This window comes from Brevibacillus schisleri (assembly GCF_055685845.1).
In genome coordinates this window covers 5,751,430-5,809,100 of record NZ_JBVNDM010000001.1, presented here as the reverse complement: position 1 = coordinate 5,809,100, position 57,671 = coordinate 5,751,430, and the positions used below count along the sequence as shown (strand labels likewise).

54 protein-coding genes, 5 pseudogenes and 1 riboswitch (2 of these 60 only partly in view) are annotated in these 57,671 nt (G+C 47.4%); of the genes and pseudogenes, 49 read left to right on the top strand and 10 right to left on the bottom strand.

The features are described from left to right. Nucleotides 1-311, top strand: partial view of a group II intron reverse transcriptase/maturase gene (gene ltrA, locus ACUUHJ_RS27640; protein WP_106834678.1) — the final stretch only. 952 nt of this gene lie to the left of the window's left edge; only the last 311 of its 1,263 coding nucleotides appear in the window; its start codon lies beyond the left edge, outside the window; the stop codon is at nucleotides 309-311. A 375-nt stretch (nucleotides 312-686) separates the two neighbouring features. Continuing rightward, a complete protein-coding gene (locus ACUUHJ_RS27635; RefSeq protein ID WP_289674721.1) occupies nucleotides 687-2,654 on the top strand; it encodes a M6 family metalloprotease domain-containing protein in 1,968 nt (655 codons plus the stop codon). Between the two features lie 120 nt (nucleotides 2,655-2,774). Here the strand turns inward: ACUUHJ_RS27635 and ACUUHJ_RS27630 are convergent, their stop codons facing one another. Then, nucleotides 2,775-3,869, bottom strand: coding sequence for a suppressor of fused domain protein (locus tag ACUUHJ_RS27630; RefSeq protein ID WP_289674720.1), 1,095 nt, complete (start codon nucleotides 3,867-3,869; stop codon nucleotides 2,775-2,777). 145 nt (nucleotides 3,870-4,014) lie between these two features. Between ACUUHJ_RS27630 and ACUUHJ_RS27625 the strand changes: the two genes are divergently transcribed. The 19 genes and pseudogenes from ACUUHJ_RS27625 (at nucleotide 4,015) to ACUUHJ_RS27535 (ending at nucleotide 23,762) form a co-directional block, all read left to right on the top strand. Further along, entirely contained in the window at nucleotides 4,015-5,193 is a 1,179-nt protein-coding gene (locus ACUUHJ_RS27625) for a DUF4272 domain-containing protein (protein WP_472300557.1), read from the top strand. Then, on the top strand, nucleotides 5,174-5,893 hold the full coding sequence (locus ACUUHJ_RS27620) for an alpha/beta fold hydrolase (RefSeq protein WP_289674718.1): 720 nt from the start codon (nucleotides 5,174-5,176) through the stop codon (nucleotides 5,891-5,893). Before ACUUHJ_RS27625 ends, ACUUHJ_RS27620 begins: the two co-directional genes overlap by 20 nt. Nucleotides 5,894-5,897: 4 nt before the next feature. Then, entirely contained in the window at nucleotides 5,898-6,743 is an 846-nt protein-coding gene (locus ACUUHJ_RS27615) for a DUF2785 domain-containing protein (protein ID WP_289674717.1), read from the top strand. A gap of 348 nt (nucleotides 6,744-7,091) precedes the next feature. Next, complete coding sequence (locus ACUUHJ_RS27610; RefSeq protein ID WP_472300556.1) at nucleotides 7,092-7,664, top strand: TetR/AcrR family transcriptional regulator; 573 nt, start codon at nucleotides 7,092-7,094, stop codon at nucleotides 7,662-7,664. Between the two features lie 59 nt (nucleotides 7,665-7,723). Next, nucleotides 7,724-9,610 (top strand): alpha/beta fold hydrolase, encoded by a 1,887-nt coding sequence (locus ACUUHJ_RS27605; RefSeq protein WP_472300555.1) that lies wholly within the window; start codon nucleotides 7,724-7,726, stop codon nucleotides 9,608-9,610. Nucleotides 9,611-9,842: 232 nt separating this feature from the next. Continuing rightward, nucleotides 9,843-10,508, top strand: coding sequence for an ABC transporter permease (locus ACUUHJ_RS27600; RefSeq protein WP_472300553.1), 666 nt, complete (start codon nucleotides 9,843-9,845; stop codon nucleotides 10,506-10,508). Continuing rightward, nucleotides 10,474-10,833: pseudogene (locus tag ACUUHJ_RS27595) on the top strand (oligopeptide/dipeptide ABC transporter ATP-binding protein); the annotation flags it as partial. The gene ACUUHJ_RS27600 and the pseudogene ACUUHJ_RS27595, both read left to right, overlap by 35 nt. Before the next feature lie 21 nt (nucleotides 10,834-10,854). After that, the gene (locus ACUUHJ_RS27590; RefSeq protein WP_472300552.1) at nucleotides 10,855-11,961 is read left to right on the top strand and encodes an aminopeptidase; all 1,107 of its coding nucleotides are present in this window, start codon (nucleotides 10,855-10,857) and stop codon (nucleotides 11,959-11,961) included. Between the two features lie 17 nt (nucleotides 11,962-11,978). Then, complete coding sequence (locus ACUUHJ_RS27585) at nucleotides 11,979-13,007, top strand: dipeptidase (RefSeq protein WP_472300551.1); 1,029 nt, start codon at nucleotides 11,979-11,981, stop codon at nucleotides 13,005-13,007. Continuing rightward, the gene (locus ACUUHJ_RS27580; RefSeq protein WP_472300550.1) at nucleotides 13,004-14,317 is read left to right on the top strand and encodes a transcriptional regulator; all 1,314 of its coding nucleotides are present in this window, start codon (nucleotides 13,004-13,006) and stop codon (nucleotides 14,315-14,317) included. Before ACUUHJ_RS27585 ends, ACUUHJ_RS27580 begins: the two co-directional genes overlap by 4 nt. 160 nt (nucleotides 14,318-14,477) lie before the next feature. Further along, nucleotides 14,478-16,118: pseudogene (locus tag ACUUHJ_RS27575) on the top strand (ABC transporter substrate-binding protein). A gap of 36 nt (nucleotides 16,119-16,154) precedes the next feature. Further along, nucleotides 16,155-17,624 carry a serine hydrolase domain-containing protein gene (locus tag ACUUHJ_RS27570; protein WP_472300549.1) on the top strand — a complete coding sequence of 490 codons (1,470 nt, stop codon included), beginning with the start codon at nucleotides 16,155-16,157 and terminating at the stop codon, nucleotides 17,622-17,624. Next, a complete protein-coding gene (locus tag ACUUHJ_RS27565; RefSeq protein WP_015893366.1) occupies nucleotides 17,621-18,751 on the top strand; it encodes a mandelate racemase/muconate lactonizing enzyme family protein in 1,131 nt (376 codons plus the stop codon). Before ACUUHJ_RS27570 ends, ACUUHJ_RS27565 begins: the two co-directional genes overlap by 4 nt. A gap of 12 nt (nucleotides 18,752-18,763) precedes the next feature. Further along, entirely contained in the window at nucleotides 18,764-19,228 is a 465-nt protein-coding gene (locus ACUUHJ_RS27560; RefSeq protein ID WP_472300548.1) for a GNAT family N-acetyltransferase, read from the top strand. 226 nt (nucleotides 19,229-19,454) lie between these two features. Then, nucleotides 19,455-19,814 (top strand): GIY-YIG nuclease family protein, encoded by a 360-nt coding sequence (locus ACUUHJ_RS27555; RefSeq protein WP_289674699.1) that lies wholly within the window; start codon nucleotides 19,455-19,457, stop codon nucleotides 19,812-19,814. A 23-nt stretch (nucleotides 19,815-19,837) separates the two neighbouring features. Continuing rightward, nucleotides 19,838-20,317, top strand: coding sequence for a DUF6530 family protein (locus ACUUHJ_RS27550; protein ID WP_289674698.1), 480 nt, complete (start codon nucleotides 19,838-19,840; stop codon nucleotides 20,315-20,317). A gap of 1 nt (nucleotide 20,318) precedes the next feature. Next, a complete protein-coding gene (locus ACUUHJ_RS27545) occupies nucleotides 20,319-21,527 on the top strand; it encodes an MFS transporter (protein ID WP_472300546.1) in 1,209 nt (402 codons plus the stop codon). A gap of 16 nt (nucleotides 21,528-21,543) precedes the next feature. Then, nucleotides 21,544-22,665 (top strand): AAA family ATPase, encoded by a 1,122-nt coding sequence (locus tag ACUUHJ_RS27540; protein WP_289674696.1) that lies wholly within the window; start codon nucleotides 21,544-21,546, stop codon nucleotides 22,663-22,665. 74 nt (nucleotides 22,666-22,739) lie between these two features. Next, nucleotides 22,740-23,762, top strand: coding sequence for a vWA domain-containing protein (locus ACUUHJ_RS27535; RefSeq protein WP_289674695.1), 1,023 nt, complete (start codon nucleotides 22,740-22,742; stop codon nucleotides 23,760-23,762). A 57-nt stretch (nucleotides 23,763-23,819) separates the two neighbouring features. Here the strand turns inward: ACUUHJ_RS27535 and ACUUHJ_RS27530 are convergent, their stop codons facing one another. Then, nucleotides 23,820-25,451: a peptide ABC transporter substrate-binding protein gene (locus ACUUHJ_RS27530; protein ID WP_289674694.1), complete on the bottom strand. Its 1,632-nt coding sequence runs from the start codon at nucleotides 25,449-25,451 to the stop codon at nucleotides 23,820-23,822. 233 nt (nucleotides 25,452-25,684) lie between these two features. Next, nucleotides 25,685-26,254, bottom strand: coding sequence for a DoxX family protein (locus ACUUHJ_RS27525; protein WP_219663270.1), 570 nt, complete (start codon nucleotides 26,252-26,254; stop codon nucleotides 25,685-25,687). 260 nt (nucleotides 26,255-26,514) lie between these two features. Here ACUUHJ_RS27525 and ACUUHJ_RS27520 point away from each other — a divergent pair, with 260 nt between their 5' ends. From ACUUHJ_RS27520 to ACUUHJ_RS27460, 13 genes and pseudogenes are all read left to right on the top strand, one after another. Further along, complete coding sequence (locus tag ACUUHJ_RS27520) at nucleotides 26,515-26,931, top strand: Ger(x)C family spore germination protein (protein WP_436406339.1); 417 nt, start codon at nucleotides 26,515-26,517, stop codon at nucleotides 26,929-26,931. A 2-nt stretch (nucleotides 26,932-26,933) separates the two neighbouring features. After that, on the top strand, nucleotides 26,934-27,023 hold the full coding sequence (locus ACUUHJ_RS27515) for a Ger(x)C family spore germination C-terminal domain-containing protein (protein ID WP_157448613.1): 90 nt from the start codon (nucleotides 26,934-26,936) through the stop codon (nucleotides 27,021-27,023). A 33-nt stretch (nucleotides 27,024-27,056) separates the two neighbouring features. After that, nucleotides 27,057-27,242 (top strand): GerAB/ArcD/ProY family transporter, encoded by a 186-nt coding sequence (locus ACUUHJ_RS27510; protein ID WP_289674691.1) that lies wholly within the window; start codon nucleotides 27,057-27,059, stop codon nucleotides 27,240-27,242. Beyond that, nucleotides 27,205-27,411, top strand: a complete 207-nt coding sequence (locus ACUUHJ_RS27505) for a hypothetical protein (RefSeq protein ID WP_354142456.1) — start codon at nucleotides 27,205-27,207, stop codon at nucleotides 27,409-27,411. The genes ACUUHJ_RS27510 and ACUUHJ_RS27505 overlap by 38 nt, the downstream gene beginning before the upstream one ends. 472 nt (nucleotides 27,412-27,883) lie before the next feature. Beyond that, nucleotides 27,884-29,206 carry a glycoside hydrolase family 68 protein gene (locus ACUUHJ_RS27500; protein ID WP_064202058.1) on the top strand — a complete coding sequence of 441 codons (1,323 nt, stop codon included), beginning with the start codon at nucleotides 27,884-27,886 and terminating at the stop codon, nucleotides 29,204-29,206. A 33-nt stretch (nucleotides 29,207-29,239) separates the two neighbouring features. Further along, on the top strand, nucleotides 29,240-30,580 hold the full coding sequence (locus ACUUHJ_RS27495) for a glycoside hydrolase family 68 protein (protein WP_289674689.1): 1,341 nt from the start codon (nucleotides 29,240-29,242) through the stop codon (nucleotides 30,578-30,580). 81 nt (nucleotides 30,581-30,661) lie between these two features. Further along, a complete protein-coding gene (locus ACUUHJ_RS27490) occupies nucleotides 30,662-31,963 on the top strand; it encodes a glycoside hydrolase family 68 protein (RefSeq protein WP_289674688.1) in 1,302 nt (433 codons plus the stop codon). A 166-nt stretch (nucleotides 31,964-32,129) separates the two neighbouring features. Beyond that, nucleotides 32,130-33,509, top strand: a complete 1,380-nt coding sequence (locus tag ACUUHJ_RS27485) for a sucrose-specific PTS transporter subunit IIBC (protein WP_289678158.1) — start codon at nucleotides 32,130-32,132, stop codon at nucleotides 33,507-33,509. Between the two features lie 174 nt (nucleotides 33,510-33,683). Further along, complete coding sequence (locus ACUUHJ_RS27480) at nucleotides 33,684-34,526, top strand: PRD domain-containing protein (protein WP_472300545.1); 843 nt, start codon at nucleotides 33,684-33,686, stop codon at nucleotides 34,524-34,526. Between the two features lie 126 nt (nucleotides 34,527-34,652). Further along, the gene (locus tag ACUUHJ_RS27475; protein ID WP_472300544.1) at nucleotides 34,653-34,877 is read left to right on the top strand and encodes a hypothetical protein; all 225 of its coding nucleotides are present in this window, start codon (nucleotides 34,653-34,655) and stop codon (nucleotides 34,875-34,877) included. A gap of 67 nt (nucleotides 34,878-34,944) precedes the next feature. After that, nucleotides 34,945-35,067: pseudogene (locus ACUUHJ_RS27470) on the top strand (IS256 family transposase); the annotation flags it as partial. Between the two features lie 136 nt (nucleotides 35,068-35,203). After that, nucleotides 35,204-35,776 (top strand): annotated as a pseudogene (locus ACUUHJ_RS27465) (histidine phosphatase family protein). Between the two features lie 28 nt (nucleotides 35,777-35,804). After that, nucleotides 35,805-36,371 carry an SMI1/KNR4 family protein gene (locus ACUUHJ_RS27460; RefSeq protein WP_472300543.1) on the top strand — a complete coding sequence of 189 codons (567 nt, stop codon included), beginning with the start codon at nucleotides 35,805-35,807 and terminating at the stop codon, nucleotides 36,369-36,371. A gap of 89 nt (nucleotides 36,372-36,460) precedes the next feature. Here the strand turns inward: ACUUHJ_RS27460 and ACUUHJ_RS27455 are convergent, their stop codons facing one another. Continuing rightward, nucleotides 36,461-37,327, bottom strand: coding sequence for an RNA polymerase sigma-70 factor (locus ACUUHJ_RS27455; protein ID WP_289674683.1), 867 nt, complete (start codon nucleotides 37,325-37,327; stop codon nucleotides 36,461-36,463). Between the two features lie 45 nt (nucleotides 37,328-37,372). Then, nucleotides 37,373-38,545 carry an NAD(P)/FAD-dependent oxidoreductase gene (locus ACUUHJ_RS27450; RefSeq protein ID WP_289674682.1) on the bottom strand — a complete coding sequence of 391 codons (1,173 nt, stop codon included), beginning with the start codon at nucleotides 38,543-38,545 and terminating at the stop codon, nucleotides 37,373-37,375. A 142-nt stretch (nucleotides 38,546-38,687) separates the two neighbouring features. On the opposite strand from ACUUHJ_RS27450, the gene ACUUHJ_RS27445 reads away from it, so the two are divergent. The 3 genes from ACUUHJ_RS27445 (at nucleotide 38,688) to ACUUHJ_RS27435 (ending at nucleotide 41,482) form a co-directional block, all read left to right on the top strand. Next, entirely contained in the window at nucleotides 38,688-39,428 is a 741-nt protein-coding gene (locus ACUUHJ_RS27445; protein WP_289674681.1) for a GNAT family N-acetyltransferase, read from the top strand. Nucleotides 39,429-39,539: 111 nt separating this feature from the next. Then, a complete protein-coding gene (locus ACUUHJ_RS27440; protein WP_289678157.1) occupies nucleotides 39,540-40,106 on the top strand; it encodes a sigma-70 family RNA polymerase sigma factor in 567 nt (188 codons plus the stop codon). Next, the gene (locus ACUUHJ_RS27435) at nucleotides 40,103-41,482 is read left to right on the top strand and encodes a hypothetical protein (RefSeq protein WP_472300540.1); all 1,380 of its coding nucleotides are present in this window, start codon (nucleotides 40,103-40,105) and stop codon (nucleotides 41,480-41,482) included. The genes ACUUHJ_RS27440 and ACUUHJ_RS27435 overlap by 4 nt, the downstream gene beginning before the upstream one ends. 84 nt (nucleotides 41,483-41,566) lie before the next feature. Here the strand turns inward: ACUUHJ_RS27435 and ACUUHJ_RS27430 are convergent, their stop codons facing one another. The 4 genes from ACUUHJ_RS27430 to ACUUHJ_RS27415 all read right to left on the bottom strand — a co-directional run bounded on the left by ACUUHJ_RS27430 (nucleotide 41,567) and on the right by ACUUHJ_RS27415 (nucleotide 45,034). Beyond that, the gene (locus tag ACUUHJ_RS27430) at nucleotides 41,567-42,973 is read right to left on the bottom strand and encodes a nucleoside recognition domain-containing protein (protein ID WP_289674679.1); all 1,407 of its coding nucleotides are present in this window, start codon (nucleotides 42,971-42,973) and stop codon (nucleotides 41,567-41,569) included. After that, nucleotides 42,951-43,682, bottom strand: coding sequence for a FeoB small GTPase domain-containing protein (locus ACUUHJ_RS27425; protein WP_472300539.1), 732 nt, complete (start codon nucleotides 43,680-43,682; stop codon nucleotides 42,951-42,953). Before ACUUHJ_RS27425 ends, ACUUHJ_RS27430 begins: the two co-directional genes overlap by 23 nt. Continuing rightward, the gene (locus ACUUHJ_RS27420) at nucleotides 43,679-43,933 is read right to left on the bottom strand and encodes a FeoA family protein (protein ID WP_015893350.1); all 255 of its coding nucleotides are present in this window, start codon (nucleotides 43,931-43,933) and stop codon (nucleotides 43,679-43,681) included. Before ACUUHJ_RS27420 ends, ACUUHJ_RS27425 begins: the two co-directional genes overlap by 4 nt. Nucleotides 43,934-44,158: 225 nt before the next feature. Next, on the bottom strand, nucleotides 44,159-45,034 hold the full coding sequence (locus tag ACUUHJ_RS27415) for a dimethylarginine dimethylaminohydrolase family protein (RefSeq protein WP_015893349.1): 876 nt from the start codon (nucleotides 45,032-45,034) through the stop codon (nucleotides 44,159-44,161). A 191-nt stretch (nucleotides 45,035-45,225) separates the two neighbouring features. Here ACUUHJ_RS27415 and ACUUHJ_RS27410 point away from each other — a divergent pair, with 191 nt between their 5' ends. The 6 genes and pseudogenes from ACUUHJ_RS27410 (at nucleotide 45,226) to ACUUHJ_RS27385 (ending at nucleotide 50,268) form a co-directional block, all read left to right on the top strand. Next, nucleotides 45,226-45,969 (top strand): IclR family transcriptional regulator, encoded by a 744-nt coding sequence (locus ACUUHJ_RS27410; RefSeq protein WP_354142406.1) that lies wholly within the window; start codon nucleotides 45,226-45,228, stop codon nucleotides 45,967-45,969. A gap of 100 nt (nucleotides 45,970-46,069) precedes the next feature. Next, nucleotides 46,070-47,581 carry a hypothetical protein gene (locus tag ACUUHJ_RS27405; protein ID WP_472300538.1) on the top strand — a complete coding sequence of 504 codons (1,512 nt, stop codon included), beginning with the start codon at nucleotides 46,070-46,072 and terminating at the stop codon, nucleotides 47,579-47,581. A gap of 21 nt (nucleotides 47,582-47,602) precedes the next feature. Beyond that, nucleotides 47,603-48,148, top strand: coding sequence for an RNA polymerase sigma factor (locus ACUUHJ_RS27400; RefSeq protein ID WP_289674674.1), 546 nt, complete (start codon nucleotides 47,603-47,605; stop codon nucleotides 48,146-48,148). Next, the gene (locus ACUUHJ_RS27395; protein WP_472300536.1) at nucleotides 48,132-49,847 is read left to right on the top strand and encodes a hypothetical protein; all 1,716 of its coding nucleotides are present in this window, start codon (nucleotides 48,132-48,134) and stop codon (nucleotides 49,845-49,847) included. Before ACUUHJ_RS27400 ends, ACUUHJ_RS27395 begins: the two co-directional genes overlap by 17 nt. A gap of 111 nt (nucleotides 49,848-49,958) precedes the next feature. Then, nucleotides 49,959-50,087: pseudogene (locus tag ACUUHJ_RS27390) on the top strand (DUF421 domain-containing protein); the annotation flags it as partial. Between the two features lie 16 nt (nucleotides 50,088-50,103). Beyond that, the gene (locus ACUUHJ_RS27385) at nucleotides 50,104-50,268 is read left to right on the top strand and encodes a hypothetical protein (protein WP_472300534.1); all 165 of its coding nucleotides are present in this window, start codon (nucleotides 50,104-50,106) and stop codon (nucleotides 50,266-50,268) included. Between the two features lie 46 nt (nucleotides 50,269-50,314). Here the strand turns inward: ACUUHJ_RS27385 and ACUUHJ_RS27380 are convergent, their stop codons facing one another. Further along, nucleotides 50,315-51,568: an ATP-binding protein gene (locus ACUUHJ_RS27380; protein WP_289674669.1), complete on the bottom strand. Its 1,254-nt coding sequence runs from the start codon at nucleotides 51,566-51,568 to the stop codon at nucleotides 50,315-50,317. Between the two features lie 202 nt (nucleotides 51,569-51,770). Beyond that, nucleotides 51,771-51,890, top strand: a riboswitch (SAM riboswitch). Between the two features lie 519 nt (nucleotides 51,891-52,409). On the opposite strand from ACUUHJ_RS27380, the gene ACUUHJ_RS27375 reads away from it, so the two are divergent. The 6 genes from ACUUHJ_RS27375 to map form a co-directional block, all read left to right on the top strand. Then, nucleotides 52,410-53,432, top strand: a complete 1,023-nt coding sequence (locus ACUUHJ_RS27375) for a sugar ABC transporter substrate-binding protein (protein ID WP_188066124.1) — start codon at nucleotides 52,410-52,412, stop codon at nucleotides 53,430-53,432. A 93-nt stretch (nucleotides 53,433-53,525) separates the two neighbouring features. Next, nucleotides 53,526-55,016, top strand: a complete 1,491-nt coding sequence (locus tag ACUUHJ_RS27370) for a sugar ABC transporter ATP-binding protein (RefSeq protein ID WP_472300532.1) — start codon at nucleotides 53,526-53,528, stop codon at nucleotides 55,014-55,016. A gap of 1 nt (nucleotide 55,017) precedes the next feature. Next, entirely contained in the window at nucleotides 55,018-56,016 is a 999-nt protein-coding gene (locus ACUUHJ_RS27365) for an ABC transporter permease (RefSeq protein ID WP_016741326.1), read from the top strand. A 435-nt stretch (nucleotides 56,017-56,451) separates the two neighbouring features. Further along, on the top strand, nucleotides 56,452-56,607 hold the full coding sequence (locus tag ACUUHJ_RS27360; RefSeq protein WP_472301263.1) for a hypothetical protein: 156 nt from the start codon (nucleotides 56,452-56,454) through the stop codon (nucleotides 56,605-56,607). Next, the gene (locus ACUUHJ_RS27355) at nucleotides 56,540-56,875 is read left to right on the top strand and encodes a DUF2085 domain-containing protein (protein WP_289674666.1); all 336 of its coding nucleotides are present in this window, start codon (nucleotides 56,540-56,542) and stop codon (nucleotides 56,873-56,875) included. The genes ACUUHJ_RS27360 and ACUUHJ_RS27355 overlap by 68 nt, the downstream gene beginning before the upstream one ends. 116 nt (nucleotides 56,876-56,991) lie before the next feature. Further along, nucleotides 56,992-57,671: the 5' portion of a type I methionyl aminopeptidase gene (gene map, locus ACUUHJ_RS27350; RefSeq protein ID WP_289674665.1), read on the top strand. It continues 64 nt past the right edge of the window; the window shows 680 of its 744 coding nt (coding positions 1-680); its start codon is at nucleotides 56,992-56,994; its stop codon lies beyond the right edge, outside the window.

The following is a 57,671-nucleotide window of genomic DNA, read 5'->3' as shown; positions in this document are numbered from 1 at the left end:
ATCTCATGGGATGGGTTGGATATTTCGCCCTTGCAGATGCAAAGAAAATTCTACAATCCATCGAAGAATGGATACGGCGTAGACTCCGACTTTGCTTGTGGTCTCAGTGGAAGCGAATAAAAACCCGATATCGAGAACTTCGTTCTCTGGGTTTATCACACGTCCAAGCAATAGAAATTGCAAACACCCGAAAGGGTGCGTGGCGTTCCACAAAGACTCCTCAAATACACAAAGCCCTCGGAGTTGCATACTGGCAACAACAAGGGCTGAAAAGTTTAGTACAACGATATTCTGTTCTTCGTCAAGCTTGATGAACCGCCGTATACCGGACGGTACGTACGGTGGTGTGAGAGGACGGGAGTTAGTCACTCCCTCCTACTCGATTACACCTAGCATGGGCGTCGCTCTAGGGTGAAAGTCCCGAACGGGGGCGCTTTATTAGTTAATGATAAAAAAAAATCCCCGATTTATAGAAAAAGTTAACATGTTACCAAAAATTCCCAATAATGTAGGTAAGGGCATTCTGGTAGTTCTGTATAGATGATCTGTCGATTCATTCTACGTATGAACCAGGTCCATTTATCAACAGAATATTCAGCATGCCATAGAAAGCGGGGCGATCTTCATGAATCTATAGAGGAAGCCATTCTCACAGGATAACAACTTCTAAATCGGGAGGAACATTTATGCAAAGAAGTTTTAAAGGCCTGTTCACATCTGTTTTTTCATTGATTTGTGTTTTGTATTTTCAAACGGATGTTTTTGCCGCACCCGCATATGATGGAGTTGTCAAAATGAAGCAACCGTCTGGTGAATCGTTTCAAGCCGTGATGCATGGAGATGAATGGTTCCATTGGGCGAGCACAAAGGATGGCGATGTACTTTTACAAGATCAGGAGGGATATTGGAATTACGCTGAACTTACATCAGATGATCTGCAATCGACGGGGATAAAATATAAAATTGACGAAAAACCTTCAGAAGCGGTAAATGAGAAAAATTTAATGGAATGGATAAATGAGTACGACCCTCAAGCAAATAAAAAACAGGAGTTCCTGAATGAGCTTCAACAAGAATTCTCGGGATCGTCAGAAAAAAATATTGACGGAAGTATCACGCCAGTTTCAGGAACCCAAAAATTGCTAGTTTTGTTAATTGGATTTACAGATGTTGATATCGCCTATAACGACAACGATTGGAGCAACAAATTCTTTTCTGCAAATCAAAAGTCGGTAAAGAATTACTATAATGAAGTGAGTAATGGAAAAGCACAGATCACCCCAGCATCCGAAATATATGGTACGCACACTGATGGAGTTGTGAAAGTGAGATTAGATTACGCCCATCCGGATACATCGGGAAAAGACATTAGGACGGTTATAACAGATGCACTGGATAAAGCGGATCCTGTGGTGAACTTTGCTAGTTTTGATACAAATAATGATCAAGTCATCGACTCTAAAGATAGCTTCTACATTGTAACTGTTCTTGCTGGTAATGAAGAGGCTAGTGGTGGTGCAGTGCCAAATATTTGGGCACATCAGTGGTATGCTCCCAACACAAATCATGATGGTGTTACAGTATCAGGGATGTATACGACGCAGGGTGAAAAACAATTTGGTCATATGGCAACGATGGGTATCACTGCTCATGAATTCGGTCATTCCTTGGGCCTTCCGGATCTCTATGGTGCTAATAATCATGTGAGTGGTCTAAGTATAATGGCAAATGGAACCTGGAATAATCTCCAAGGGGAGGAACCTGGAACGACACCCACTCATATGGATGCCTGGTCAAAAGCAAAATTAGGATTTGTCACACCAACTGTAGTAAATGCCACTAACAATTTTACGTTACAAGCCATCCCGAATAATTATAATGTTTTAAAGGTTCCTTTAAAGGATAATACGTATTTTTTAGTTGAGAATCGTGAAAAAGTTGGATATGATGCTAGCTTGCAAACAGTTTCTGGAGGCATCGCGGTTTGGCACGTTGATGAATCCATGAGTAATAGCACGAATGACCCGCATCCTTTCATTGACATTGAGCAATCCGTGAGTGAATATCAAGACCCATTCTATTACACGAATAACAATCATACTGCCTCCTTTAGTCCAGACACCAATCCGAACAGTAACACCTACACGGGAGAAAAATCGGGAGTAACGATTACGACAACAAGCACAAGTAATTCTGCCATGAATGTGGCAGTCACAGCAGGAGAAGCCGGTCTGATTCCGAAAACGAATTGGACGCTAAAATACGTAGACAGCGATGAATTGTACAATGAAGCTCCGAAAGCCTTTGATGGAAACAACAGCACGTTTTGGCACACGAAATGGAGCCCTGTAGCTCCAATGCCTCACGAGATTCAAATTGACTTGGGTGCAACGTATAGCATTTCCAAATTTAGTTACCTGCCCAGACAAGATGGTCAAGTGAACGGAACGATCAAGAACTATGAGTTCTACGTCAGCAGTGATGGAGTAAATTGGGGAACAGCTGTAGCCACAGGTACCTTTGCAAATGATACTACATTGAAAGAAACCAGCTTTGCAGCCAAGACAGGTCGCTATATTAAACTGCGTGCCTTAAGTGAGGTAAACAATAACCCATGGACAAGTGCTGCTGAACTCAATGTATTTGGGCAATAATGTATGGTAAAGAGTAGCTATTGCAATCATTGATACGCTACTCAAAAAGGTTATCATCTGCTGAGAGCTTCGCTCGGCATTTGATAACCTTTTTATTCCCCTAGAAACTGTTTTCTAACTTCATGCTTCCTTCCTAAATTTCGCAACCCCATTAAAAATCCAGCTTGCACCTTCTCCCGCAGAGTGCTGAAGCAATTGCTCAGACCCATGCATTTCTGCATACTGCTGTTCCTCCGCGGTAATCGGAATCATCCATAATAGATTCACAGGATCACCCGCCATGAGTGGAAGTGGAATGCGCGGGGCATCCTCAGGTTTTGCGAGCAGCATAGAGGAGAAGCGGCTATTAATCTGACTGATTTCCTGGCACGGAATGGTGTGACCCTGTGCGAGGAAGGTCATATACGACCACGGCAGAGAGGTTTGGCCGCTAACGTAGGCCAGCAATTGCTGTTCGTTTTGGGCGAGCCATTTGGTTTCGCAGGCAAAGGCCAGCTCGAATCGGCGTAATTGCTCCGGTTCTTCTGTATACTGCTCGACTTTTGGCTGAGGCAAAATGGACACGCCGAGGGTCATCGCATAGGTAACATCTCCTTTTTCGATGGTCACCAATGCTTTCGGGGGCCAGTGTCCGCCGTCAATGCCGTAATACTGTTTAACTGGGCCGAGAGTCGAAGTAATCGCGTCCATGAACTGCTGCTGGATGTCAGGCCAAGGGTTGCCGTCCCAGCTCGCCCAAAAATGCTGGGCAGCCTCGATGCGAGCATACATGGCGTTCGACTCCGGTGTTCCCAGCGGAAAGCATAAATCAGATTCTCCGGTGCAATCTCGCGCATACGAAGGATAGTGCGAGCCGTCCGGGGAAGGGCCAGCCCATCCGGGAATCACACACAGCACCTCATCCTCATACAAAAGTGCCGCTGCATCGCCTTCCTCCAGCCAAACGATCGAGAGCTGCTCCGGGTCCAGCCTGTCTGCTCCATCCGGATGAGCGCAGCAATCGCGTGGAAGCATGGGAGCTTGACCATCCTCCATCGCAGCGAAATCGATCGAGTCCGGTGCAGGTCCGTAATTTCTTACCCAACAAGAGCGAATGCTGGCATGCTCCTCACCTGGATAATCCCACAAATAAAAAAAGACGCCGTTCTCATCCTCTTCGACAAAAGCTTGAATCGGACAAATAGGGGAAAACTCCTCTACTAGGATGTTTTTCATAGGTTTCACCTTCAATCGTCGTGATAGACTCGCCGATAACTATAAAGATTTGTGCTTGATTAAACAGGGTTAGGATACCATAATTGACTATTGATTACAAAATTCAGCACTTTGTAAATGTTTGCCCAGCAAAGGAGGTTGCCAGATGAATCAATGCACCATCTATGTCTCCATCCAACAATGCGAGAAAGTCGTCGCTGCGATTGTCGAGGCTTTTCGTGATCAATTGGTAGAGGTATCCGCTGACGAGCGGGCCGTGACCGTGACAGATAAAAAATGGTTTAGCAAAAGCAAGATCACCTTCAATCTTATGCGCGAGGACGATGACCAAGAAGAGTTTCTCCAGATGAAAAAAGGGATGTACGGCTACTTCGCACAGATTGAAACGGCTCACGAGAAGGTCCAGCAAAAGCTGTTGTACCAAATAACAGCGCTCAATGTGGCGGTAGGAATCGTGGCGAGTAAGGAGATCGATCAGAAGACATTTGCGTCCATTATGGAGATCGCCGAAGAAGTACACGGGATCGTCTTTCTCCCTACCGGAGACATGCTCGATAAACAAGGAAGGCTAATTCTGAATACAGCAGGAGAATCCGAAGTAGACGATTTTCTGGTGACGGTCAGTGTAGACCTGATCGATGGCCATATTCAGCCCTCTCAGTCGGGAGAAGCACGCAAGGAGCGGAGCATCAAGCTATTGCAGGAGCAAGGCATTCCGTACATCCCGCATCTTCCTGTCATCGTAGGGGATGAGGACGCTGTCATCAGGAGCAAGGATGAGATTGTTCAGCGAGCGATTGCCCTGTGCTTGATTGCGGTATATGCCGGCGGGATTGCCGAAAACGGACAAATCTATGAAGAGCGGGAGTTCATCGAGGGAATTATTGAGCAGTTTGGCGCTGCTGAATTCTTTACGGAAAAAGAGCGAGACTTCTTGAATGATCCACAGCCAGACCGAACGGATATGATTCAGATGGTGTGGATGTACGAATGCTACTGGGTACTGCTGTGGGCACTCGGCTATGTGGAAGAGCTTCATTTCCCAGATGAGATTTGTGATGTGAACACCGCGATTGACGCTCTTAGAAGCGCGGGTGACTATGATACCTTCTATAGCAATGCAGTCGTGAGAAGCAAACAAGAGATTCTCGACCAGGCAGATTTAATCTACCGCTATGACTGGGCGTGCGTGGATGCGCGCATCAATAATGTTGTGGTTGCGGGTGGTTTGAATGACGAAGTAGTTGTGGAAAGACACAGAGCATTGAATTGGCTGGTTCGTTACATGGAGGATGACTGGGATCATGTCTCGATGGATACATAGGCTGTATTCGCGAAAAAGTGGGACACCTAGTGTAATCTTCCTAGCAGGAATGGGCGATAGCGGTGAGACATGGAAGATCGTTCAAGACCGCATCTCGCAAGAAGCGTCTACCTTATCCTATGATCGGGCGGGGATTGGCAGGAGTCCAGCGCCAGAAGTCGTACCCCGGACATGCCGTGATCTGGTCGAGGAGCTGTATGACTTGCTGCAAGAGATAAAGGTGGAGACGCCTTGTATTTTGGTCGGACATTCTTTTGGCGGTTTGGTTGCCAGATTGTTTGCGAGCCTGTATCCGCAGCTTGTTTCGGGGCTGGTTTTGGTGGACGCTGCTCCTGAATATAAGGAGCTCGCCTATGAAAAGGTTTTGCCTCAGAACCTGATTGCAGCCAATCGAGACTATTACGAGAATCCGATGCGAAACAGCGAGAAGATCGATAAAATACGGAGCTATCAAGAGATTGTTGACTATTTTCGGCAAAGCGACATACCTGTCACGATTATTACGAGAGGCTTGCCGGACGTGTGGGACGAGGAATGGCCGAACGAGGAAATCTTAGCAATCGATCAACGTCTGCAGGCCGATTTCACTAGGCTTTCAACTTCAAACAAGCAAAGAATAGCTACTCGCAGCGGGCATTATATTCATCACGATGAACCGGAAATGGTGATTGAGGAAATTTTGATTATGTTAAGGGGATGAACACATGAGCGATACAAGAACCCAGCTTGTGCTGGATCTGCAAAGATTGGAACAGGAACAATACCAGCTGCGTGAAGGGGAACAACTGGAGGATTTTGTCGGACGGTTGTTGCAATACATTGGGGACCCTGACCCGGAATTGCGGGATAATCTCATCTACCCGGCATTTTATTATTGGATTCTCGACGAGGACAAGCTGACGGAGGCGCAATTGCGCAGCCTCCTGCGAGAACTGACCGACGAAAAGCATTTGTTCTATCAGATCGGCAGCGAGGGTGATCCATCTGTATTTACGAGGACATTCTCTTCGTTGCCGATTGCATTGATTTTGCGCCGTCACAGACAGAAGCCCTTTTTGGAGCTTGCCGATTTCCAGCACGTCAAAAATGCCATGCTCCGCTATTTTCAAGAGGAACAGGATTTGCGTGGCTATTTGTCCGAGGGAGGCTGGGCTCACAGTACTGCGCACGGTGCAGACGTTTTCGTAGAACTGGTGCAGTGCCCAGAGAGCGATGAAGCCGTACAGCGAGACGTTCTTCAAGCGATCCAGGGCGTGCTACATAACGGAAAGCACATTTTCAATGACGAAGAGGACGAACGTCTCGCGAGCATCGTAGATACGATGATGGAGAAAGACTTGCTTCCAGAACAGGAACTCATTGACTGGATCAATAGTCTAGCAAGCTGTGCCGAGCTGCCAAAAAGTCGTACTCAAGTTATCGCTCGGGTGAACAGCAAGAACTTTTTGCGCTGTCTCTATTTCAGAAGGGCAAGAAATAGCCGTGAAAATGAGCTGGTGATTGCCATGCTTGCTGCCGTAACGAAATGTAACAGGTTTGCGATCAGTTAATGAATGAAGGTTGATACCGTATTAGACGGCATCAACCTTTTCTTTTTTATACGAGGTTTTAAAAGGTAGCGATTGAACCAACAAAGCTGGCAAGAGGAAAAAGCGCAGGGCTCGCAGACCTTGACAACGCCTACCCAGTCGGAACTTCAAAAAGGGGACCACGCTTGTCGAACACTTCTTCTTCGAGAACCTTCCGCCCGTAGGGTGGCTTTGGCTCGACGGTCCCCTTTTTGAAGTGAAGAGGAACAGTCAATCTCCCTTGCGAGCGTGTCGGAGTCGAAGAGGACTGCACTTTTTCTTCTCCTCCACTGATTGACAATCACTTATTAGTACTGTATAGTACTAATTATGACACGAACCTCAAACCGTGACCATGTCATCGCCATTGCATCCAATTTGTTTTTGCAAAAAGGACTCATGAATACCAGCATGGATGACGTCGTAGCACAGAGCAAAGTCTCCAAGTCCAACATTTACTACCACTTCAAAAGTAAGGAGGAGCTCGTCGTAGCTGTACTCGGCTACAGAATCAACGTCCTGAGAGGAGCACTGGAAGCCATCTTGCAACGGACAGACCTGTCTGTTTCCGCACGGGTAGGTCTGATTTTTACCACCATCGCAGAAGAACTGGAGGGCCGCTCCTGTGTAGGAGGCTGTCAGGTCCTTTCCTTGCTGTCGGCACAAATACCAGAGGTCAAAGCGCGAATCAACGAGTTCCTGATCGAATGGCAGAACCTAGCGGAAAAGCTGCTCGTGGAGGGAATCGCCCGTGGAGAATTCAAGGAAAATATCTCGATTCAGCAAACGGCAGTCTTGTTCGTGGCCATTGTGGAAGGAGCGATGCTCATGGCTGAATCGCAGGGTCATGCACAGGTACTCGTAGGCGTAGGTCAGACACTTCTACACTTGATTCAAGTGTAGGATTTTTTTGAAGTGAATTAGTCCTGACTAGTACTATAAATATAAAGGAGGCAGAAACAATGGCTGTCGTTTTTGTAACAGGTGCGACTGGATTTATCGGCAAGGAGTTAACAAAGCAGCTGGCCCGGTCCGGTCATACCGTACTGGCGCTGGTTCGTTCGCCCGAGAAGTGGGATGAATTGCTGATGCAGATGACACCTACAGAGAGGTCTAATTGCAAGGCCGTGCGGGGTGATTTGCGAAAGGAGGGCTTGGGATTATCAGCGAGCGATTACGAGCAGGTATTGCGCGCAACTATTATCATCCATGCAGGTGCCCCGATGGATATTTCGCTGGATGAAACAGTGGCGAGGGAATTGATTTTACAAGGAGCAAGTCACCTTGCAGCACTAGCGAACGAATTGCATAAACAACAGCGTCTACAAAAGCTGATTCATATCGTTGGCTACATGAGTCCGTTTGACGATGAGAGTGGAAAGCTGGCGACAGATGTTTTTGCGCCAACCGATTTTTATCAAGAGGCAGGGGGCTACGAGAAATACAAGTTTCTGGCAGATCTATACCTCAGACAAGAGGCGTATCAAAAAGGAATGCCGCTGGTCGTGGTAAATCCGTGTACGATCATAGGCCCGCGAAGCACCGGGAACACAGAACAAACAGATGGATTCGGGCTCGTGATCAGCTCCATGCGGCGTGGTAAGATCCCTGTTCTTCCCGGTGGTAAGGAGTGGTGGCTGCCCTTGCTTTCCGTCGACGATTTTGCCCAGGTCATTGTGGGGATTGTAGAGACAAATCACATCGAGCATCAAACGTATTACGCCTTAAATGAGCGGAGTGCCACGCCAGCTTTTTCAGAGCTGATTTCGTTGATGGCTAAAGAATTACGGATGAAGCCACCAACCATTCCTTTCCCGGTATCGGTCTTGAAAAAAATCTTGCATAACGGCGGCAGCGGCTTGCTCGGGGTACCTGCCAATTCGATGGATTTTCTCGTAAAGAAAGACTTCCCGCTCGCTCCCTTTCAGCAAATGAAAGCGAAAAAAAGCATCGATGCATACGACGTAGCGGCGTATCTTCCCAGTGTGATTGCCGATCTCGACTACCGTTTGTCGGTCAAGGATCAGAAAGTACCTCCTTGCTTTCACCGAGAGCAAATCGCAGGCATGGCCGCGTACAAGAAAGAAGGCTCGGGTACTCCGTGGCTGCTCGTGCACGGGCTTTTCAGTGAGATGAGCGATTTACTCCCGCTCGCTGAACAGCTGGGTGAACAGGAAGTATGGTTACTGGATTTGCCCGGATTTGGCAGATCGCCCTATCACCATCACGAAAAACCGCTCGAGGGCTTTATCGAGGCATTGGCCGAGGCATTGCGACAGCTGCCATCTCCGGTTCATCTTGCAGGACATTCATTTGGCGGGCTTTTGGCATGGGAGGCAGCAAAGCGAGTACCGGAAAAAATCGAGAAGCTATACCTTTTGCAGCCACCCCTGCATGCCCCGAAGTATTCTCGGCTGCAGGCGGGATTGGGGAAGAGTCCAGCCCTCCTTCAGTTTTTTTTGCAAAAGCAGTTAACGTCAGCCAAATTGGAAAAAGAAATGCTTGAGCAAGGGGTATTTCAGTCTACGAAGGAAATGCCAAAAGGCTATGTAGAAAAGGCAGGGAAGCTCCTGCAATCCCCGCGCATCAGCAAGACGCATACAGACGTGCTGCGCTACTTTATGAACGAATTCCGGCAAATGGCGGTAGCGACACAGCCTCTCCCTTTTCCAGCCCAGATCGTATGGGGAACTCAGGATAAAACGTATCAGCTGACAAAAGGAGCAGAGGATGCATTCAGGAAAGCGAATGTAGAGATTGAAAGGCTCTCCGTTGCTCATCATTTTCCCCTCAGTCATCCACAGCTAACGGCAAACGTATTGCTACAGATGAGGCACGGCAAGGAATGACGACGGAACGATTCTTCAGAAGGGGCATGGTAGAAAGGGACCATGCTCTTTTTGAATGGGGCGAGAAAAAACAAGTTGAACTTTCTGTGAATTTTGAATAGACTATTTTTAACTAATAACGACACTATAACGACAAGTGACGTTAGCGGAGAAAGAGGGAGGAGAGCAAAGTGCAGGAGCGCAACAAGAAGAAGCTAGTTCATACCGTTTCTCACATCTGGGTGAAGACCTCATGAAGCAGTATATTGTGAAGCGCCTATTGTCGGGCATCATTGTCCTGTTTGGACTCTCCGTTTTTACGTTTTTGCTCATTCATCTCATCCCCGGAGACCCTGTGCGGATCATGCTGGGGCAGCGGGCGACTGTAGAACAAATCGAGTCGCTTCGAGGAGAGCTGGGCTTGAACAAGCCTTTGGTAGTCCAGTATCTCGACTATGCTTTTGGCGTTTTAAAAGGAGATCTCGGCACTTCCCTGAAAACGGGTCGACCTGTCAGCACAGAAATTGCTGATCGCTTTCCAGCGACAGCAAAAATGGCAGTAGCCAGCCTCGTAGTGGCAGTTGTGATCGGTATCGGGCTGGGTGTCCTAGCGGCAAAATACAAGGATACACCCATCGATGGAGCGATTATGACCTTTTCCACCTTTGGGATGTCCATACCCGGCTTTTGGTTAGGTTTACTCGTCATCCTTGTATTCTCCGTCCATTTGGGCTGGTTTCCGATTGCGGGAGGAACGGGGTTAAAAGACATGGTTCTTCCAGCGTTTACCCTGGGGACATTGACGGCGACGGCACTCAGCCGACTCACTCGTGCTGGCATGGTAGAGGTTTTGTCCAATGACTATATCCGAACAGCACGTGCGAAAGTTTTCGCTCACGTATCTTTTTATCTCGCATGATTTGAGTGTTGTCGAACATATAGCCGATCGTGTAGCGGTGATGTATTTGGGAGAAGTAATTGAGCTGGCGAAAAAAGAAGAGCTGTTTCAACGTCCGATGCATCCCTACACACAGTCGCTTCTCTCCGCCATTCCTATCACAGATCCTGACGAGAAAAAAGAACGGATCATGTTAACAGGGGATCTACCGTCTCCATCCAATCCACCGAAGGGCTGCAAGTTTCATCCGCGTTGTTGGGCATGCATGGACGTGTGCAAAACAGAAGCCCCTCTATTAACAGAAGCAGACGGCAGACTAGTTGCGTGTCATCTCTATGAAAAATAAGGGAACAGGAGTGATAGATAGATGTTGGACCCACGTCTTACGAAGCTGGCGGATGTGTTGGTAAATTACTCTACAATTGTGCAGCCGGGAGATAACGTGCTGATCGATGCGATGGAGGTGGACGCTGCTCTGATAAAGGAGCTTGTCAAAGCAGTTTCGCGAGCAGGCGGACATTCCTTTGTGAACCTGCGTGAATCCTCGATTAGCCGTCAGTTATTGCTGGCGGGAACAGAGGAGCAATTCCGTCTAGAGGCAGAGATGGACAAAGAACGAATGGAAAAAATGCAAGCGTGCATCATCATCGAGGGTGGGCTGAATATCAACGAAATGTCTGATGTCCCGGATGAGCAGATGAAGCTGGCTACGTCCTTTTTCAAAGAAGTAAGTATTGTGCGTCTCAAAAAGAAATGGGTCTATCTCCGTTATCCGACGCCTTCCATGGCGCAGTTGGCGAATAAGAGTACAGAAGCGTTCGAACAGTTTTACTTTGATGTCTGCACAATGGATTATGCCAAAATGGCAAAAGCCATGCAGCCGCTCAAGGAACTGATGGAGCGAACTGACCGCGTGAAAATCACGGGACCTGGCACAGAGCTGACCTTCTCCATCAAAGGCATTCCAGCGATCCCGTGTCCGGGGCAATATAACATACCAGACGGTGAAGTATTTACAGCCCCTGTTCGCGATTCGGTGAACGGTGTCCTATCGTTTAACACTCCTTCGCCTTATCAAGGCTTTACCTTTGAAAAGGTACGGTTGGAGTTTGTGGACGGGAAGATCGTTCATGCCACTGCCAATGACACAGAGCGCTTGAACAACATTTTGGATACGGATGAAGGTGCCCGGTACATTGGGGAGTTTGCTTTGGGGGTCAACCCGTTCATCCGGGAGCCTATGCAGGACATTTTATTCGATGAAAAAATCGACGGCAGCTTCCACTTTACCCCTGGACGATGCTATGACGAGGCATCCAATGGCAACAAGTCAAACATCCATTGGGACATGGTCATGATTCAACGCCCGGAGTACGGTGGCGGTGATATTTGGTTCGATGACCACTTGATTCGCAGAGACGGACGCTTTCTTTTACCGGAGCTTGAACCACTTAACCCGGAAAACCTGAAATAACAGGGGGAGCATGAGGCATGACACATGGAATCGACGGGCATTTTGACCTTTTGCTGGATGTTGCCATTCAGCGGGAGCATGGCAGACGAAAAGTGATTGAAACGGATTATTTACCTGATTTCGTCGCGGGTGGGGTGCATACAGTTGTCGCAGCGATTTATATCGACAACAAATTCCTGCCGGAGATGGGCTTGAGAAAAGCATTGCAACAAATCAGCGCGTTGCACGCAGAGGCAGATGAATCGCCTGATAAAATCATGGTTTGCAAAACTGTGAGCGACATCGAGACCGCGAAGCGACAGGGGAAAATTGGTTTTGTGCTCTCTCTGGAAGGCGCGGAACCGTTATATAATGATCTGAGTATGCTCCGTGTTTTTTACGAGCTGGGCGTACGCCTTTTGGGTCTCGTTTGGAGCAGGAGAAACTTCGTTGGAGATGGCAGTCATTTTAGTCCGGTACGGGAAGGGCGCAAGGGAGGGCTCACGGAGTTCGGCATCCGCGTCGTCGAAGAGGCAGAAGCAATGGGCATCATCATTGATGTCAGCCATCTGAATGACGAAGGCTTCTGGGATCTGATCGAGGTAGCGCGTAAACCCATCATCGCTTCTCATTCCAACTGTCGGACATTAGCGAGCTCCATGCGCAATCTGACAGATGAGCAAATCAGAGCGATCGCATTCACCAACGGCGTAATCGGCATCAATGGCGTCAATCTATTCGTAGCGGACACAGACGACCAGGCTGATATCGAGCACATGATCAACCACGTCGATCACATCGTGAAGCTGGTTGGTGTTGAACACGTAGGACTTGGTCTGGACATCATCGAGCCATTTATGAAATACGATTCTCCCAATGTGTTTATCCAAGCAGGACGCAAAGATTTTGATGTCGTAAAAGGACATACAAAGATTCCAGAGCTTGTGCGTGCCCTTGCCAAAAGAGGGTATAAGGATGAAGCGATTGAGCGTATTTTGGGCAAAAACTTCATCCGCGTGTTTAAGGACGTCTGGAAATCAAAGAGAGATGAGGAAGTGGAGCATTGACCATTACGATAGCGGTAATCTCTTCGGAAGAATTTTTGCCAAGGATCTTGAAGCATACCCAATCCATTGATTACATTCAACTGACCTCGTATACATACCAGAACCCCAAAGAGAGCGCTGCGTTGCTTGATCAAATCCATGACTGCGATGTGCTGCTTTTTGCTGGCCCTCTTCCTTATTTTTTTGCCAAGGAAAAGGTAGAGCAAAAGAAGCTGCCTGCCGTGTACATCCCGATCGATGAATATACCATTTCCCTCTCTTTGTTTCATACCTTGCTGAACGTACCAGGAGGACTGGACCGCATCTCGATAGATTTGCCAAAAGCGGAGTATATTGAGAAGGTCGCTGATGAATTGGGCATTATTTCTACGCCTTGGTATGTAAAAGACTACAGTGAGATTATTGAAGAAGGCGGGACGAGATTTGACGTAGAGGAGATTATTTTGTTCCACAAGGAGCTTTGGGAACAGAAACAGAGCCATTTTGCTTTGACTGGCGTTGATTACGTATATCGCCAATTGCGTGAGATGAACATCCCTTCCGCATCGCTGGTTGGTCCCGATAAAAATATTCGCGATGCCGTCAGTCAAGCCATTGCTTATGGTCAATTGAAAATTAGCAAAAACTCGCAAATAGCCGTGGGAATTGCAGCGATCCAGCAAAATGATGGTCCGCCAGTAGAAACACAATGGCAGGATGCGACGATTATTTTGCTGCAAGAGCTGCTGGATCTGGTCAAAGAGACAGATGCTTCCATTCAAAAGTTGGGAATGGATCAATTTATCATCTATGGCACGAGAGGCAGCATCGAGCAAATGATTGAATCCGGGAAGATCATGCAAGTAGTGGGCAATGTCGACCTGCTTGCCAAAGTGATGGTTGCCATCGGGTTTGGTTTTGGCCTAACCGCGAAAGAGGCTGAGGCCAACGCGCGCATTGCGATTTATCATGCCAGGAAAACAAATGAAAGCAGTGCGTATCTGGTGACGGATGAAAAAGAAGTGATTGGGCCGTTGAACACCGAATCGAAGACGTTCCAATTGAAAAGCGAGAACAAGGAAGTGCTGGAGATCGCGGAGAAGACTGGCGCAAGTGTCGCTACGATCACGAAAATCATGCAGTATGTCAAGCTTCGCCGCGATAACCGCTTCACCGCTTCCGATTTAGCCGAGTACCTCCAGGTCAGTCGCCGCAGCTCGGAAAGAACCTTGAAAAAGCTGATCGAGCATCAGGTCGTAGAGATCGTCGGAGAAGAACAGCCGTATCAGCAAGGACGCCCGCGGGCTGTGTATCGCCTTAATCATCCATGATTCTCCTCATGTAACATCAACCCGTCCCGGTTTTCCGTTAACGAGGGCAATCCGGGACCCCCACATCCCTCATGTAAGAAGCAATCCGATCTAATTAGCGACTATATACCGACGAAAGTAGGCTTCGAAAGGAAAAGACTCGAAAAATGGAGGTCGCGACATGCTATCAGAGCGGTTAAAGAGCCAAATTCGCAGCGTTTTACTCATATGTGTACTCGTCTTTTCCATTGTTGGCTGTAGCTCTGTTCCCACTCCGGCTACAGACGGGAAGCAAGCAAATCAACCAGCAAAAAACTCCCAGCCGAAAAAGGGTGGGACGATCACCATGGGCTACCAGATGGAGCCGGATACGCTGGACCCGCAAAAGACGTCGTTGCCAGCGGGAAATTTTGTTGGGAGCATGTTGGGGGGAGCTTTGCTGATCCTCGATCCCTTTACGTTTGAGTTGAAGCCGCATCTGGCTGAATCGTACACGATTTCGGACGACGGCAAGACCATGACGTTCAAGATACGTTCTGGCGTGAAGTTCCATGATGGAACACCGCTCACTGCGGAAGTTTTTAAGCAAAGCTATGAACGTGCACTCGATCCGAAAACAGCCTCACCGGTTACGGGACCGGACGTATCTTCGATCAAATCCATTTCAGCTCCTGATGATTCCACATTGATCTTTCATTTAGATGAGCCCTCCCCTTCGTTACTTTCTAACTTAACATATAGCGGCTACCAGCAACCTATTTCCATAGAGGCATGAAACAAATACGAAAATGAGCTGGGACGCAATCCTGTCGGGGTAGGTCCGTGGAAATTCGAGAGCTGGAAAACAGGCGAATCGATCACACTGGTACGAAACGACGAGTATAAGTGGGCAGCTCCTTTTGCTCTGAATCAAGGACCTGTCAGACCCGACAAGTTCGTTCTGAAATTTATTCAAGACAACCAGACCATGATGGCTACTCTCGACAGTGGGACGATTGATATTGCCACTGTACCCCCGAAAGACGCGAAGAAATACAAGGATCACAAAGATTTTACGGTGTTGGAAGGAATGCAGCCTGCGGAGTTCTTCATTGCGATGAATCTGGAAAATGAAATTTTGCAGGATGTCCGCGTGAGAAAAGCACTGAACTTGGCGATCAACAAAGATGCATTGATCATGGCAGATCTGCAAGGAGAGGGGGTGCCTGTCTACGGACCGATCCCACCAACGATGATCGGATACGATGCGGCAGTAGAGCAGTATGGCTACAAGTACAATGCTGAGCAAGCTAGACAACTGCTGGAAGAGGCAGGATGGAAGCCAAACGCGCAAGGGATAAGGGAAAAGGATGGGAAAACGCTCAGCCTGACGATGCTCATCGAAGATACAAATCCCGGGCATCAGTTGGTGCAAAGCATGTTCAAAGAGATTGGTGTCGAAGTGTATATCCAAAAGTATGAATCAGCGACAGCTCTTGAACAGGCACTGAAGGGCGAGTTCGATTTGTTCTCAACGAGTCATGGCAGTGTCGATCCAGATATTTTGCACTTGTTACTGCATTCGAGTCAGATCGGGGGCTTGAATTTCTTTCGCCTCAGTGATCAACAGCTCGATAGCCTGTTAAATAAAGGACGAACGACAACAGATCAAGTACTGCGACAGCAGGTTTTTGCAGACATTCAAAAAAGAGTCGTGGAACAGGCCTATTGGATTCCGCTCTATTCCGCAAAAATATTCGTGGTCGTCAGTAACCGGATTCAAGGCGTCAAGCCAAATCCATTAGCCTCCTTGATTATTCAGGACATGTGGGTGAACGAGTAGGGCATGGTATGACAACATTCGAAAGAGGTGGAAAAAATGAGACAGCAAGGCTGGTTAGTAGAATGGGAAGAACTGGTTGAGAAAGACATGAAGGAAGGCAGAGTTCCGGGCTTTGTCATGGGTGTGAATTTGAATGGGCAGAGCCTGTTTCGAAAAAGCTTTGGCTATCGTGATCGTGAAAAGGAACTCGAAATCACGCCTGATACCGTGATGGGATTGGCTTCCGTTACGAAGTCCTTTACATGCATGGCGATCATGCAGCTACAGGAAGCGAAGAAGCTCTCTGTTCATGATCCGGTGATCAAGTACCTCCCTGAATTTCGTACCCCGGATCGTCAAAAAACGGAGCAGATGACAATCCACCATTTTATGACGCACACGACGGGCATGCCGCCTCTGCCCATTGATAACCTAGCGATTCGCAACTCCATGCTCGATGACATGCCTGACGAGGATAACCCGATTCACCGGTACTTGAAAAAGGAGTACCAGAAACCGATCTACACATTCGAAGAGCTGATGGAAGCTCTTGCCCTGGCGGATTATGAACTGGTGGGCTCTCCAGGACAATTGTTCAGCTATTCAAATGATTGCTATTCTCTCCTGGGAGCGGTCATAGCCAGAGTGAGTGGGAAATCGTATGACGTTTATGTCAAAGAGCATATTTTGGAACCAGCAGACATGAAGAGCAGCACCTTTCTTCTGAGCGATCTGCCACACCTACCGGATGTAACGACCATCTATCATGTTAAAGAGAGCAATGGCGTTTCTGAGATTTACCCGGATCCAAATTGGGAGGATGGGCTACTCGTAGCGGCATCGGGGCATTTGAATTCAACAGTGCATGACATGTTGAACTACGCTGAAATATTCCGTACGGGCGGATGTGTGGGCAAGGAACGGATTTTATCTGAGGAGAGCGTCAAACAAATGATCTATCCGCATGTCCAGATCAGCTACGGAAGGTATTATGGATATGGCTTATCCATTCAACCCGACTACTATGGGGGTACCTTGATCAAGCACGGTGGAGCGATCAAAGGTGTCGCTGCCCATTTAGCGATTGTTCCAGAGCGGGGAATTACATCCATGGCTTTGGCCAATTTGATCGGAAGCCCCGTCGAAAAAGCCACACTGACAGCACTCCATGCTGTAGAAGGGCGGCCATTGAATACACCACAGTACCAATTCGAGACATATAGCGTCCCTCTTTCCCAGTTAGAAGAGTATGTCGGTCGATACGTTAGTGGGGAAGGCGTGGATATCATCGTATATCTGGTAGAGGATGTCCTGATGATGATAGATAAAACGTCGGATGTGTTTGGTGGAGGAAAACAACTGAACTGTCTATTGCGACCAATTGGGGAGCATCAATTTATCACCGATAGAGAGGGAAGCGAGCTGACAGTTGGCTTTGTAAAAGGCGAAGATAGCACTGTAAAAGCCATGTCTCTTTATTATCGAATCATTCCACGAGTAGCTGCTGCGGAGGGGAGTCGAGTATGAAAATAACGTCAGTATGTGTTCATGCCATAAGGTTGCCGCTAAAACGCCCATTTATCATCGCGTACGCCTCTTATGAGGATATGCCGTCCATTATTGTAAAAGTGGAGACAGACAATGGCTTGGTCGGACTAGGAGAAGCGGTACCGGATCAAAATGTCACCGGAGAGACATGGGAGTCTACCTATACAATGCTCGTTCATAACTTGGCGCCTGTTGTGATCGGTGAGAATCCGTTTGATATCGAGAGAATCCACGAGAAGATGAACCAGGCTGTTTGGGGAGTACCAGCAGCAAAAGCCGCCATCGATATCGCTTGCTATGATCTAATGGGCAAGGCGGCTGGTCAACCCGTTTACCATTTCCTGGGCGGAAAATATCACACGACTCTTTCCTTCCCGTATGTGTTAAGCATTTTAGAGCCAGAGGTCATGGCAGCTGAAGCCAGACAAGCAGTGGCAGCCGGGTATGACTCGATCAAAATAAAAGTGGGAGCTGATCTTCAGACAGATATCCAGCGAATCCGGGCTGTTCGGCAGGCAGTTGGTCCTGACGTAGGGTTGCGGGTGGACGCCAACCAAGGTTGGGAGAACCGTGCGAACTCCTTGCTTGTTATGAAACAGATCGAGGATTGTCACATTGATTGGATGGAGCAGCCTGTCTTGGCAGATGATCTTGAGGCTCTGGCTGATATTCGCAAGCAAACGACTACTCCAATTATGGTAGACGAGGGACTGCACGGGACAAAGGAAATGCGGGAAGTCATCGCGAAGAAAGCTGCAGATAAAGTAAACATCAAACTCATGAAAAGTGGAGGGATTTATCCTGCTCTCAAATTGGTGAATCAGGCGGAAATGGCCGGGATGGAGTGTCAGATCGGTTCGATGCTGGAGTCCTCGATTGGCAGTGCAGCTGGTGCACATTTGTCACTGGCGAAGAAAAACATCATTTCCAATGAGTTGGCAGGACCTACGATCATTTCGCGGGATGTGGCCGAGCTTACGATTCACGGAAGTCAGATTGTCGTGACAGATCAGCCAGGCTTAGGCGTAGAGCTAGACGAAGCAGTGCTTGCCGACATAACGGTTAAGTCAGAGCAGGTCATCGGAGCGAAGCGGCAACCCGTATAGGGAGAGGACTGAATGCAAAATACGCGCATAGAAATCGTCGAGGCATTGACAGAGAGCCAGCTTCAGATGATCAAGGCAATGGAGCAGGAGGCTTTTGGCCCACATGGAGCAATTGATGAATGGGTGCTCGTACCACTCGCGAGACATGGCTGTGTTGGACTTTTTATGGAAGCAGAGGAGGCATATCCTGTCGGGGTATGCCAGCTCTTGAGGGATTTTCGTCAGCCGGACAAATGCTACATGTATGGGTATTACATCCGGGCAGATCGGAAAGGGATGGGGTATGGGTTCTCTTTCTTGAACCAATTGCTGGAGCAGCTGCGTGAGGATGGGTTCCGTCAGATTTGTCTAACTGTAAGCCCTGATAATACTGGAGCAGTCGGACTCTATCAAAAAGCAGGCTTTGTGGTTATCGAGACACGGATTGCGGAATATGGCAGTGGAAACGATCGCTATAATATGGTGAAAACGTTATAGAAGGAGAGTCTCTACAAGCCTTTGCATAGACATTTTTCACTATTGTTTGTTGGAGATTCATTGGCTCTGTACTCGTTGTAACCCGACCCGAATTAGGCACCGGACATGTTCCGGTGTTTTTTTGTGCACTTGACAACTGTAAGACAATGAATCATTATGTTTATTAAATAATAAACAAAAACATGTTTTGTCTATTTAAAACCTTTTAAAAAGTGGGGGAGAAACGATGGATCGAGAAGAACTGAAACAACTGTATAAAGAATCGGAAACGCAAGCAGGGGTGTATCAGATCAAAAACACGCAAAACCAAAAAGTCTGGATCAGCGCCACCCGCAACCTCAAGACGATGAACGGAAAGCTGTTCACTCTCAAAATGGGTTCGCATATAAACAAACAGCTTCAACAGGAATGGAATGAATACGGAGAAGAGGCATTCGTCTTTGAAGTGTTGGAGGTTTTGAAAAAGAAGGAAGACGGATACTTTGATGAAAAGGATGCCCTGAAGAAACTGGAACAAAAATGGCTCGACCAGCTCCAACCGTACGGAGAGCGTGGATACCACCAGGAAAAAAAGAAAGAACAATAATCAAACGAAAAGAGGGAACGAAAATGAAAATACCGACGAACTTGAACCATAAGCCTGTTGTCGTGTCGGATAACTATGAGCGTGTTGATGGTCGATTCGCCAGGAACACAGATGCGAAAGCACTTTCTCTGGGAGTGGCGGAGGGCAGCTCCAGAAGAAAGGTCGATCTATCTGCCAAAGTATGGAGATACACAGGAGAAGAATGGTCGAAACAATCGGAGGAACTGCCTCTCCATCGCGTTCTTGATATGTCCATACTGATTTGTCGGTCTTTGGCCCATTTTCGCGACGCATACAGATATGAGCATTATTATGACCCGCAGGAGCCCGTCATCGACCGAGTTGCCCTGCAAGGGGATGCAATGAACGTGGCGATATGTACGGACAATGAGCGTCTTCATGAAGATATTAAGCTGTTCAGCCAAGCGTTGAGTAACGACGATGAGATGATCAGCGAACGTCTGCGCACATTATCAAAACTATTAAAGGATATGGGGTATTGAAATGTTCTCCAATGTTTATGTTCGAACGATTATCCTCTCCCGCGTGCTGCTGCATTTGGGGATTTGGGTCCGGAATTATGCCGTCCTTCTTTTTGTTAGCGAATTGACGAATAATAATCCGGTTTATGTATCACTGATTTCGGTTGCGGAATTCGCACCCATTTTTCTATTCGGCCTGATTGGCGGAACCTTTGCCGACCGATGGCGACCGAAGCAGACAATGGTTTGGAGCGATCTGCTATCTGCCGTGTCCGTCGGGGCTGTGTTGCTTGCCCTCATGAATGGGGGATGGGTGGCACTACTCATCGGAACCTTTATTTCCGCCAGCCTGTCTCAATTTTCTCAGCCCTCGGCCATGAAACTATACAAGAGGCATGTGCCAGCTGAACAACTGCAGGGCGCAATGGCTATGTCCCAAACGCTTGTCGCTGTCTTTACGGTTTTAGGTCCGGTCATCGGCACGTTTATTTTCATCCAGTTTGGAATTACAGTCTCTCTGATTTTGACGGCCGTTCTTTTCCTAGGGTCTTCCCTTATCTTAGCGACGCTTCCCCGTGACGCGGAGGAACCGAAGTCTGAGGATGCCGGTGGCTTCATAAAGGAATTGAAGGCCGGACTCCGCTATATCGGGTCCAATCAATCCTTACGAACTCTCTGTTTGACCTTCTTCGCTGTCGGATTGGCGTCAGGTCTGACACAGCCGCTTCAAATCTTCCTTGTCATCGAGAATTTGGGACGGGACAAACAATTTTTACAGTGGTTGGTTATGGCCAATGGGGCAGCCATGTTGGCAGGAGGGGCTCTCATCATCGGGATAGCCAAAAAGGTACGGCCACAGATGTTGCTCATGGTAGGCTTGCTTGTCTCTGCCGTTTGCACGATGGTAATGGGGGCTACCACAACGATTTGGTTGATGATTGTTCTATTAGTGATCAGCGGTTTCTTTTTCCCCTGTATTCAAAGCGGAATCCAGACGCTGCTTGTACGGAACACGGAAGGGGCATTTATCGGCCGGGTATCTGGTACGATCACGCCTGTTTTTATGGGGATGATGGTGATTGGCATGTTTATATCCGGCTATTTAAAGGAGACGTTATCCCTCGTTGCGGTATATGTGGTGAGCGGGGTTTTGATTATGATCGGTGCGGCTTTGCTGCTTCCTCTTCTTGTTGAGAAAAAGGGCAAAAAGCAGAGTGGGCCAGCGCTATGAAGGGAGTAGAAATGTAATGACGGAAAATGAAAACTATCATTTGTCACCCGAAAGACAGCTGACGGATGCAGAAAAAAAGCTCGTTTGGAAAAAGCCATCCACGCATAAGGTCAGTGAAGAAGAACAGCGCATTAGTAAAGAAATCAAACGCAACTGGCATCGCGGGGAAATGAAAATCGCCAATCTGTTGTTAGAAGGTGACGCTGGTTCGGGGAAAACACAACTTGCCAAGGCATTATCCGCCAATTTCGGGCTGCCGTATACAAAAGTGACTTGCTTTGCTGATATGGATAAATCGGATATTATCGGCGCTATTTTGCCAGTCATTTCTTCTGAACGTCTAGAGAAAATGGAGCCTGCCGAGCAAACGCTATGGAAAGCCTTATATGAAAGCGATGGGTTCCAAAGTATATCTGAAATTTTAATGGACGCACTGGGGATTACACAGGAACAGGCTGCCTTAAAGATGAAGCAATTATTGGAGCGTGCAGCAGCGGAAAACAACGATGGCGAAGCGATTGAGTACCGATTTTACCCTTCGGAGATCGTCAGAGCCTATCAAAACGGTTATCTTCTGGAAATTCAAGAACCAAACGTTATTCGTGATGCGGCGGTGTTAATGGCATTAAACTCTGCCTTGGAGCTGGATGGGAGCATCAATCTTCCCACCGAGATCATACGCAGGCACCCGGACTTCATCGCGGTTATCACAACAAACCGCAGTTATGCGGGAACCAGACCGTTAAACGAAGCGCTGCGCGACAGGGTTCAGCATACGGAAAAGATGGACCTGCCGACCAAAGAAATCATGATCGAACGTGTAATGGCCAAAACTGGTTTTCAGGATGGAAAGATGTTGGGTATTTTAGCGGACATGATTGTCGTTTTAGACAGAACAGCGCGGGCCAATGCGATCAAGGGCGTGGCTGGAATGCGTTCCTTTTTCTACTGGGCGGATGCGATTGCCGGAGGAGCCTCCGCAAAGGAATCCCTTTACCATAAGGTCATCTACAAGATCACAACTGATTCGGAAGAAATAAAACTTTTGGAAGAAGCCCTGAAAAATCATGGTTTGCTTGCCAGCTTGGAAGAAGCAGAGATTGAGCAAAAAAAAAACGAAAATCTGACGACGCCGTAGAGATCAAGACATGGGGAGATATTGACGACACTGGTTTTAGCAAAGACAACCAGATAGAAGAAAAGGGAATCGCCTTGAAAAAATCTGCCGATGGTGACGAAAGCTCTTCCCGTGTCTCCGATGATGATTCTACCCATATGGAACGTTCGGGCTTGGGTGAAGATGGCTCTCCCAACTATCATCAGGCAAATCCTGAATCCATGTCAGAGGAAGCCAAACAAAAGGAACGCGATTTCCGTAAAAAGCTGAATCGAGAGGCAAGAGAGGTCATTTCCGATTCGATTCATCAAAAAGTAAAGCTCATTGTACACCGTCCAGACTACGATGAGGAAAACCAACAGGAATATGTTCGTCTTTGTCAGGGACTCATGCCGATCGTGCAGGAGATCGCCAGAAAGACACTTCCGTATCTGGAACATGAGCTCTCTTCCGACTTTGCGAGGAATCGTTACTATGGCAGCAAATTTCAAGCAGACAGCGTTGCTTACAAGGATTACAAGTATTTTGCCAAGAAACGTCCGCCAACGGAATCCCCTTCTCTTGTGGTTGGTCTTAGGGTTGATGAATCCGCATCGATGTCAGCTTACGGGAGATTAGAAGCAGCAAAACGAGCAGTAATCGCCGTATATGAATATTGTCAGCTTTGTCATATCCCAATTTTGATCTACGGCGATACGGCGGATGTTTCCAGATTGGAGCAAATGTCGATCTTTGCCTATGCCGACTTTGATAAAGCGGATGCCAATGATCGCTTCCGGTTAATGAGGATTCATGCCAGAAGCAATAATCGCGATGGCATGGCTCTAAGAATTATGGCAGAACGATTAGCGGCTTCCCCCCAAAAGACAAAACTGCTGATTAGCATAAGTGACGGACAACCGAAAGCAATGGATGACTATACCGGAAGCTATGCGGTTACAGATATGAAACAGACGATACAGGAGTATGAAAGAAAAGGGGTTACCTTTCTTGCAGCCGCAATCGGTCAAGACAAGGATGTGCTTAGCGATATCTATGGGAATGAAAGATTTTTGGATATTACCAATTTACATGAGTTCCCTGGAAAGTTAGTTCGGATGATCGCTCGGTATTTATGATGGAAGTGCGGGCATCTCTCTCTATCTGATACGCATAGAGAGGATGCCCGCGCTCTATTATTTTTCAATATACGCGTATTTAAAGTAGGAACCGCCGAGAGGGAGGATCACAAAGTCCTTCACTTTATCGTTTTTCACATAAGCATTGCCACGGAAGTGCAGCGGTGCCAGTGGCATTTCTTCCATGAGAATTCTTTCACAGTAAAACAACAGTTTCTTGCGCTTTTGCTCGTCGGTCTCATAGTAGCTCTTATTGAGCAAATCGCGGTATTCTTTGTGATCGAAGCGAACGACGTTGTTGCCACCCAAGTCCTTGTACATTTCAAGGAAATTGATCGGGTCGTTGAAATCGGCTCCCCATTGCCAGATACCGATGTCATACTTGCCATTTTGGACATCCTCGTTGAACACTTTCCATTCTGAGGTGCGAATGTCAATGTCGACTCCCAGTGTTTTCTTCCATTCGTCCTGGAGCGCTTGAGCCAGCTTCTTGTCCGTTTCTCCGGTGTCGTAGTAGTACGTGACTTTAGGGAATTGAGTCAGCCCAAGCTCTTCCATGCCTTCTGCCAAGAGCTGCTTCGCCTTCGCCACATCCTCTTTAAAGTAGCCGTCCGGATTCAACCCCATGGAAACGGGAACCCAGCCATAAGCGGGCAGAACACCAGTCTGTAGGATGTTATCCACCAATTGCTGTCGGTTGATCGAATACGAAAACGCCTGGCGAATTTTTTTGTTGGTAAAAGGGGGTTTCTTTGTATTGAAGATGACAGCTTTGGTACCTGGGTTATCTGCGACAAGCAGCTTGCCCTCTTCCTTGAGCTGACCGACCGCATCCGGCGACAAGCCAAAGGAAGGGTAGCCACCCCAATCCAGATCGCCATTCTCAAACATGGACAGGGCGGTGTTGTTATCCTCGATGATGACAATATGGATCTGGTCTAGCTTGACGTTGGCGCTGTCCCAATAAGTAGGACTTTTGCTGAAGGTGAGCTTGGACTTGTGCTCCCACTTATCCATGATAAACGGGCCGTTGCCGACAATCGTTTTCGCTTCTGTTGCCCACTGGGGGTTGCTCTCGATGGTCTTTTTATGAAGAGGGTAGTAGGTAGTGAATGAGGTCAATTCGCGGAAGAACGGTGTTGGTGAGCGCAAGGTGAAATCGAGTGTGTAGTCGTCCTTTGCCTTTACCCCGACGTCTTCTGGCTTGCCTTTTCCGGAGTAAAAATCCTCGCCCCCTTTTATATAGAAGAGCTGATACGCGTAGCCTGAAGCGGTTTTGGGGTCGAGATTGCGCTTGATGGCGTACTCAAAATCGTGAGCGGTTACAGGATCTCCATTGCTCCATTTGGCGTCCTTTCGAATGGTAAAAGTAAAATGAGTGAAGTCAGGAGTATGCGTGTAGCTCTCCGCGATGGCGTTGATCATCTGGCCTTGACGGTCGACGCTGGTCAGTCCTTCGAAGGTGAGGTTGATCATGTCCATCGAGGTCGAATCTGTTGCAATGCCAGCATCCATCGTAGACGGCTCCCCAGTGATGCTCCATTGCAAGACCATTGGCTCTAAGGTAGTAGGCTTTGCTGTCGTTTCCGCTGAGGGGGATTGGATACTGTCGGCGGGCTTTGAGCTACAGCCGACTGAGAGACTAAATAAGAAAACAGCAGTAGAAATGCCTAGTAGCCACTTGTTCATACAGTCCTCCTGTTTAATTGTTTGAAAAATAAGAAAATTAAAGTTCCTCAAAAGAATAATGCACAGCAATCAGACAGTCATTCAACATAATGTATAAATATTCACGGAAAATCACAGGTACATGTCGGAATAAATTCATACAATTTGTCCTTTACTTCAGCAACGATTGAGGGGAAGGGACAACAAAAGCCACCCGGAAAAGGTGGCTTTGTCATTCGAGAGGAAAGAAAGGATTACTTGTTCATCGGCAAAACACCGTCGCGCGATTTTCTCGTCCAAGGTGTTCCGAGATAAGAAAGCGCCCAGCGATCAAGACCATACCAGCCCGCAACCTTCCAAGCCAAAACGAGCCAAGTGGCAAAAATAAAAAGGAGTGGGTTGGTGCTGACCGTTCCTGCGAACAGAAAGCTGACGTTCATCAAGCCGCCGAAAAACGCTGCGATCCCTGTCAGGCATCCGAGGATCAGTCCGAGTCCGACGAGTACCTCACCATAAGCGACGAAGAAGCCGAATACCTTAGCATTTGGCAATACGACGTTTTCCAGGAACCAGGCGTACCACCCGGTTACGTCCTTTCCTTCAGCTGCTTTTGCCAAGGAGCCTTTTACGAACCCTTGAATCGCGCCGCCAGCCGCATCTCCGGTCCAGCTATCGGACTGGACTTTCTTCCATCCGGCAGTAATCCATGAATAGCCGACATACAGTCTGATAATCAACCAGATCGCAGCGGATTTCGTACTGGTGAACAGGAAGTGTGAAACAGGATTTTCAGGAATAATAATTTCGTTTTGACGGTTTTGCATGTGGGTGTCCTCCTACATACGTTTTGCACATCTTTGTTCGAGCCGATTTTAACATAACAAATGGCGGTACAGTGCGGTTTTGGGCATAAGTTCATACGGTGTTCATTGACACTATAAGCACGATGTTAATGGTAAATCCTAGTGTATATATTGCCAAAATACAGTAAACTCATGAAAGGATTGACAAGTTAAGATGTGGTAAATTATGAACGAGTGGTGATGTTACTGTTGGTTATTGTTATTTCTCTGTTTGTAAGTGGATGGATGAAAGCAGAGAAACCATGGATATTCTTCTCACAAAAGAGAAAGCAAGAAAATTACTAGAGGTGCTTACCCCTATCGAAATAATTCCTGGAAACGCAATCGACAAAGTGCTGAAAGGCGGGGAAACCAATCTCTCTATTTTAAGGAGGGTAAAACTACACGAATTTATTTCCTCATTGACCAATCCTACGTTAGGTGCTGTATTGCCACAAGTTGAGATTACAGGTGATCAAAAGGTTCAAACATCTCTAGATTCACTTAAAGAAACAAAAGTCGGCAAAGCATTGGTCTGGATTGAATCTCGAATGAATGTAACGAAAGGGAAGTTAAAGGAAACTGGAGGAGCAAATCGAAGCTCAAATAAAAAAACAGGTGAAAACAACAGTAGTAACGGCAAAAAAACTGAAAAATAGATATGCTTGGTTTTGGCGATGCCTTTCACAAAAAATATCCGGATGTATGGAAAGAAGTAAGTAAAAATTGGGAGCCAACCTTTACAAAATAAAAACAGGAAAAAGAAAGAAGGACTCATTATCACATGGAGAGGATCTCCAAATTTCAGTTATCTGCGATGATCATCTTATTTCAAATCGGTTCCGCGACTTTATTTGAGGTGGGAATTGGAGCTAAACAGGATGCCTGGTTAACGGTGTTGACAGGTATGGCTGTCAGTTTTTTTGCTATTTATGTTATTTTTAGGCATCCAGAGACGAGAACCGAATAAAATCCTTGTTCAAATTCTCGTGCAATATTTAGGCTTCTTTGGAAAGATAGCCGCTTTTTCCTATGTTTTGTTTTTTGCTTACGAATCGATGGGAAATGTACGGGATCTTGGTGATCTTACTATCATGTCATTCCTTTCTCGAACCCCTATTAATCATCATGTTTATTAGCTCCGGTATCGTACATTTGGATGATCTGCTGGAGGCGAGAGTATAGGAGAGAGGTCACGCTGAACCGTTAAAAATTAAGGAAGAGATGTAGATCAAGAGTAATAGCAAAAGAAAAAATATCCGATTCAAGCGGACGATTAACTAAGGTTCCAATTAGAAAGGTGCTATTTACAGTCCGGGAATATTCTCCTTTGTTTCGATCTGTAGGAAAGGGTAATTTTGACTATTGAAATCGTAATTCGCAGACAATAGAATGAGGATGCGAACAAAATACCGCAGGATTGTTACTGCTAAGCAGGCAAGACCTGAGACGTGAGATGGGCGAAGTATGGCTATCGCTATACAGTCCCTTACGCGTTTTAGGTCTTTTTTGTGTCCTGTCAATGGAGAAGAGCAGAGTTTTCAATCTCTCAATATTCTCATAATAGGTAACTTTGCTGCAATTCATGATGTAAAGGGAGGATTTAAGAAAATGAGAAAATCCAGCAAACCTAAGTTTAGGAATCTAGCTTTATCCACAGCGATCGCTGCCAATTTTCTTGCAGCCATCCCAGCATTAGCCGCCGAAGTCAGTGATGATCACACTTCGATTTGGTCGCGCCAGCAAGCGGAAAAAGTTGCTCTCACGAAAGAGACAACCGCTCCACCGGTCGATTTGGATTTCAAGCTCGTCGCACCGGACCAATGGGTTTGGGACACATGGCCCCTGCAAAACAGAGACGGTTCCCTTGCAACTGTCAAAGGTTACAGAGTCGCTTTCGCCTTGGTCGCTCCGCGCTCTTTGGGTTGGGGTGAACGTCATACGCAAGCAAGCATCGGAATGTTCTACTCGAAAAACGGCAAAGACTGGACCTACGCCGGGATTCCCTATAACAAAAACAAAGCGTTAGGTCATATGCAATGGGCCGGAACAGCCATGCTGGATGAGAAAGGCAAAGTCCACCTCTTCTATACGGCAACCGGGGATAAAAACAATTGGGACGAATCCAGATGGGCTCAAACGGCTGAGCAGCGCATCGCAAAGACGACATTCGATATCGGCGCCGATAAAGATGGCGTGCATCTCACGAACGAAGGTGAACACAAGATCATTCTTGAAGCAGACGGCAAGTACTACGAAACGATTGATCAGTTCAAAGGCAATATCATCACGGCGTTCCGTGATCCGTTCTTCTTCCAAGACCCGAACACCGGCAAAGAGTACATTATTTTCGAAGGCCAGGCCGGCGGTGGCTATTCTTTGAAGCCGGAAAACATCGGTGACGAAGAATACCGTAAAACCCATTCGGTTCCGGCAGGCGCGGAATTGTACAACGGAAATATCGGCATCGCGGAAGTGCTTGACCACGACATCACCAAATTGAAACTGCTGCCTCCGCTGCTCGAATCCGTTGGGGCCAACCATCAGATGGAACGTCCGCACGTTGTGGTGAATGGTGATGATTATTACCTGTTCACGATCAGCCATACCTTCACCTACGCACCTGGCTTGACCGGTCCGGACGGTGTATACGGTTTTGTCGGGAAGGGTCTGCGAAGTGATTACAAACCGATGAACGGCAGCGGCTTGGTTATAGGGAACCCGGCGGAAAACGGTTACCAAGCGTATTCCTGGATGGTGCTTCCGAACCAACAGGTGATCAGCTTCATTAACGAACCAAAAGATGAGAACGGGGAAGTGAAATTCGGCGGTACCTTCTCTTCAACGTTGAAGGTAAACCTGGAAGGCGACAAATCGGTCATTACCAAAGAGGGAAAACAAGGTGAAATCAAACCGTTCGGCCCGAATCGCTAAGCACGCATAGCCATAAAGGAAAGGGGCGGTAACATGATCCGCAAAAACAAGAAAGCATTGACCGCGCTGGCTTTGGCAACAAGCGTTGTCGCTTCCGGCCTCACTGCGCTCTCGGCGTATGCCGAGGGCGGTGAGCAAACGGTCAACTGGACGCGCGAACAGGCATCGAAAATCGAGCTGAATCAAGACAATACCTTGCCGTACACCGACATCAGCAAATTGGAAAAATTGGCGCCGGGCTATCACATGTGGGATACGTGGGCACTGACAGACCGTGACGGGAATGTAGCCTCGATCAAAGGCTGGAAAGTGATATTCGCGCTTACCGCACCGAGTGATGTGCTGCCGGGCAAAGTGCACGACATTGCCACGATCCGTTACTTTTATTCGAAAAACGGAAAAGATTGGACGCTGGGTGGCGAGCTGTTCCCGAGCGGATCCGCGCTCGGTTCCCGCCAGTGGGCTGGATCGGCTATGATGGATAACGGCAAAATCCATGCGTTCTACACCGCAACCGGACACAAAGGCGAAGAGCGTTTGACCTATGAACAACGTTTGGCCATGGCTACCGGCGATATCGTCGCGGACAACAGCGGAGTCCGATTCGAAAATTGGGGCGATCACCGCATCATTTTGGAGCCGGACGGAAAATACTATCAGACCAAAGAACAAGCGCAGCAGGGTGAAGGCGGGGGGTACGCTTTCCGCGATCCGATGTGGTTTAAAGACCCGCAAACGAAAAAAGAATACCTGCTGTTTGAAGGGAATTCCGGAGGCACCGCAGCCGACCGCAAGTTGAAACCGGAATATGTCGGAAGCCCTGAGTTTGCAGGGCAGCAAAACGTGCCTCCAGGTGCCGTACACGCTAATGGTAACATTGGCATTGCTGAGGTGGTAGGCGGCGATTTTTCCAAAATTAAAATGCTTCCTCCGCTCGTAGAAGCCAACTACGTAAATGAAGAACTGGAGCGCCCGCATATTGTGGTGAAGGATAAAAAGTATTATCTGTTTACCGACAGCCACATCAATAAATATGCGGATGGACTCACCGGACCGGACGGACTGTACGGATTCGTTTCAGACAAGCTGATCGGCGGATATAAACCGCTGAACGGAAGCGGTTTGGTCTTGGCCAATCCGGCGGATAATCCATACCAAGCATATTCCTGGTTGGTGCTTCCGAACTTGAACGTGGTCGGTTTCGCCCATTTTGGCGATCTGGGCAACATGTCCATCGGCGATGTCGGTAATCAGACTCCGGAATTCCAATTCAGCCACTTTGGTGGCACATTGGCTCCAACAGTGAAGCTGTCGATCAAAGACGATCGCACAAAATTGGAACAAGAGTACGATCCAGGTTGGATCAAGCAATAAATAAGAATGGTCAACCGAAGGTGGTCGGTTGACCTTCTATTCTTTTCTAAAAACAAGAAGACTACAGGAGGCTGCATCTACATGTTTTGGAACACAAAAAATGCTGGAAAGATGCTGTCAGCAGCAGTTATCGGTTTTTCCGGTATTCTAGCCCCGGTTATCTGTTCAAGCGCCTTCGCCCAAGAAACAGCAGCTACATTCGATTGGACGCGTGAAGATGTCATCAAAATAAAGATGAATGAAGAGAATACAGCACCTGTCCTCAACAAGGAGGAGCTTGAGGAACTTACAAAGGACTTTCTGGTATGGGATACATGGCCGCTCCAAGATCGGAATGGCCATCCAGCAGTTGTCAATGGATATAAGGTTATTTTTGCTCTGACGGTGCCAAGTGACGTGATTCCTGGCAAACGCCACGATACGGCGGAAATCCGCTATTTCTATGCAAAGGACGGAAAGAGCTGGCAGTTAGGCGGACGTTTGTTTGATGACGGAAAAGCATTGGGTTCAAGGCAATGGGCAGGCTCTGCCATGATTGACAAAGATGGAAAAGTCCATATCTTTTATACAGCGACCGGACGTAAAAATGAAAAAAAACTCACATACGAACAGCGTTTGGCTACGGCTACCGCTGATATCGTAACAACCAATGCCTCTGTGGCGTTTAAAAATTGGTCTGAACACAAAATCATCCTGGAACCGGATGGTGAATACTATCAAACAGAAAGTCAGTCCAACCAAGGTGAATCATCTTACGCCTTCCGCGATCCTTACTTCTTCCAAGACCCAAAGAGCGGACAAGAATATATTTTATTTGAGGCCAACTCCGCAGGAACCTTGTCAGAGCGAGCTTGCCAGCCTGACAGTTCAAAACCTTATAATGCGAGTGTCGGCATCGCCAAAGCGTCATCTGACAGTCTGACGGAATTTGAGGCTCTTCCCCCTTTACTGGAAGCCAACTGTGTAAATGACGAGCTGGAGCGTCCAAGCATTATTGTAAAAGGCAATCAATACTATCTTTTTGCAAAAACCCACCATGAAAAGTTCGCGCCAGGTCTCGATGCGCCGGAAGGATTATACGGTTTTGTGTCCGGGTCCTTATTTGGCGGGTATAAACCCCTGAATGGAAGCGGACTAGTGATTTCCAATCCAAAAGACAATCCGTATCAAGCATACTCTTGGATGGTCATGCCAAACGGTACGGTGATTAGCTTTGTCAACTATGTCCATGTAGAAGGAAAGGACATCCAGCAAATTGGCGAACAAACACCAGATTATCAAAAGGATCATTTCGGTGGGATGCTGGCACCATCTTTAAAGCTCTCCATTGCGGATGACCAGACTAGGATTCTGCATGAGAAAAAGCAAGGCGTGTTCCGTTAGAGAAAATAGGATAGTAATAGAAAGTTTTTGGCGTTCAGTAGTTGCTGAGCGTCTTTACTCTTGTAGACATGCATTTATGATTCTTTCGTTTTCATGGAATGATAAGCGGGACGTTGTTGATTCCCTTAGCTATACAAAAGAGGAGGAACATGCAATAGCAAAGCTGATGCAATCAAAAGAGTTTGTTCAAGAGTTGCTGCCTCTGGTAGGGGGCGAGGAAAATATTGCTGACGCTACCCACTGTGCTTCTCGATTGCGCTTGTTTCTTCGAAATGAAGAAAAGGCGGATATATCAGCCATCGAAAAAATGGACGGCGTAGAAGGGGTATTTTCCAGAAGCGGACAATTCCAAATTATATTTGGGACCGGCAGAGTAAACCGAGTGTACAAGGCACTTATCGAGGAGATCGAGATCGCACAGAAAAATCCATCCAAAAAGCGGATGGAGAATACGGCAAAGATGAATCCATTCACTCATTTTGTAAAGACACTATCCAACATCTTTTTACCGATTATTCCCGCTATCGTAGCGAGCGGTTTGCTCATGGGGCTGCTTGGTATGGTGAAGGCTTTTGGTTGGATCACGATGGATAGCGCATGGATGAAGATGCTCACCATGTTTTCCAGCTCATCGTTCATTATTCTTCCGATATTAATTGGCTTTAGCGCAGCCAAGGAATTTGGCAGCAATCCCATTTTAGGTGCAGTGATTGGGGGGATATTAACCCACCCGTCATTATTAAACCCTGCAGAGCTGGGGAACAGCACCCCGGAATATATGGATTTGTTTGGGCTTGAAATCGCGTTGATCGGGTATCAGGGTACGGTGATTCCTATCTTGTTGTCGGTATACGTGATGAGTAGGTTTGAAAAGGTCCTGCGAAAATTCATACCCCAGTCATTAGATTTATTGCTCATCCCCTTTATCACCATTTCGTTTACCGGGATTGTCTCCCTCGTAGCGATTGGCCCTTTGGGCATGATGATCGGGGAGATGATTTCTGGTAGCTTGTACTACGTTTATCAGTATGCTGGACTGGTGGCAGGGTTCCTGTTTGGCGGATTATATGCGCTATTCGTCGTTACTGGATTGCATCATAGTTTGCACGCCATTGAGGTGGGGTTGCTAGCCGATCCGAAGGTTGGTGTCAATTTTTTGCTGCCGATCTGGTCCATGGCTAACGTGGCCCAAGGTGGAGCTGCTTTAGCCGTTTTTTTCAAATCGAAAAATGACAAACTGAAGAAGATTGCGATACCTGCTGCTCTTTCGTCCTTTTTTGGCATCATTGAACCCGTGATGTTTGGCATCAATTTGAGGTTAATCACCCCATTTATAGGAGCGGCTATTGGAGGGGGGCTAGGCGGAGCATATGTCGTAGGTAGTCACGTAGTTGCCAACGCCTATGGCTTAACTGGAATCCCCATGCTTGCGATTGTGACACCATTAGGAATATCAAACGCAGTCCATTATCTTATTGGTCTAGCTATCGCGGTTACTACCGCTTTCACCTCGACATGGATACTTAGATTTACCGAAGAGGAATAAATCATTCTGATGACCCGGGAGAAGGTTTTCCTGGTCCAAATTGGATGCGTTCTATGGGTGATGGTTACGGTAAAATGAAAGGTAATGGAACTCCTCGAAGATGTAATTTTTCTCATCATGGTTCACCTAGTAAATGGGGAAGGTGACGGGAGGATAGACAGGAGGGAGGATACCATGAAAATTAAAAAAATCTTAAATAACAACGCGGTCGTTGTCCAGGATCATGGAGAAGAAAAGATCGTTATGGGCTTAGGGATCGCTTTCCAGAAAAAAAAGAATGATCTGGTAGACATTTCAAAGATAGAAAAAGTATTTGTCATGAATGAATGGCAAGAGTACGGAAAGTTCGAAGAGATATTGATAACACTTCCTGAAGAACATATCCAAGTGGCAGAGGAAATTATCTCCCATACGGAAAAAGAACTAGGGATAACCTTGCATGACCATATTCATATTGCTTTGACCGACCACTTGTCCTTCGCCCTAGAAAGATTAGTGAAGGGAATGGTCATTAAAAATACCTTGCTGAACGAAATCAAAATTTTGTATGCAAAAGAATTTCAGATCGGTTGCTGGGCGAAAGCATTGATAAAAGAGAAGCTAGGGATAGAAATTCCCGAAGATGAGGTCGGTTATATTGCATTGCATATCCACACTGCCAGGATAAACGCGGGAGATATGGCAAAAACAATGGATATGACCACTATGATACGGGATATGATCGATCTGATCGAAAGCAGCTTGAAAATCAAGATTGAGGAGAAAACGGTTTCCTATGAGCGATTAGTCACACATTTGCGCTTTGCAGTACAACGGGCAGAGTTTGGCGAATCGTTTCATGATGTAGAACCGAAAATGTCCCAGATCATAAAAGAACAGTACGAGGAATCTTATTTATGTGCACAAAAAGTAGGTGAATTTGCGCAAGAAGAATATGATTTTGAGTTCCCCGAGATGGAATTGGTCTACATCACGATGCAGATTCAAAGGATTTATAGTAGAGTGTTGAGTGGTTAACCCATACGAATGCGACTCGCTTGCCCTAAGGAAGCGAGTTTTTTTTCAAGTACCCATGAACATTATCCATGCAAAGAGGAGACCAGAAAGAGATCCCGGGAAATTCTAAATATAGTGGAGCCCGAATTGTTTGATAAGCTCAAAAATCTGTGGATCGACAAACATGATGAGAAGATCACAGTAAGAAACAGCACAGGGAAAAACAATAAAATAACGGTTACGGGAATGAAATACAAATGTTATCTCAAAGACAAGGAAGATTATACCTGGGTAATCTCAGGCACTGGTGGGAGGATCATTGCGTTCGAACAAGGCATAAAATGGAACAATGAGCTATTGACTGAAAAATGACTGCACGATGTGTAAACTCTCAACCTCTAAACTACAATTAGTATTAGAAAGGTTGGGAGATTTTTTTATGATGTCAAAAGAGCAGATCAAGCAGTGGATCAAAGAGAAAAACATGAAGTCTGTGGACGACGTACAGTCAGCATTAAAGGATTTGTTTACTGAAACGATCCAAGAAATGCTTGACGCAGACGATGGAAGAGATCGTGCATCGGTTCAAAATCTAAGAGTGCCCCCTTTCTGGTAAAAACCGGGAAGGGGGTTTTTGTTGTAATATATTTGCAGGAAGGATGTAGGCGGAAAATAAAAAGTCTCCACGGAGGTTAGGTATGAAAACCTATATTTACATGGTCAGGCACGGAGAATCACCAAAAACCGAGGGGGACGAAAGAACACGAAGATTGACTGAAAAAGGTAGTTCAGATGCCCGTATCATTACTCAATTGTTAAAAGACGAGGGGATAGATGCGTTCATTTCAAGTCCGTATAAAAGGGCAGTGGCAACCATAGAAGAACTAGCCCAGTCCGTCGGGAAAGAGATCGTCGTTTTTGAAGAGCTGAGAGAACTCGTTTTTATCGGAAACAATCAAATCATGGCCGATAGCGAATTGTATCCATTCGTAAAGAAGATGTTTACTGAGCCAGACTTTTCTTTACCTGGAGGAGAATCCATCACCATTTGTCGGAATCGTGTGGTAAGAACGTTCCGAAACATTTTATAGCAATACAGAGGGCAGAAAGTTGCAATCGGAACGCATGGTGCCGTTATGACATTGATGATGGGGTACTTTGACAGTCAGTACGACTTGGATTTTTTATTGACGACGTCCAAGCCTGATATATACAAAATGGAATTTCAGGATGAGGTACTCGTGGAAACGAAGCGATTGTGGAAGAACTGACTTCCTATAAAAAACGGAGGTTTGCTAGATGGATAGAAAAGAGTACATCAAGAATGCTTTTGAAGCTTACTATGCCCGATATAACCAAGTGACAGAAGAAGGTTTTTGCAGATGGATGCGACCAGACGTCCCTGATGTCATGAAGGTAGCTGATATCGATGAAGAATGGTCCAGATGGAAGCTGATTCCTTCTATCGTAAGTCAGGAGGATGTAGCTGCGCTCGAAGAAGAATTTGGGCTGAAATTTCCAGAGTGGTATAAAGCCTTGATTTCTACTTACCATCATTATTTCGATGTCATTCCTGAGCAAGGGATCGATGAGCCATTCGATCGTATTAGGGATATGTACAATCCATTGCTTTGCAAGTTAGGCTACCTTCCTTTTTCATGGGATACAGAGTGCGGAAAAATACGATGTATCGATTTGCAAGAAAGCCAGGATGAAGAGAAGTGTGGAATCTATGAAATTGACCATGAAATTTTGTTTGAAATGGATGAAGAAAAGACAGAACGCAACGAATTGAAAGAATCACTGTTCTTTTTGTATCCGAATTTCAAAACTTATTTTGACCACACTTTTTTAGGACGTGCATGACATGAAATCAAACCCTCTTTCACGAAAATAGGAAAGAGGGTTTTGTTTGTGGGACTCTTGAATGATTCGTTTGCTGCGCTAGGAGCCGATTACGACTCTATGAACCTTAGCTTATCAGGATTTCTGACAAAGTAGAGGTTACGAATAACCCCGTGTTCGATTTGCAAAAACACCACGGTGTCGATTCTGCCATCCAGTCTGATCACAAACCCGGTCTGATCATTTACAGGTGCGAGCTCTACAGAGAAATCTGGACGCTTCGACAAGCTGCGCATCAAGCCGAGCAAGAAGGAAGCCACGCGTTCACCAGATAAGATCGGATGCAGGGCTGCGGTGACCTTGCCGCCGCCATCGGAGAGCAATACCGCATCTGTGGCAAGCAGAGTGAGCAAGGTCTCGACATTTCCATGCTCCAGCGCAGACAGAAAACGGCCAATCCATTCTTCGCCAAGCTCTTTGTCTGGGGGGAGATGAGGTTCCTCTGAGTCAATTCCCATTTTCTTTTTAGCACGACTAACAATCTTGCGGCAGTTCGCTTCAGTTTTTCCAACCAGCTCAGCAATCTCGTCATATTGGAAGTCAAAGGCTTCTCGTAGGACGAACACCGCTCGTTCTGGGGGAGATAGCCGTTCCAACAGGACGAGCATGGCGTAGGAGAGCAAATCTTTGGTAATGACAGAATCATAGCTGTCTGCATCAGGGGTAGAGATGGGCTCTGGCAGCCATGGTCCAGTATACAGCTCCCGTTTTTTGCGGGCTGATTTTAACAAATCGAGGCAGCGGTTTGTGGTCATTTTGCACAGGTAAGCCTTCGGTTCAAGCATCTGTTCCAGCGAGACATCATGGGCCTTCACGAATACGTCCTGCACGATATCCTCTGCATCCGTGGCTGAGCCGAGTATCTGATAGGCGAGGCGGAACATGAGCCCCTTATATTGTTTGTACAGAGCCTCCATGGCTGTGTCACTTCCTCTTGTGTCTTCGTACGTCCCTTTTTTTTCCTATTTTATCATGCTGGCAACATTCCAGGTGAACTGGCGAAGCTTCCACCCCAATTTCCCTGTCAAAATGATATCGAGTCCCCATTTTCTCGTCCAAACCATTGCGCGTTCAGGGCCGAGTCCGACGCAGTAAATGTCCATGAAGCTTTTGTGTGGGGGGGCAGGGGTTCCATCCAAGTCGGCCAGCACAATTTTGCCCAAACGTATCGCCTGTCCGGAGGCTTCCTTGCATGTCATCGTGTCCACCTGCCCGCTGGCTGGATCTACGATGTGTGCACAATCGCCAATACTGTACACCCCGGGCGTTCCTGCTACACGATAGGATTCATCGACGACCACCTGTCCGTGTGTGGTTACTGGCACGCCCATGCTGCGTAATGCGGGATTTGGTAGGAGTCCGAGCGACCAGACGCACAACCCGACGGCAAGCGTGCGACCACTAGCTAGTGTCAGCATTCCGTCCCGCTCATGAAGTGCCTTTTGATCATGCAGAATGGTAACGCCGCTATCCGTGAGTACATTCTCCAGCTTACGCCCCATTTTGGCAGGGCCTTCCGTAAACAAACGCTTTTGTGCGTTGATGAGATAGACTTTGATTTCATCAGGATGGATGCCGAGGTTCTCTGCTTCCTCGCGCATAGCGAAAACCAGCTCCGCAGCGGTCTCTATCCCGCTGATGCCCGCTCCTGCAACGGCGATCGTCAACAATCGCTCACGTTCGGATGGCTGCTTCTCATGGACGGCTTGGCGCATGTTGGCAAGCCACTTATCCCGAACAGCCTCGGCCGCCTCTACACTCGTCAAAGCGATGCCGCCTTGTTCTGGCTCCGTTTGGTGAATGACGCTTCCTACTGCCAGGATGAGCATGTCGTAGGGCAACGCCTGTTCTTGCCCGTTTTTGTTCCGGAATAAGAGGGTTTTCTCCTTCCCTTTGATCGACGTGACTGTACCTTGCACAAGTTCGACGCCCTCTGGAAACAGGTTTTTTAGCGGAATCGAGATATCCGTTTTGGCAGCGGCTGGTTTGAACAACAGGACTTTGCGAAGGTGATGAGGTTCTTTATCGATTAAGATGAAGCGGATCGGGCGTCCTTTGCATGTATCCCGCACGGCTTTTAATGCGTGGATACCTGCGTACCCGCCTCCGACAATCACACATGTTTGTTCTTTCATACCAATCAGCTCCTCGTTTGGTTTGACCATATAACGAGAGAGGGAGCGATTGTGTGACACACGCAAGAGGAAAATGTCGAAGAAACTCGAATAGGGATTAGATGGGAAGCTAGACATCTGAGTTCGTAGGAGGATTCCAAGCATGTCATACAACATCTACACATTCGCACAAAGATCAGATCTAAACGATCAAGCTGATGTACTAATCGAGGCAAGCTGGTCTGCCTTCATGCTCAATGATGAAGTGGCTAATGAATATTACAATCATTTGTATGACTGGTTCTCGCCTTATCAGTTCATGCTGACGGACGAGGCTGACAAGGTGATGGCTGTAGGAAATGCGATTCCATTTTATTGGGATGGCACTGTGGAAGGACTCCCAAAAGGCTGGGATGATGTCTTTCTGCAAGGGATTGAAGACTACCGCCAAGGAAAACAGCCAAATGCATTATCGGCACTCTCCATCTCCATCGATCCCCGCTATCGCGGACTCGGACTGAGCAAGCAGATGGTTACAGCGATGAAGGATATCGCCAAGGAAAATGGCTTGACGTACTTGGTGGCACCCGTACGTCCATCCCTCAAGCACAAGTACCCGCTCACGCCCATGGACAAGTATGTTCAGTGGAAAACGACCGATGACGCTCCGTTTGATCCGTGGGTGCGCACGCATTGGAGACTGGGAGCGACGATCATGCAGGTAGCGCCGGAATCCATGCTGATCAGAGGAAATGTGACGGATTGGGAAAGCTGGACAGGGATGAAATTTCCGGAGTCCGGATCGTACATCATTCCAGATGCATTAGTTCCCGTACAGGTTGACGTGGAAAAGGACGAAGTGGTATACATCGAGCCGAATATTTGGATGCAGCATTTTTTGTAGAGCGATAGCGAAGTAGCCGTTGTGGAAACCACAGCGGTTTCTTTTTGCATTTTCTGTCACCTTTTTGCTGTGAGATGGATCATACCTAATAGCAAGCAATCAACGGATGAGGTGAACGGGTTGAACGAAGCAGAAACAATGCCAGCGAGTTTGGAGGTTACACGGGAAGCCAGACTGAAATGGCTGATGCAGCAATACGGGGAGAAGATTTTTCATCTGGTGAGTCTCACCGTAAAGAATCATGCCTTAGCGGACGATATTACCCAAAACGTGTTTATCCAAGCATATCGACATCTCGATCAGTTCCGCGGGGACGGAGAGATCAAGCATTGGCTCTACAAGATCGCGATGAATGAGAGCAAAAAGCATTTTCGGTCGTGGTCGTTCCGCAACATTTTTCCGACGATGGATGATCATTTGGGCGACCTGATGGATCGGCAGGCAAACAATCAGGTAGAGGAAGAGATTTTAAACCGGGTGAAGCGGGAAGAGATCGTCACCTACATTCAATCCCTCGCATCGAAGTACAGGCAGGTTATTCTCCTGCACTATTATGAAGACCTGTCGATTGCGGAAGTGGCGGATATTCTCTCCGTTTCGCAGGAGGTCGTCCGCACGCGCTTGCATCGAGCCAGGAAGCAATTGAAGGAAACCATGTCGAAGGAGGTAAAAGGATGAGCGACGATCGCATGTGGAGGGAATGGAGTCAATCAGCAAAGCAATCCGTTCGTGAAAAATATCCGTTTCATTTGGAAAAATTCGAGCAGGAAGTACTCACAAAAATTCAGCGTGAGAAGCGTCGCCGTCGTTGGCAGGTAACCTCTTGGGCAGCCGGAGTGGCAATTGCTGCTACCCTTTTCTTCCAGATTGCTCAGCCCTTTGATGGAAGTTTGTGGGGACTGACTGGTGCAGAGCGAGGCCAGGAAGTATTTGAATGGGTCAAGCCCGATGAAGGTTTCATGCATGCTTTGAAGAACGGGTATCCGATTCTGCCTGAGGTGAAATTGGAGAAGGACGGTTTTGTTTATCAGATCAGGGATGCCATGGTCGATCACAGACGGATTACGTTTACGCTGTTAATCTCCGGTGAAAAAATGGAGGAGATTGCGCGAATTCCGGATGAATCGAAAAGAAGCGATATGCTCTATTTCAGTCTTAATGTAGAGTTGGGGAATCTGTCAGAAAGAGGTCATGGATCAAGGGATTTTCAAATGATCGATGGTGTGCATTATCTCATAATCAAGTCGGATTATCGAATTGACGAAAAAGAAATGCTGGCGCTGATGGGTCAGACCAAGCCTGTCCTGCCAGTGCAAATCGTTGATAGACGAAAATCAAGAGATGATGTAGTGGTAGCTGAGCTGTTGCTGCCCCTGCCAAAGTCTGTCACTGCAGCCGAAAAAGTAATCCAACCGGATGCAGATGTAGATGCTGCGCTTAAAACAGATGGTCTGGTGACGAGCTTGCAAGTGAACCGAATGATAGCTTCGCCTACTGTGACAGAGATAGAGCTTGAGGCTAAGTTCGAGGATGGGTTTGTTCTACATCGATTAGAAAATATGAAATTGGTGGATAGAAGCGGGAAAGAGTATCAGGCGATAGACGACAAGGTGAATAAAAACGTGGAGCATGTGCAGGGGACAGATACCTATAGGGCGCAATTTATTCCGTCGCTGTTCTATGGGGTTCTCCCGGAAAAACTGGAGCTGCGATTTGATGAAGTGACGATGAAGCGATCCCTAAAGGATAACTTCGTGCTTGATATGAATGCCAAATATCCGCAAACGATTCCGTTTGGAAAAAAGAAACAGCTGAACATTGAAAAGGTAAATTACGACAAAGGCAAGCTGTCCATTGTCGTTCCAAACAAGGGACCAGAAGAAATTAACTTACGTGTAGAGGGTCAGGCTTACAAGGATATGATTGTGGCAGAGAATTTGGAAACCGTTTCCATTGTTTTCAGGGTACCGAAACAGGATACGTATACGGTAGAGATGGGCGGGCTAGAGTTTGAGAGAGTCAGATTGGATGGCGTGATACCTATTACAAAATAAAGTACGATTCCACTGGGAAAGTCACGAAAAAGCCTTTGCACGAACCAGGAGGTCTGGTATTGTGCAAAGGCTTTTTACGGTTTTTTACACCCAACCGAGTGCTCTTGCCAACTGGGCAGTCAAGAACGTTACTCCGACCGCAATGGCGAGCGGAATGAGTGCGGAAAGCACCGTCCACTTTACACTTTTCGTTTCCTTGTAAATATTGAACAGGGTTGTGCCGCAAGGGTAATGAAGCAGAGAGAAAAGCATCATATTGAGTGCTGTCAACCAAGTCCACCCGTGCTGCAAGAAGACATCCTTGATGTTGTCGAGTCCTTCCACATCAACCATGGCACCGGAGGACATGTACCCCATCAGAAGGATCGGCAGTACGATTTCATTCGCAGGCAAGCCGAGAATAAAAGCCATGAGAATGTAGCCATCCAGACCAATGAGTTGCGCAAACGGATCAAAAAAGGCAGCCATATGGGCGAGGATGCTGTCCCCACCGACATAGATATTGCCTAATACCCAAGTGATGATACCGGCAGGGGCGGCCACAATGACCGCTCTTTTCAGCACGCTCCACGATTTATCCTTGCTTGAGATCAGAATCGTTTTCCAAATCTGCGGACGGCGATAAGGGGGCAGCTCCAACGTATAATGTGTCGGTACTCCGCGCAAGGCTGTTTTGGATAATGTCCAGGAAACCATAAGAGTGATAGCGATTCCAAAAATAACCATACCCATTACAATGAGAGCAGTAGTCAGAGATTGCCATCCACTTGTCGCGCTCGTCGCCATAAATAGCGAAGACAATAAAATCAATGTGGGCCAGCGACCATTGCACGGAACGAAATTGTTGGTCAGAATCGCCAGCATTCGCTCCCGAGGAGATTCGATGATTCGGGTTGATAGGATGGCTGCTGCGTTACACCCGAACCCCATGGACATGGTCAATGCCTGTTTGCCGTGCCCGCCAGCATTTTTAAACAGACGATCCATGTTGAACGCGACACGCGGCAAATATCCGAAGTTCTCGAGCAGGGCAAAGACTGGAAAAAAGATAGCCATCGGAGGCAGCATGACGCTGACAACCCATGAGGTACCGCGAAAGAATCCGAGAACCAGAATCCCGTGCAGCCAATCTGGTGCGTGTACAGCTTGAAAGCCAGCAGTCAGATAACCCTCGACAACACCGAACATGTCGGCAAGCATTCCGGATGGAACGTTCGCACCTGCGATCGTGATCCAGAATACTGCACCTAATATCGCCAGCATGATGGGGTAGCCCCATACTTTGGACGTCACAATTTTATCGAGCTTGTATGCGCTAGACAGCTTTTGCTTGTTTTCGTAGGTCACAGCTTCCTTGCAAATACTGCGACTGGTGCGGTAAATGTCACTTACAATCGTGTCCCGAATCTCACTCCCTGCTACTGAGGAGCGGGCCACGGAAAGAAGCGCATCCAGTGGATCGGACGGATTAGTGGCAAACGGTTTGGCCATGGGTCAAGCTCTCCTCTCCGAAAGACTCTGCTGGCTTTTGCATTCGCTCCCGCAAGGTATTCAACAAACTTTCATCGCCATCGAGCAACCGCAGCGCGATCCATCTTGTCGGAAAACGACTACCCAAGGTTTTCTCGATGAGCGGCTCCAACTGTGCCAGCTTGGATTCAATCTGATCACTGTAGGTTATCTGTACAGGAGTGGGCACGATGGTTCCGTTCGCTACCTTCTCCACCTGATCGAGCAAATTCTCGATCCCGATATGGTTTCTGGCGGAAATGGCGATACAGGGAACCCCTAATCTTTGCGAGATTTTTTCCAGATCAATACGAATGCCAAGCTTTTTCGCCTCATCGATCAAATTGACGCATACGACGACGCGAGGGGTCATTTCCAACACCTGCAAGGCCAAATTGAGATTTCGTTCCAATGAAGTTGCATCCAATACCACGATGGTGACATCGGGTTGCTCAAAAATAATGTAATCTCTCGCCACTTCTTCATCGGCTGAGTTGGAATACAAGGAATACGTACCTGGCAAATCGATGATCCGAAAAGTCGTATTTCCCCGAGAGAATTCTCCCTCAGCCATTACGACTGTCTTCCCTGCCCAGTTTCCCGTATGTTGGCGAAGTCCCGTCAATGTGTTGAATAATGTACTCTTACCGGTATTCGGGTTTCCTGCCAACGCAATTGTGTATGAGCTCATGTTTCGTCACTTCCTACGTACTCCCCGAATATGAGGGAGCTTTCTTCTTTGCGCAGGGCAATGATTGTGTTATTTACCCGAAAGGCAGTGGGATCGCCCAGCGGACTTTTTTGCATGACTTCCACGATGTTGCCGGGGACGAAGCCGAGATCCAGCAATCGTCTGCGCAGTATACCCTGAACGTCAATACGATCCAGACAGATGTGGCTACCAATCAAGGCATCAGACAAAGGAATACTGATGGATGGCATGAGGTTCACTCTCCTTTTTTCATTAAGGACAAACTGTTGGCTTAGGGCAAAAATGAAGGTAAAAAAAAGTACGCGTAGTCGATATCTCCATGATTTTAGTTTAAGGTAAGATTCTTTCCTAGGCAACAAAGTTTTTGCTTAAGGAAACTTTTTGGTCATAGAAAAACTGCACCGCCAATCGTTAAAGGTATCTAACAATGGAGGTACAGTTCAGTTTGGTAACGGTTAGATTCGTTCCACCGGGCTTGTCAGGCAAGTAGGCCCACCTGTTCCCTTATAAGAAATCTCTTCGCCCTCATACTCGTACACAGTCGCACCTGCGTCGAGAAGGCGTTGCTTCGTAATCGGGTTGCCTGCCACGACCATGCACACACGCGGCGCAAGGGCGAGAACATTACTGCCGAGATTATCGTACTCAGGATCAGGCACCTCGATTAACTGAATGCCTCTGTCGATGAGCAGTTGACGGAAAAATACAGGCATCAGCTTGGAGTAGACGACTGCCAAATCATGATCGACCATGCTGATAATCGACATCAGATGCAAGCATTCCGCCGGACCGCGATCATACGGAAGCTGTACCACGATGATTTCATCCGTGAAATCCTTGACCATTTCCGTAATTTGAGCGATAGCCGCTTCGTTCGTGCGGAAGCCATGGCCAATTGCGAGTGTTTTATCATCCAGCCAGACGAGATCGCCGCCATCTGACAAGGCATCGCCTGTGAGCTGTCCCAGGATCGGAATATTGTTTTCTTCTAAAAAGGCTTTGTATACTTCAGCTTCTCCCTGTCGGAGCTCTTTACCAGATTTGAGGATGATTGCCCCTTTGGAAGTGAATTTTACAGGGTCGTGGGCGTATATGGAATCCAGTCCGGTTTTATCGGATTGTGGCAAGTGCAGGACGTTTTCCACATGCTCGCGCAAAATCGATTCGAATTTGGCGTATTCATGCAGAGCGCGGTCCCAGTCAGGGCGGTCTGTATAGTTGAAGGTTTTCCACGATTGATCGAGATGTTCTTGACTGATAAATGCTTGATGGGGATGCTTGATGATGACGGTTTTCATCTTCTTGACCATGGATTGGCTGCCTTGGAACATAGTTGCCTCCCTTTTTCCACATTGCAGAATATTATTCATATTTCGAAATGTTCACCATTAGTTTACACATTCTGATTTCTGACTGTCAATCTACGATTCCTTCCTGAAGTTTTTTTGCGATTCACAAAATTGGAGCAAATGGTTTAACATAGTTTCATAGGTGAAGATAGATAGAAAAGGGGGGGATGACCGTGATTCAATCGTTTGATCGAGCGATGGCGATTGCAACGGCACTTTCGTCGGATGAACATAGAAAATGGTGGACGATCAATGATTTAGCGAAGGAATGCCAGCTCCCGGTCAGCACCATTTACCGGCTGTTGTACACGTTGATGAAGCATGGACTGGTAGAGCAGGATGCTGCGACCAAGCAATATACGTTGGGGATTAAATGGATGGAGTTCGGCTTGCGGGTGCTCGATCGGATCGATTATCGGAAGGTGATCAAGCCGATGATCGAGGAGCTCGCCAGAGAAGTGAACGAAAGTGTTTATTTTAGTCAGCCTAGCGGACTCGAATCCATTGTCGTCGAACGCGTAGACAGTCAGCACAATATCCGCATCTACGACCAGTTGGGCTTACGGATTCCGATGCATATCGGTGCGGCCAACAAAGTCGTGCTGGCACACATGCCTGTGGAAGAAGCCAGACAAACGGTAGTCCAGCTCGTGGGTGAAGAGCAGGTGCCTGCTTTTATGGAGAAGCTCCAGGAGATCAGAGCTGTTGGTCATGCGGTCAGCTTTGCGGAGCGGACGGAAAACACAGCCTCTGTTGCAGCGCCAGTGATCGACTACAACCAAAAGGTAATTGGGGCGCTAAGCATTGGAATTGTCACGTATGATTTGAAGGAGGAACGACTCCAGTATTTGATTGAACGGGTAAAGGATGTCGCTCTCAAAACCTCGCAACGGCTAGGCGGCCTGTCAAAGGCTTGACTGGCCTTTTTTTATTTTCATTTCCTTGTAACATTTCCCTTCTGCTTTTCGACTATTGGGCTAAGAACGTAAAAAAGTGAAAGCCAGGAGGAAATTCAAAATGAAACCATATGCAACCAAAAAGCTGATGATCACAGTAGGAGCTGCTGCTTTGCTCTTCTCAAGCCCATTGTGGATTACGCAACCACAAGCAACTGTACAAGCCGCGGCAGTTAAATCAACACAACCCCAATTGAGCAAAGCAGCCCAAAAAACCGTAGACAAGCTGAACAAACACTACCCGGAATTAAAAAATGCGGAAAAAACCATTTCGCGTAACAATCAGGAGCGAGATGTCTTCCAGATCCAATTCCGCATCTTCAGCAACAAGGAGCGGACGAAAGTATCCCTGTATGCGGATGCCAGAGTCGATGCAAACAACGGTATGTTGCTATTCTTCTCTGCACACGACATTCCCAAAAAGAAACCGACTGCACGTCCTACGGAAGCGATGGGAAAAGAAAAAGCGCCAAGTATTCTGAAGAATTTCATCGGTGACGCCATCAAGCAATACCAAATAGACGAGGTAATAGTTGATGGTGAAGGTGCAGAGGCCGTGGCAAATGTGCGTTTCGTTCGGGTTGTGAATCAAATTCCGGTAAAAGACGATTTTTATGTAGTAGCGATCAATGGAGTAGGCGAGCTAGACTATATAAACGCAGGAAACACAACAGGATTGCAGATGGATGCAAGTAAATTCGTCGCTCCGTCAGGGGTTAAGAATCAAGACGAAATCAGCAAACAATTAGAAAACATGCTCCACCTCAGCTATGAGCAAAAAGCAAAAGACATAAGCGCTGGCTTCCGCCCAGTCTACAGCCTGAATTTTTCCGGATATCTGGATGCACGTTCAGGAGCCGAGGTAGAGTCCGGATGGACTACGAAAAATAAGTACGGGAAACCAATTACGGTAACGCCTGGAAACCAGCGGGTCTTCGCCAAGACCAATGAGGAGATAGCTACCGCACTCTCCACTTTTATTCCATTGCCCGAAGGAATCGTGTTTCAAATGACCAAAGGTGCGCCAGTTCTCGCAGGGGAAAAGGAGTATGATGCCGTGGTTGGCAACAAAAAGTTCTCGGTAAGGACAATGAATGATCAGATTACGTACTTCCATGTATTTGAAAACCCACCAAAGCAGAAAGTGATTACAGAGGCAGCTGCCGAGGAAAAAGCAGTGGCGTTTCTGCAACCGTTTGTAGACGCCGAGGTAACGGAGCTGGTACCACAAATGATTAACAGAGAAGCAGGCAAGCAAATGTTTCTATTTTCCCCTGTACACCAAGGGATTATGGTTGAGGGACAGGGCTATTCAGTCATAGTTGACATGCATACGGGAGACATTGTATCCGCCAGTTTACCAGTAACTATTGGTAAATTATCCTATGAGGATGCCTCAAATGTCGTAGGGCCTGAGCAAGCCATACAAGCATTGTTAAAAGCTAATCCGCTTACACTGCGCTACGTATTTCCTTCCCTTAACGGACGGTACCAGGCAACACCTGTCCTTGTTTATGAGCCAAAAGAAAGAAACGGAAAGGTTGACGCGGTTACCGGTCAATTTATCAGGTAGGGAGCAGGGAGAGGAAATCCAGTGCAGGACACAGTCGATTACGAAGCGCGGATTAAAGCGATCTATCGCGAGCACTACCGTGATGTCTATCAATATCTCTACTACTTCACGGGGAAGCGCGAGCATGCGGAGGATTTGACGCAGGAAGTGTTTATCCGAGTCTTGGACGCTCTGGGTAGATATGAAGAGCGTTCCAGTGTGAAGACATGGATTTTGCATATTGCCAAGCATGTCGCCATCGATGATTACCGGAAGAGGCGGGTGCAAACGCTTTTTGGCATGGAATTGTTAAAAGGGCTGCCTTCTCTTCTGGGAAGGCCGGAAGCGGAGCTGGCTTCCAAGGAAGAACAGCTGGAAATTGAGCAGGCGATGCAAAAAATGAAGCCGCATCATCGGAATGTACTGATTTTGCGTGGCATCAAGGCCTACAGTATTCGGGAAACGGCAGAAATCCTCGGGACAAGCGAAGCCAAGGTCCGCGTAGATTTTCACCGGGCAACAAAAGAACTCAAAAAAGTTTTGCATGTCGACTGGATAGGAGGGTTGGCCAATGAATACTCCAAATGACGAGCAATTCTTCGCGGCTCTTCCTCAGTCAAAGGATGCGGAGCCAAGGAGCGAATTCGTCGAAGCGCTGGAAGCAAAGCTGGTGCAACGGGCGCGCACCAAAACGAATCGCTCGAAAAGAATCGTCCTCAAGCTGGCGACATGGACGGTTTCCGCTGCAACGGTGGCAGCAGCAGTATGGATGATGGGTGTAACCCCGGAGATGTTCACGCAATCTCGGGTTGAATCACAAGCGCATTTGCTTCCCCGCTCCTTCTCCTCGACAGAAATAACAGAAAGCGAGCTAAGCCAAGCAGCAATCAGAACACTGGAAAAGCTGTACGAGAAATATCCTTCTTTTCGGGAATCGGAAAAGAGGGTCTACGTAAAGAAAGCTCCTCGAGAGCTGTACGACATAGATTTTCGCATGTTCAGCAACAAAGAACGAACAGAAGTGTCGCTATATGCCAGAGCGAAGCTGGACGCCAAAAGCGGGCTCTTGCTCGGATTCGATCTGGAAAAGATTCCAGGGCAAGAAAAAGTCGAAGGAACGCCCTCCAAGGAGCTAATAGAGAAACAGGCGAAGGCATTTATGGAACCGTTCCTGGGCAAAAATCTGGAACAGTATCGGTTCGAACAAGTAGATGGGCAAGAGGAAGCAGATACCGTTTCACATGAAGCCGTCCGCTTGCAACGCTATGTAAATGACGTGCAGGTAGAAGGAGATAACTATGTGATTGGCATGAGCGATGGCGGGCATATTCGCTATATCAATTCAGGGGATTCAACCGGAATGAATCTGGACCCCGGGCAGTTTCCTCCAATAGCTGAGAGGCCTTCTCCGAAGAAAACAGAGAGCGGACTTGCAGAAGTCATGCAGCTGACGTATGAGAGAGTTGGGAAGAAGGAAGTGGACTACGTTCTTCGCTACAAGGATAACTTCTCCGGGTATCTCGACGCTCGTACTGGCAAGGAAGTGAAAACGACCTTGTGGCGTGGGGAGTCGTTTCTCGACAGCATTGCCGTCAAGCCCGGAGGCAAGAAGACAATGGTTGCATCGGCAAAAGAGGCTGCGGCTGCCATGGAGTTCTTCGGTCAGAAGGTGGAGGGCTTCCTATTTACGGGGAGTAATGTGCCTGAATATATGCTGGGAGACAACGAACGGGAATACCAGGCCAAAAAAGGAGAGCGATTCATGCGGCTTACTACTGTCAACAATCGGGCAGCAGCGTTCAAGATCTCTTATCCTGAGCTACGAGAAGGTGATCCGACACTTACCGTCGCAGAATTGCAGGAGAGAGCGATCTTGTTTTTGGAGCCGTATCTGGATTCACGGGTGAAGACGATTCGGATGCAGGAGCAAGTGTATGTGATGGGCAGACAGGTTGAATTGAACTTTGTCCGAGAAATAAACGGCGTAATGGTACCGGATCAGTATTATAAGGTCATGATCGACGGGCAGACAGGAGAAATTATCGGGGTGAATTTGACATTCCCTCATGAGCAGGAGAGCTTCGCAGATGTGGCCAAGGTGATTTCAGCGGGAAAGGCAGCGCAGGTTTATCTCCAACATCATCCGCTCAGTCCTCGCTATGTCTTCCCTCTTGATAACAATTACAATAAGATTCAAGAGCAACCAGTCTTGGTCTATTCGGCAGAAATACTGAAAAACAATGGGGATATGGATGCCATTTCGGGAGAATGGCAGCCACTCCAATAATGAGAGACACCAGGGGGAGACTCCTGGTGTTTTGTTTTGCATAATGCCTTCCCAGAAATTGCATAGTAAAGCGTGAGGGGAGGGACAAACGTGGAAGGATTCGGAGAAACCATGATCGTCATCGGGCGCGTATGTACGATTATTCTTTATTACTGCTAGTCACCTTGTTCATGGGCAAGCGTTCGATTGGGGAGCTTCCAATTTTTTGACTTTATCATCATTATTACTTTGGGCTCAGTGGCAGATTTATCCGGATGTGCTGTCATACCGGAAACGCGATGAGCAATGGCTTGTGCACGAATTGAAGAAAAAGGGGATTGCGTCCGAACAAGTCTTTCTCGCGACGATCAATCGCCAAAATGAATTGCAGTTCTCCTTGAAAAACGAAAAAGAACCACAAGTACCCCCGTTGCATCATTAGCGATCGAATGGAAAAAGGCACAGTCCCTCTGCAAAGTTGCATGAAGTCACTGTGCCTTATACGGGAGCATAATGGTGAACTTGGTTCCTACTCGTGGTTTACTTGATACATTGACCGTTCCGCCAATCGCATGAATGACATGATAGGAATACGTCAATCCCAGACCGGTCCCAGTTGTTTTCGTAGAAAAGTAAATCGTTCCGAGGCGGCTGATCTGTCCTGCATCCATGCCGACGCCGTTATCCTTGATGACCAACAGGGCTTTGTTTCGCTCGATGAGCAAGTCCAAGGAGACTTTTCCGTCCGAAATATCCGAGCACGCCTCGATAGCATTTTTGATGAAATTCACCAACACTTGCTTGAACTCGTCTGGATTGGCCTTGATCGTCACAGGTCTTTCAAAATCTTGTAGCGTAAGCTCCACGTTATGCATATTGGCAAAGGGGAGCATCACTTCGCGGATGGCATGCAAATGCTCGCTAACATTAATGATCTCATGTCGTTCCTTGAGCGGCTTGGAAATCGCAAGGTACTCGGTCAAAATGGCTTCTGTGCGTTGAACTTCATCGAGACTGATGCGAATGTATTGATCGACTTTTACCAAATTTTCCGGAGATTCCTGTATTAATTTCAAGAAGCCTTTGACTGCTGTCAGCGGATTGCGAACCTCGTGTGCGAGCGATGCAGCAACATGGCTCATCGTCTGGATTTTTTCGTTTTGCGCGTGGCGGATAAACAGCTCCTTATCCGAAACGCATTTGCTGAAAAGCGACATTAATAACCAGAGGCCGAAAAAGTTTTGAATAGGAATCGCTATGGTGTAGTAAACGAGGTGTTGAGTTACATACGTGGGAAAAAAGTAATAAGTAGTCCCTAAAGCAACCGTAGAAAAAATCGCACTCGTCATAAAAAGATACAGTGTTTTCCGATAACTGGCTTTGTAGTGTCGATACAAAAAGAGTGACAACACAAAATTGACTGTAAGGATCAGCAAGGCAACCCATGTTCCTTCGCCACCAAGGTAGTACCGATAAACCAAGGCTTCAATCAGAAGGAGCAAGGCAATCTCGATTCCGCCATAAACTAGTCCGAAAAATATGATGACATGTCGGATATCAAAAAACATGCCATTCGTGACACTCGGGGCGAAGGTCATCGCGAGAAACATGCAGGCTGAGCTGGTGATGGCAATAAAGGAACGGCTGTAGTTCCTCATTTTGTCACGGTAATAAATGTTGAAAAACACAAACGGGATAATGGCGAAAAACCATTGAAGAATGACTTCTTTTAATAGACTCATGTAGCATCCTCATCGCAAATATTTGCTAGGCTTGTATCAATCTACGATAATTCGACAAGACACAACAAAATCCCTCTTGATGTTACAGAAGAAACTGGAATATTTATCAAGAAAATTCTTTCGGTAAACCTAGTTGACAGATAGGTAATTGCCAGATTATATTCTGTATATACTTATACAAACGTTTTGAAAATAGAAACTACTCTTATCAAGAGAAGGCTGAGGGAATGGCCCTATGAAGCCCGGCAACCTAGCACGAGAGAATGCGTTCTTTCGAGCCAAGGTGCTAACTCCAACAGGTAGGATACCTGACAGATAAGAGGCGAGAATCTTGTCGATTTTTGTCCTCTTTCTCTGTGAAAGAGGATTTTTTGCGTAGCTGTCGTGGGGCTGAAGCGCATTTCCAGTCTACGCTTCAGCCTCCGCCCCGCTGTGAGTGAAGACTGTCCGCTTCGGAAGAAATAGCGGGAGCGCTTCAAGCGCAGAAGGTTCAGGAAGGATTCCATAAATGAAGCTGAAATTCCCCTCCATTTCTTCCTATGCTGAGATGGGCTCCAGAGGCGCTTGGACTGGAAATGCGCTTCTTCTACGAAGTTTTTTTCCTTTTTGAAAGTGAAATCAAAAGAAGCTTCGATGAATCACTAACAAAACGTTGTAAAGGCTCCTATTACACACCAGCTATTCGTTAGCCCTGGCACATGTCTGGAAGGAGACCGCCCGAACGCAGAGAGGATACAGGCGACTGGAAGACATGTGCCAGGGCTACCCCAACCGATAGAGGGGAAACAAAAATTTTTCATCTTGTTATCTGTTTTAAAAAGAAAAAAGGGGGAACATCAAAATGAAAAAGAAACTCGGTCTGATCACATCACTTGTTTTGGCAGCTTCTGTTCTCGTGACGGCATGCGGCAGCGGAGCAACAACAGGAACCGGAAGCACAAACGGCGGTGCTTCCGGAGAGAAGGCAAAGAGAATCGCACTGATCATGCGTCAAAACGTAGGGACGTTCTCCGCGCAATACATCAATGGCGTGAAGACAGAGGTGGAGAAAAACGGCGGCGAGTTGACCGTATTCAACGCAGATACCGATCTGGCAAAAATGGCGTCCAACCTCGATGCGGCTGTGAACCAAAGGTTTGATGGCATTTTGATCGATCATGGTACGGCAGAAGCGTTGCAGCAGGGCACACAAAAGGCCGTGGATAAAAAAATCCCGGTTGTCCTGTTTGATACAGACATCAACATTCCGGGTGTGCCAGTTGTGGCGCAGGATGACAACAAGTTGGCAGAGCTGAGCCTGGAAAAGCTGGCGGCAGATACAAACGGCAAAGGCAACATCGTAAAAGTTTGGGTAGCTGGCTTTGCGCCAATGGAAAAACGCCAAGTGACGTACGAAGCTTTCCAGAAGAAATACCCGGACTTGAAAGAAATTGCGGCATTCGGTTCTGCTACCAACAATACGGCTCTCGATACACAAACGCAGATGGAAGCGATCTTGAAAAAGTATCCGAATAAAGGCGACATCACAGCAGTATGGGCGGCTTGGGATGAATTTGCCAAAGGGGCGACACGTGCCATCCAACAAGCAGGACGTACGGAAATCAAAGTATACTCCATCGATTTGAGCGATGAGGATTTGCAAATGATTCAGGCAGAAAACTCTCCGTGGGCAGCGACGGCAGCGGTAGACCCATCCAATATCGGACGCATCCATGCCCAAACCGTGTTCCAAAAAATCAAAGGCGAGCAAGTGCCAGACAACGTGAAGCTGAACCCAGTGCTGGTGAAACAAGAAGACCTGCCGAAGGATAAAAAAGTAACGATGGGCGACCTGTCCCAATACGTACAAGAGTGGGGCAAGTAAGAACCAAATTGGCTTTTCCCGTTGAGCTGTATCCGTCAACGGGATTTTTCCTTATAGAGGTGGGAACACGCAGGTTAACAGGAGGTGTGAAAAATGTCCACATTGCAGATGAAAGGGATGGAGAAGCAGTTTTCTGGGGTTCCTGCCCTGCGATCCGTTGATTTTGAGGTGCGCGCAGGTGAGGTTCACGCACTGCTTGGAGCCAATGGTGCGGGAAAGAGTACCCTGATGAAAATTCTCACGGGAGCGTATCAGGCAGATGGTGGCAGTATCACCATCGATGGACAGGCCGTGTCGATTCAATCTCCGCAGGACGCCAAAGCACAAGGCATTCAATGTGTCTATCAGGAAGTAGACACCGCCTTGATCCCGTATTTGAGTGTCGCCGAAAACATACTGGCGGACCAGCTCGTCCAGGCGAAAACCAAGGGATTGATCAACTGGCAGAGCTTGTACAACGAAACGGAGCAGATTTTAAAAAACTTCGGCTTTTCCATTCCGGTGAGGATGCTCGTCGAAGAATGTACGCTGTCGGAAAAGCAATTGATTTTGATTGCACGGGCGACCGTTCAAAAGGCGAAGTACGTCATTTTCGATGAACCGACAGCGCCGTTGAGCACGAAGGAGAGCGAACGGCTGTTTCAAATCATTGCGCAGTTGAAAAAAGCTGGAGTCGGGATCATTTATATCTCCCATCGCCTGCCGGAAATCTTTGAAATCTGTGATCGGATCACCATCATGCGCGATGGACAGCATGTTGTGACCACAGAGACGGCGAAGACCAATATGGACGAAGTGATTTCGAACATGCTGGGAAAAAGCTTCGACGAGGAGTTCCCAAAGCTGGCAGTGTCGATTGGCGAAACGATTTTTGAGGCGTCTGGTGTGGTTGGTGGCAAGGTACACGGAGTCGACTTGCAGGTTCGCGAGGGAGAAATCGTGGGTGTCGTCGGTCTGGTTGGGGCAGGGAAGACTGAGCTCGCCCGATTGCTCTTCGGTGCGGATGAGGCAAAGGGTGGAGCTGTTCGATTGCATGGAACACGTATCCAACTGCGCTCGCCAAAAGACGCCGTCGATGCCGGAATCGTTCTCGTCCCGGAGGAGAGGCGCAAAGAGGGTATTTTTGTAGAGGAGTCCGTGCAGAACAACCTGTCTGTCGCCTCGTTGAAAAAGAAGTCCTGGCTCGGTTTTATCAAAAGAGGGGCGGAAGCGGCTAACGCAAAAGAGCTGGTGCAGCGCCTTGGTGTAAAAACAGCCGACATCAAGCAGTTGGTCGGTTTTCTCAGCGGCGGAAACCAGCAAAAAGTCGCGATTGGCAAATGGTTGGATACAAACGCTCACCTCTTTATGTTTGACGAGCCGACAAAAGGGGTGGATATCGGCGCGAAAAGCGATATTTACCGCCTGATCGGAAATCTTGCCGAGCAGAAAAAGGGCGTCCTGTATTTCTCCTGTGAGTTTCAGGAGGTCATCGGGATCGCAGACCGGGTTCTCGTCATGTTCGAGGGCAAAATCGTGAAGGAATTGAGTCGCGAGGAAGCAACACAAGAGCTGATTATGTACTACGCAAGCGGAGGTGAGTAACGTGGCAGATAAAAAGTTTAGTTTGTTTGATTTTGTTTATAAATACGGAACGGTTGCAGTCATCGTCATTGTCATGTTGTTATTCAGTCTGACCAACCCGTATTTCTTCACGTACGACAACCTGACGGACATTCTTCGCTCCATCTCGATTGTGACATTTGTCGCGATAGGCGTTACGTTCTCGCTGATTGTCGGAGGCTTTGATTTGTCTGTAGGATCGACGGTTTCACTGACCACGGTCGTTTCTGCTTCGATGATGGTTTGGTACGAACAAGGAGTCTTCACGACTTTGGTTGTTCCGATTGTACTCAGCTTGCTCGTCGGGCTGGTCAACGCTTTCCTGGTCGTGAAAATCCGCATTCCTGATTTGCTTGCTACTCTGGCGATGCTCTACATCGTCAACGGCATTCATATGACGTATTCCCAAGGTTACTCGATCTACGCAAACATGCCGATGCAAGACGGCTCACAGGCTCCGGGAAAATTCCAGGAATGGTTCTTGTGGCTGGGCCAAGGAGAAATTCTCTCCGTTCCTGTTCCGGTTATCCTGACCTTTTTACTTGTCGCGATCACGCATGTGTACCTGACCTATACGAGACAGGGGCGGATGCTGTACATGACAGGTGGTAATTTGGAAGCAGCCCGTCTGTCGGGGATTCCTGTGAATCGCTATCGTACCTTGGCTTATGTGCTTTCTGCTCTTTTTGCGGGCTTGGGCGGAATGCTCTTGGCAGCGCGAATCGGTACCGGGCAGGTGAGTAGCGGCGGCTCCATGCTGATGGATGCAGTGGCGGCTGCTTTTGTAGGCTTCTCCGTATTCGGTGCAGGAAAGCCAAACGTTTTTGGTACATTTGTGGGCGCCATTCTGATCGGGGTGCTGCTCAACGGCATGACGATGCTCAATCTGCCGTATTACGCGTACGATATTATTAAGGGGACGGTTTTGGCGCTTGCACTGGCTGTGACCTATTATCAACTGCGGAGAAAACGAAACGCTTAGAATAGAAACGTTCTTCTCATCCCCCAATTATTCCCTTCTCTTTTTTGAAGCTTAGTATTGGTCTTACGCAAGTGAGACAAATACGAAAGCAAATTCAGATAAAGAGAAGGGATGTTGTTTTTTATCGGCTTACATACGCACGTACAGAGCGGTATAAATATGTAGACCCTATAACAAATCGGCCGGGTCGATGACTTCACGCCCGAACGTAACGCACAGTTGAAACTACAGATATTCTTTCCCGTAGAAAGAAAAGAAGGGAGAGGGTGTATCTGTTTTTTGTTGGATTAACGCTTTGCATGATCGCATGGATTGCGGGAGGCGTATTTATGTATCAAGGGGATTATGTTACAGGAGGAGTCTTGCTAATACTTGGTCTTCTCGTTTTCATTAGCATGATCCTCTATTATTCGACAAACCGGAAAAAGCGTAAACATGGTTCGCCAGATTGCAGCCATCTTCCCGTTGATTGTCCGGATTGTGATACACCAGATTGCGATTGCAAGCCAGATTGTGGGAGTTGATGAAGATCAATACGCAGTGGATTCCCTGTCATCGACGAGCAGATCGTTCCTTTTCTATCGGTGGTAAGAAAATGCCCCTATGTGCCAGATGTGTTTCGATCCTAGTTGGATACCTGCCGGCGCCTGTTTTTGCAGGAATGCATATCGTGACTTCTTACTATTTGATTGGACTGCTTTTATTGCCCATGCTGATTGATGGCTTTACCCAACATTGGAAGTGGCGAACAAGCAATAACAAGCTGCGTTTTTTCACAGGAATCAGTTTTGGAATCGGACAGTCTTTGCTCATTTCCAATGTTGTTTGGTTTTTGGTAGAGAGACTGGGGGGAAGCTAGATAAGGGCCGCAGAGGGTGCTTCTGGGGTTCTTTGTTTTTTCAACAGGTTGCGATTGGCAATGAAAAATGTTCCAATGTAGAGGAATCATTACATTCGTAGACAGGAGGGCAACATATGTCGATTCAAAATGAACATGATTTGATTTGTTTGAAACGGATCGGTAGCATTGTGGCAGAAGCACGGGAGACGATGCTCAAAGCAGTGCGGGCGGGCGTGACAACAAAAGAACTCGACCGGATTGGCGGAGAGATCTTGGCAAAGTACGGAGCGCGATCTGCACCGAATATTACGTATGATTTTCCAGGGCATACATGCATCAGTGTCAATCACATTGTTGCGCATGGCATCCCTGATGATACAGTTCTGCAAAATGGCGATATCATCAATATTGATGTCTCGGCGGAGCTGGATGGTTATTTTGCCGATACAGGTGCTTCAATTGTTGTAGGGGAAGGTGAGCCTGAGAAGAAATCCTTATGCGAATGCGCAGAGGAGTCGCTGTACAAGGCATTGGATGCAGCAAAGGCGGGATCAAAGCTAAGCCAAATTGGTCGCATTGTTCACCAGGAGGCTAGGAAAAAGGGCTTCACAGTCATCAAAAACCTTACGGGCCATGGCATCGGCAAAAGCTTGCATGAAGAGCCTGCTTACATTTTGAATTACTATGACAAAAAGGAAAGACGCTTGCTCACAGAAGGTCTCGTGTTGGCAATTGAAACATTCATTTCAACCGGGACGGAATATGTGGATGATGGCAGAGACGGTTGGGCGCTCATTACGCCTGATAAGAGTTA

Bases quoted from the DNA above. Each gene is read 5' to 3' on its own strand.
- ACUUHJ_RS27635 (WP_289674721.1), top strand. From the start codon at position 687: ATGCAAAGAAGTTTTAAAGGCCTGTTCACATCTGTTTTTTCATTGATT.
- ACUUHJ_RS27630 (WP_289674720.1), bottom strand. From the start codon at position 3,869: ATGAAAAACATCCTAGTAGAGGAGTTTTCCCCTATTTGTCCGATTCAA.
- ACUUHJ_RS27625 (WP_472300557.1), top strand. From the start codon at position 4,015: ATGAATCAATGCACCATCTATGTCTCCATCCAACAATGCGAGAAAGTC.
- ACUUHJ_RS27620 (WP_289674718.1), top strand. From the start codon at position 5,174: ATGTCTCGATGGATACATAGGCTGTATTCGCGAAAAAGTGGGACACCT.
- ACUUHJ_RS27615 (WP_289674717.1), top strand. From the start codon at position 5,898: ATGAGCGATACAAGAACCCAGCTTGTGCTGGATCTGCAAAGATTGGAA.
- ACUUHJ_RS27610 (WP_472300556.1), top strand. From the start codon at position 7,092: ATGACACGAACCTCAAACCGTGACCATGTCATCGCCATTGCATCCAAT.
- ACUUHJ_RS27605 (WP_472300555.1), top strand. From the start codon at position 7,724: ATGGCTGTCGTTTTTGTAACAGGTGCGACTGGATTTATCGGCAAGGAG.
- ACUUHJ_RS27600 (WP_472300553.1), top strand. From the start codon at position 9,843: ATGAAGCAGTATATTGTGAAGCGCCTATTGTCGGGCATCATTGTCCTG.
- ACUUHJ_RS27590 (WP_472300552.1), top strand. From the start codon at position 10,855: ATGTTGGACCCACGTCTTACGAAGCTGGCGGATGTGTTGGTAAATTAC.
- ACUUHJ_RS27585 (WP_472300551.1), top strand. From the start codon at position 11,979: ATGACACATGGAATCGACGGGCATTTTGACCTTTTGCTGGATGTTGCC.
- ACUUHJ_RS27570 (WP_472300549.1), top strand. From the start codon at position 16,155: ATGAGACAGCAAGGCTGGTTAGTAGAATGGGAAGAACTGGTTGAGAAA.
- ACUUHJ_RS27565 (WP_015893366.1), top strand. From the start codon at position 17,621: ATGAAAATAACGTCAGTATGTGTTCATGCCATAAGGTTGCCGCTAAAA.
- ACUUHJ_RS27560 (WP_472300548.1), top strand. From the start codon at position 18,764: ATGCAAAATACGCGCATAGAAATCGTCGAGGCATTGACAGAGAGCCAG.
- ACUUHJ_RS27555 (WP_289674699.1), top strand. From the start codon at position 19,455: ATGGATCGAGAAGAACTGAAACAACTGTATAAAGAATCGGAAACGCAA.
- ACUUHJ_RS27550 (WP_289674698.1), top strand. From the start codon at position 19,838: ATGAAAATACCGACGAACTTGAACCATAAGCCTGTTGTCGTGTCGGAT.
- ACUUHJ_RS27545 (WP_472300546.1), top strand. From the start codon at position 20,319: ATGTTCTCCAATGTTTATGTTCGAACGATTATCCTCTCCCGCGTGCTG.
- ACUUHJ_RS27540 (WP_289674696.1), top strand. From the start codon at position 21,544: ATGACGGAAAATGAAAACTATCATTTGTCACCCGAAAGACAGCTGACG.
- ACUUHJ_RS27530 (WP_289674694.1), bottom strand. From the start codon at position 25,451: ATGAACAAGTGGCTACTAGGCATTTCTACTGCTGTTTTCTTATTTAGT.
- ACUUHJ_RS27525 (WP_219663270.1), bottom strand. From the start codon at position 26,254: ATGCAAAACCGTCAAAACGAAATTATTATTCCTGAAAATCCTGTTTCA.
- ACUUHJ_RS27520 (WP_436406339.1), top strand. From the start codon at position 26,515: ATGGATGAAAGCAGAGAAACCATGGATATTCTTCTCACAAAAGAGAAA.
- ACUUHJ_RS27515 (WP_157448613.1), top strand. From the start codon at position 26,934: ATGCTTGGTTTTGGCGATGCCTTTCACAAAAAATATCCGGATGTATGG.
- ACUUHJ_RS27510 (WP_289674691.1), top strand. From the start codon at position 27,057: ATGGAGAGGATCTCCAAATTTCAGTTATCTGCGATGATCATCTTATTT.
- ACUUHJ_RS27505 (WP_354142456.1), top strand. From the start codon at position 27,205: ATGTTATTTTTAGGCATCCAGAGACGAGAACCGAATAAAATCCTTGTT.
- ACUUHJ_RS27500 (WP_064202058.1), top strand. From the start codon at position 27,884: ATGAGAAAATCCAGCAAACCTAAGTTTAGGAATCTAGCTTTATCCACA.
- ACUUHJ_RS27495 (WP_289674689.1), top strand. From the start codon at position 29,240: ATGATCCGCAAAAACAAGAAAGCATTGACCGCGCTGGCTTTGGCAACA.
- ACUUHJ_RS27490 (WP_289674688.1), top strand. From the start codon at position 30,662: ATGTTTTGGAACACAAAAAATGCTGGAAAGATGCTGTCAGCAGCAGTT.
- ACUUHJ_RS27485 (WP_289678158.1), top strand. From the start codon at position 32,130: ATGCAATCAAAAGAGTTTGTTCAAGAGTTGCTGCCTCTGGTAGGGGGC.
- ACUUHJ_RS27480 (WP_472300545.1), top strand. From the start codon at position 33,684: ATGAAAATTAAAAAAATCTTAAATAACAACGCGGTCGTTGTCCAGGAT.
- ACUUHJ_RS27460 (WP_472300543.1), top strand. From the start codon at position 35,805: ATGGATAGAAAAGAGTACATCAAGAATGCTTTTGAAGCTTACTATGCC.
- ACUUHJ_RS27455 (WP_289674683.1), bottom strand. From the start codon at position 37,327: ATGGAGGCTCTGTACAAACAATATAAGGGGCTCATGTTCCGCCTCGCC.
- ACUUHJ_RS27450 (WP_289674682.1), bottom strand. From the start codon at position 38,545: ATGAAAGAACAAACATGTGTGATTGTCGGAGGCGGGTACGCAGGTATC.
- ACUUHJ_RS27445 (WP_289674681.1), top strand. From the start codon at position 38,688: ATGTCATACAACATCTACACATTCGCACAAAGATCAGATCTAAACGAT.
- ACUUHJ_RS27435 (WP_472300540.1), top strand. From the start codon at position 40,103: ATGAGCGACGATCGCATGTGGAGGGAATGGAGTCAATCAGCAAAGCAA.
- ACUUHJ_RS27430 (WP_289674679.1), bottom strand. From the start codon at position 42,973: ATGGCCAAACCGTTTGCCACTAATCCGTCCGATCCACTGGATGCGCTT.
- ACUUHJ_RS27425 (WP_472300539.1), bottom strand. From the start codon at position 43,682: ATGAGCTCATACACAATTGCGTTGGCAGGAAACCCGAATACCGGTAAG.
- ACUUHJ_RS27420 (WP_015893350.1), bottom strand. From the start codon at position 43,933: ATGCCATCCATCAGTATTCCTTTGTCTGATGCCTTGATTGGTAGCCAC.
- ACUUHJ_RS27415 (WP_015893349.1), bottom strand. From the start codon at position 45,034: ATGTTCCAAGGCAGCCAATCCATGGTCAAGAAGATGAAAACCGTCATC.
- ACUUHJ_RS27405 (WP_472300538.1), top strand. From the start codon at position 46,070: ATGAAACCATATGCAACCAAAAAGCTGATGATCACAGTAGGAGCTGCT.
- ACUUHJ_RS27395 (WP_472300536.1), top strand. From the start codon at position 48,132: ATGAATACTCCAAATGACGAGCAATTCTTCGCGGCTCTTCCTCAGTCA.
- ACUUHJ_RS27380 (WP_289674669.1), bottom strand. From the start codon at position 51,568: ATGAGTCTATTAAAAGAAGTCATTCTTCAATGGTTTTTCGCCATTATC.
- ACUUHJ_RS27375 (WP_188066124.1), top strand. From the start codon at position 52,410: ATGAAAAAGAAACTCGGTCTGATCACATCACTTGTTTTGGCAGCTTCT.
- ACUUHJ_RS27370 (WP_472300532.1), top strand. From the start codon at position 53,526: ATGTCCACATTGCAGATGAAAGGGATGGAGAAGCAGTTTTCTGGGGTT.
- ACUUHJ_RS27360 (WP_472301263.1), top strand. From the start codon at position 56,452: ATGGTTCGCCAGATTGCAGCCATCTTCCCGTTGATTGTCCGGATTGTG.
- ACUUHJ_RS27355 (WP_289674666.1), top strand. From the start codon at position 56,540: ATGAAGATCAATACGCAGTGGATTCCCTGTCATCGACGAGCAGATCGT.